Annotated in this window: 53 protein-coding genes and 2 tRNA genes (1 of these 55 only partly in view); 20 read left to right on the top strand and 35 right to left on the bottom strand. The window is 67.2% G+C overall.

Going from position 1 to position 50,336, the window contains the following annotated elements; all coding sequences use genetic code 11:
- Positions 1 to 481 precede the first annotated feature (481 nt).
- Together AC3WLD_RS13050 and AC3WLD_RS13045 are read left to right on the top strand one after the other, a co-directional pair.
- Positions 482 to 1,726, top strand: coding sequence for a reverse transcriptase domain-containing protein (locus AC3WLD_RS13050; protein WP_492557399.1), 1,245 nt, complete (start codon positions 482 to 484; stop codon positions 1,724 to 1,726).
- Between the two features lie 52 nt (positions 1,727 to 1,778).
- A complete protein-coding gene (locus AC3WLD_RS13045; RefSeq protein ID WP_492557398.1) occupies positions 1,779 to 2,564 on the top strand; it encodes a hypothetical protein in 786 nt (261 codons plus the stop codon).
- A 188-nt stretch (positions 2,565 to 2,752) separates the two neighbouring features.
- On the opposite strand, the gene AC3WLD_RS13040 is transcribed toward AC3WLD_RS13045, so the two are convergent.
- Positions 2,753 to 2,843: transfer RNA gene (locus AC3WLD_RS13040), tRNA-Ser, on the bottom strand.
- Positions 2,844 to 2,972: 129 nt separating this feature from the next.
- Here AC3WLD_RS13040 and AC3WLD_RS13035 point away from each other — a divergent pair.
- From AC3WLD_RS13035 to AC3WLD_RS13015, 5 genes are all read left to right on the top strand, one after another.
- Positions 2,973 to 3,374, top strand: coding sequence for a metallopeptidase family protein (locus tag AC3WLD_RS13035; protein ID WP_492557397.1), 402 nt, complete (start codon positions 2,973 to 2,975; stop codon positions 3,372 to 3,374).
- Between the two features lie 98 nt (positions 3,375 to 3,472).
- Complete coding sequence (locus AC3WLD_RS13030; protein ID WP_492557396.1) at positions 3,473 to 4,477, top strand: peptidylprolyl isomerase; 1,005 nt, start codon at positions 3,473 to 3,475, stop codon at positions 4,475 to 4,477.
- The gene (locus tag AC3WLD_RS13025; RefSeq protein ID WP_492557395.1) at positions 4,474 to 4,788 is read left to right on the top strand and encodes a DUF1905 domain-containing protein; all 315 of its coding nucleotides are present in this window, start codon (positions 4,474 to 4,476) and stop codon (positions 4,786 to 4,788) included. Before AC3WLD_RS13030 ends, AC3WLD_RS13025 begins: the two co-directional genes overlap by 4 nt.
- A gap of 948 nt (positions 4,789 to 5,736) precedes the next feature.
- A complete protein-coding gene (gene thiL / locus AC3WLD_RS13020) occupies positions 5,737 to 6,612 on the top strand; it encodes a thiamine-phosphate kinase (protein WP_492557394.1) in 876 nt (291 codons plus the stop codon).
- 79 nt (positions 6,613 to 6,691) lie between these two features.
- Complete coding sequence (locus AC3WLD_RS13015) at positions 6,692 to 8,842, top strand: sodium-translocating pyrophosphatase (RefSeq protein ID WP_492557393.1); 2,151 nt, start codon at positions 6,692 to 6,694, stop codon at positions 8,840 to 8,842.
- 64 nt (positions 8,843 to 8,906) lie between these two features.
- Here the strand turns inward: AC3WLD_RS13015 and AC3WLD_RS13010 are convergent, their stop codons facing one another.
- Complete coding sequence (locus AC3WLD_RS13010; protein ID WP_492557392.1) at positions 8,907 to 9,473, bottom strand: hypothetical protein; 567 nt, start codon at positions 9,471 to 9,473, stop codon at positions 8,907 to 8,909.
- A 134-nt stretch (positions 9,474 to 9,607) separates the two neighbouring features.
- Between AC3WLD_RS13010 and AC3WLD_RS13005 the strand changes: the two genes are divergently transcribed.
- From AC3WLD_RS13005 to AC3WLD_RS12995, 3 genes are all read left to right on the top strand, one after another.
- Entirely contained in the window at positions 9,608 to 10,777 is a 1,170-nt protein-coding gene (locus AC3WLD_RS13005; protein WP_492557391.1) for a GNAT family N-acetyltransferase, read from the top strand.
- A gap of 116 nt (positions 10,778 to 10,893) precedes the next feature.
- On the top strand, positions 10,894 to 11,727 hold the full coding sequence (locus tag AC3WLD_RS13000) for a transcriptional regulator (RefSeq protein ID WP_492557390.1): 834 nt from the start codon (positions 10,894 to 10,896) through the stop codon (positions 11,725 to 11,727).
- Positions 11,728 to 11,759: 32 nt separating this feature from the next.
- Positions 11,760 to 12,647 carry an acyl-CoA thioesterase gene (locus AC3WLD_RS12995; protein WP_492557389.1) on the top strand — a complete coding sequence of 296 codons (888 nt, stop codon included), beginning with the start codon at positions 11,760 to 11,762 and terminating at the stop codon, positions 12,645 to 12,647.
- Between the two features lie 34 nt (positions 12,648 to 12,681).
- Here the strand turns inward: AC3WLD_RS12995 and AC3WLD_RS12990 are convergent, their stop codons facing one another.
- The 4 genes from AC3WLD_RS12990 to AC3WLD_RS12975 all read right to left on the bottom strand — a co-directional run bounded on the left by AC3WLD_RS12990 (position 12,682) and on the right by AC3WLD_RS12975 (position 17,378).
- Complete coding sequence (locus AC3WLD_RS12990) at positions 12,682 to 13,797, bottom strand: ATP phosphoribosyltransferase regulatory subunit (RefSeq protein WP_492557408.1); 1,116 nt, start codon at positions 13,795 to 13,797, stop codon at positions 12,682 to 12,684.
- Positions 13,798 to 13,927: 130 nt separating this feature from the next.
- Entirely contained in the window at positions 13,928 to 15,511 is a 1,584-nt protein-coding gene (gene serA, locus AC3WLD_RS12985) for a phosphoglycerate dehydrogenase (RefSeq protein ID WP_492557388.1), read from the bottom strand.
- 115 nt (positions 15,512 to 15,626) lie between these two features.
- Positions 15,627 to 16,757, bottom strand: coding sequence for a phosphoserine transaminase (locus AC3WLD_RS12980; RefSeq protein WP_492557387.1), 1,131 nt, complete (start codon positions 16,755 to 16,757; stop codon positions 15,627 to 15,629).
- 222 nt (positions 16,758 to 16,979) lie between these two features.
- Positions 16,980 to 17,378, bottom strand: a complete 399-nt coding sequence (locus AC3WLD_RS12975; protein WP_492557386.1) for a hypothetical protein — start codon at positions 17,376 to 17,378, stop codon at positions 16,980 to 16,982.
- An 81-nt stretch (positions 17,379 to 17,459) separates the two neighbouring features.
- Here AC3WLD_RS12975 and AC3WLD_RS12970 point away from each other — a divergent pair, with 81 nt between their 5' ends.
- Positions 17,460 to 18,896 (top strand): AMP nucleosidase, encoded by a 1,437-nt coding sequence (locus AC3WLD_RS12970; RefSeq protein ID WP_492557385.1) that lies wholly within the window; start codon positions 17,460 to 17,462, stop codon positions 18,894 to 18,896.
- Between the two features lie 149 nt (positions 18,897 to 19,045).
- On the opposite strand, the gene AC3WLD_RS12965 is transcribed toward AC3WLD_RS12970, so the two are convergent.
- The 4 genes from AC3WLD_RS12965 to AC3WLD_RS12950 are packed head-to-tail and all read right to left on the bottom strand — an operon-like array spanning position 19,046 to position 22,059.
- Positions 19,046 to 19,522 (bottom strand): YbjN domain-containing protein, encoded by a 477-nt coding sequence (locus AC3WLD_RS12965; RefSeq protein WP_492557384.1) that lies wholly within the window; start codon positions 19,520 to 19,522, stop codon positions 19,046 to 19,048.
- Positions 19,523 to 19,571: 49 nt separating this feature from the next.
- Positions 19,572 to 20,330, bottom strand: coding sequence for an alpha/beta fold hydrolase (locus tag AC3WLD_RS12960; protein ID WP_492557383.1), 759 nt, complete (start codon positions 20,328 to 20,330; stop codon positions 19,572 to 19,574).
- Positions 20,327 to 20,974 (bottom strand): 2-hydroxychromene-2-carboxylate isomerase, encoded by a 648-nt coding sequence (locus AC3WLD_RS12955; protein WP_492557382.1) that lies wholly within the window; start codon positions 20,972 to 20,974, stop codon positions 20,327 to 20,329. The genes AC3WLD_RS12960 and AC3WLD_RS12955 overlap by 4 nt, the downstream gene beginning before the upstream one ends.
- Positions 20,975 to 21,033: 59 nt before the next feature.
- Positions 21,034 to 22,059, bottom strand: a complete 1,026-nt coding sequence (locus tag AC3WLD_RS12950; protein ID WP_492557381.1) for an aspartate-semialdehyde dehydrogenase — start codon at positions 22,057 to 22,059, stop codon at positions 21,034 to 21,036.
- Between the two features lie 172 nt (positions 22,060 to 22,231).
- On the opposite strand from AC3WLD_RS12950, the gene AC3WLD_RS12945 reads away from it, so the two are divergent.
- The gene (locus AC3WLD_RS12945; protein ID WP_492557380.1) at positions 22,232 to 22,915 is read left to right on the top strand and encodes a hypothetical protein; all 684 of its coding nucleotides are present in this window, start codon (positions 22,232 to 22,234) and stop codon (positions 22,913 to 22,915) included.
- Between the two features lie 3 nt (positions 22,916 to 22,918).
- Here AC3WLD_RS12945 and AC3WLD_RS12940 read toward each other — a convergent pair whose 3' ends face one another.
- The 10 genes from AC3WLD_RS12940 to ffh all read right to left on the bottom strand — a co-directional run bounded on the left by AC3WLD_RS12940 (position 22,919) and on the right by ffh (position 31,196).
- Positions 22,919 to 25,171, bottom strand: coding sequence for a S9 family peptidase (locus AC3WLD_RS12940; RefSeq protein WP_492557379.1), 2,253 nt, complete (start codon positions 25,169 to 25,171; stop codon positions 22,919 to 22,921).
- Positions 25,172 to 25,277: 106 nt separating this feature from the next.
- Positions 25,278 to 25,646 (bottom strand): 50S ribosomal protein L19, encoded by a 369-nt coding sequence (gene rplS / locus AC3WLD_RS12935; RefSeq protein ID WP_492557378.1) that lies wholly within the window; start codon positions 25,644 to 25,646, stop codon positions 25,278 to 25,280.
- A gap of 6 nt (positions 25,647 to 25,652) precedes the next feature.
- The gene (trmD, locus tag AC3WLD_RS12930; RefSeq protein ID WP_492557377.1) at positions 25,653 to 26,486 is read right to left on the bottom strand and encodes a tRNA (guanosine(37)-N1)-methyltransferase TrmD; all 834 of its coding nucleotides are present in this window, start codon (positions 26,484 to 26,486) and stop codon (positions 25,653 to 25,655) included.
- 334 nt (positions 26,487 to 26,820) lie between these two features.
- Positions 26,821 to 27,198, bottom strand: a complete 378-nt coding sequence (locus AC3WLD_RS12925; protein WP_492557376.1) for a type II toxin-antitoxin system VapC family toxin — start codon at positions 27,196 to 27,198, stop codon at positions 26,821 to 26,823.
- The gene (locus AC3WLD_RS12920) at positions 27,195 to 27,482 is read right to left on the bottom strand and encodes an AbrB/MazE/SpoVT family DNA-binding domain-containing protein (protein ID WP_492557375.1); all 288 of its coding nucleotides are present in this window, start codon (positions 27,480 to 27,482) and stop codon (positions 27,195 to 27,197) included. Before AC3WLD_RS12920 ends, AC3WLD_RS12925 begins: the two co-directional genes overlap by 4 nt.
- Positions 27,483 to 27,521: 39 nt before the next feature.
- Positions 27,522 to 28,319, bottom strand: coding sequence for a hypothetical protein (locus AC3WLD_RS12915; protein WP_492557374.1), 798 nt, complete (start codon positions 28,317 to 28,319; stop codon positions 27,522 to 27,524).
- A 79-nt stretch (positions 28,320 to 28,398) separates the two neighbouring features.
- On the bottom strand, positions 28,399 to 28,716 hold the full coding sequence (locus AC3WLD_RS12910; RefSeq protein WP_492557373.1) for a hypothetical protein: 318 nt from the start codon (positions 28,714 to 28,716) through the stop codon (positions 28,399 to 28,401).
- Positions 28,717 to 28,719: 3 nt separating this feature from the next.
- Complete coding sequence (gene rimM / locus AC3WLD_RS12905; RefSeq protein WP_492557372.1) at positions 28,720 to 29,208, bottom strand: ribosome maturation factor RimM; 489 nt, start codon at positions 29,206 to 29,208, stop codon at positions 28,720 to 28,722.
- A 3-nt stretch (positions 29,209 to 29,211) separates the two neighbouring features.
- Entirely contained in the window at positions 29,212 to 29,691 is a 480-nt protein-coding gene (gene rpsP, locus AC3WLD_RS12900; RefSeq protein ID WP_492557371.1) for a 30S ribosomal protein S16, read from the bottom strand.
- Between the two features lie 38 nt (positions 29,692 to 29,729).
- Positions 29,730 to 31,196, bottom strand: coding sequence for a signal recognition particle protein (gene ffh / locus AC3WLD_RS12895; RefSeq protein ID WP_492557407.1), 1,467 nt, complete (start codon positions 31,194 to 31,196; stop codon positions 29,730 to 29,732).
- A gap of 273 nt (positions 31,197 to 31,469) precedes the next feature.
- Between ffh and AC3WLD_RS12890 the strand changes: the two genes are divergently transcribed.
- From AC3WLD_RS12890 to AC3WLD_RS12860, 7 genes are all read left to right on the top strand, one after another.
- Positions 31,470 to 33,119 (top strand): putative bifunctional diguanylate cyclase/phosphodiesterase, encoded by a 1,650-nt coding sequence (locus tag AC3WLD_RS12890; protein ID WP_492557370.1) that lies wholly within the window; start codon positions 31,470 to 31,472, stop codon positions 33,117 to 33,119.
- Between the two features lie 54 nt (positions 33,120 to 33,173).
- On the top strand, positions 33,174 to 33,983 hold the full coding sequence (gene dapF, locus AC3WLD_RS12885; RefSeq protein ID WP_492557369.1) for a diaminopimelate epimerase: 810 nt from the start codon (positions 33,174 to 33,176) through the stop codon (positions 33,981 to 33,983).
- Positions 33,980 to 35,242, top strand: a complete 1,263-nt coding sequence (locus AC3WLD_RS12880) for a MiaB/RimO family radical SAM methylthiotransferase (protein ID WP_492557368.1) — start codon at positions 33,980 to 33,982, stop codon at positions 35,240 to 35,242. Before dapF ends, AC3WLD_RS12880 begins: the two co-directional genes overlap by 4 nt.
- Positions 35,239 to 36,165, top strand: a complete 927-nt coding sequence (ftsY, locus tag AC3WLD_RS12875) for a signal recognition particle-docking protein FtsY (protein WP_492557367.1) — start codon at positions 35,239 to 35,241, stop codon at positions 36,163 to 36,165. Before AC3WLD_RS12880 ends, ftsY begins: the two co-directional genes overlap by 4 nt.
- Before the next feature lie 122 nt (positions 36,166 to 36,287).
- Complete coding sequence (locus AC3WLD_RS12870) at positions 36,288 to 36,941, top strand: inner membrane-spanning protein YciB (RefSeq protein ID WP_492557366.1); 654 nt, start codon at positions 36,288 to 36,290, stop codon at positions 36,939 to 36,941.
- 131 nt (positions 36,942 to 37,072) lie between these two features.
- Positions 37,073 to 37,645, top strand: coding sequence for a urate hydroxylase PuuD (locus tag AC3WLD_RS12865; protein WP_492557365.1), 573 nt, complete (start codon positions 37,073 to 37,075; stop codon positions 37,643 to 37,645).
- Between the two features lie 186 nt (positions 37,646 to 37,831).
- Positions 37,832 to 38,125, top strand: coding sequence for a hypothetical protein (locus tag AC3WLD_RS12860; protein ID WP_492557364.1), 294 nt, complete (start codon positions 37,832 to 37,834; stop codon positions 38,123 to 38,125).
- 133 nt (positions 38,126 to 38,258) lie between these two features.
- On the opposite strand, the gene AC3WLD_RS12855 is transcribed toward AC3WLD_RS12860, so the two are convergent.
- The 14 genes from AC3WLD_RS12855 to AC3WLD_RS12790 form a co-directional block, all read right to left on the bottom strand.
- Positions 38,259 to 40,205 (bottom strand): potassium transporter Kup, encoded by a 1,947-nt coding sequence (locus AC3WLD_RS12855; protein WP_492557363.1) that lies wholly within the window; start codon positions 40,203 to 40,205, stop codon positions 38,259 to 38,261.
- A gap of 125 nt (positions 40,206 to 40,330) precedes the next feature.
- Complete coding sequence (locus tag AC3WLD_RS12850; protein WP_492557362.1) at positions 40,331 to 41,017, bottom strand: tetratricopeptide repeat protein; 687 nt, start codon at positions 41,015 to 41,017, stop codon at positions 40,331 to 40,333.
- Complete coding sequence (locus AC3WLD_RS12845; protein WP_492557361.1) at positions 41,014 to 41,448, bottom strand: cytochrome c-type biogenesis protein; 435 nt, start codon at positions 41,446 to 41,448, stop codon at positions 41,014 to 41,016. The genes AC3WLD_RS12850 and AC3WLD_RS12845 overlap by 4 nt, the downstream gene beginning before the upstream one ends.
- Positions 41,448 to 41,996 (bottom strand): DsbE family thiol:disulfide interchange protein, encoded by a 549-nt coding sequence (locus AC3WLD_RS12840; protein WP_492557360.1) that lies wholly within the window; start codon positions 41,994 to 41,996, stop codon positions 41,448 to 41,450. Before AC3WLD_RS12840 ends, AC3WLD_RS12845 begins: the two co-directional genes overlap by 1 nt.
- Complete coding sequence (locus tag AC3WLD_RS12835) at positions 41,993 to 43,942, bottom strand: heme lyase CcmF/NrfE family subunit (protein WP_492557359.1); 1,950 nt, start codon at positions 43,940 to 43,942, stop codon at positions 41,993 to 41,995. The genes AC3WLD_RS12840 and AC3WLD_RS12835 overlap by 4 nt, the downstream gene beginning before the upstream one ends.
- Positions 43,939 to 44,391: a cytochrome c maturation protein CcmE gene (gene ccmE / locus AC3WLD_RS12830; RefSeq protein WP_492557358.1), complete on the bottom strand. Its 453-nt coding sequence runs from the start codon at positions 44,389 to 44,391 to the stop codon at positions 43,939 to 43,941. Before ccmE ends, AC3WLD_RS12835 begins: the two co-directional genes overlap by 4 nt.
- A 7-nt stretch (positions 44,392 to 44,398) precedes the next feature.
- A complete protein-coding gene (locus tag AC3WLD_RS12825) occupies positions 44,399 to 44,539 on the bottom strand; it encodes a hypothetical protein (RefSeq protein ID WP_492557357.1) in 141 nt (46 codons plus the stop codon).
- 4 nt (positions 44,540 to 44,543) lie between these two features.
- Positions 44,544 to 45,272, bottom strand: a complete 729-nt coding sequence (ccmC, locus tag AC3WLD_RS12820) for a heme ABC transporter permease CcmC (protein WP_492557356.1) — start codon at positions 45,270 to 45,272, stop codon at positions 44,544 to 44,546.
- Positions 45,273 to 45,480: 208 nt separating this feature from the next.
- Complete coding sequence (locus AC3WLD_RS12815; RefSeq protein WP_492557355.1) at positions 45,481 to 46,545, bottom strand: Leu/Phe/Val dehydrogenase; 1,065 nt, start codon at positions 46,543 to 46,545, stop codon at positions 45,481 to 45,483.
- 39 nt (positions 46,546 to 46,584) lie between these two features.
- Positions 46,585 to 46,661 (bottom strand) — tRNA-His (locus tag AC3WLD_RS12810).
- Between the two features lie 160 nt (positions 46,662 to 46,821).
- Positions 46,822 to 47,811 (bottom strand): type II secretion system minor pseudopilin GspK, encoded by a 990-nt coding sequence (gene gspK, locus AC3WLD_RS12805; protein WP_492557354.1) that lies wholly within the window; start codon positions 47,809 to 47,811, stop codon positions 46,822 to 46,824.
- Positions 47,808 to 48,407: a type II secretion system minor pseudopilin GspJ gene (gspJ, locus tag AC3WLD_RS12800; protein ID WP_492557353.1), complete on the bottom strand. Its 600-nt coding sequence runs from the start codon at positions 48,405 to 48,407 to the stop codon at positions 47,808 to 47,810. Before gspJ ends, gspK begins: the two co-directional genes overlap by 4 nt.
- Positions 48,404 to 48,778 (bottom strand): type II secretion system minor pseudopilin GspI, encoded by a 375-nt coding sequence (gene gspI, locus AC3WLD_RS12795; protein ID WP_492557352.1) that lies wholly within the window; start codon positions 48,776 to 48,778, stop codon positions 48,404 to 48,406. Before gspI ends, gspJ begins: the two co-directional genes overlap by 4 nt.
- Positions 48,765 to 49,265 carry a GspH/FimT family pseudopilin gene (locus AC3WLD_RS12790; RefSeq protein ID WP_492557351.1) on the bottom strand — a complete coding sequence of 167 codons (501 nt, stop codon included), beginning with the start codon at positions 49,263 to 49,265 and terminating at the stop codon, positions 48,765 to 48,767. Before AC3WLD_RS12790 ends, gspI begins: the two co-directional genes overlap by 14 nt.
- 67 nt (positions 49,266 to 49,332) lie before the next feature.
- Between AC3WLD_RS12790 and AC3WLD_RS12785 the strand changes: the two genes are divergently transcribed.
- Positions 49,333 to 49,968 (top strand): prolyl hydroxylase family protein, encoded by a 636-nt coding sequence (locus AC3WLD_RS12785; RefSeq protein WP_492557350.1) that lies wholly within the window; start codon positions 49,333 to 49,335, stop codon positions 49,966 to 49,968.
- Positions 49,969 to 50,172: 204 nt separating this feature from the next.
- Here the strand turns inward: AC3WLD_RS12785 and rpmE are convergent, their stop codons facing one another.
- Positions 50,173 to 50,336: the 3' portion of a 50S ribosomal protein L31 gene (rpmE, locus tag AC3WLD_RS12780; RefSeq protein WP_492557349.1), read on the bottom strand. It continues 61 nt past the right edge of the window; only the last 164 of its 225 coding nucleotides appear in the window; its start codon lies off the right edge, out of view; its stop codon occupies positions 50,173 to 50,175.

Here is a 50,336-nt window from a genome sequence, read left to right as displayed (position 1 = left end):
CCGTCACGCGGCGATCAGCTTCGTGTCGCGGGTCGAGGTCTCGGCAACCGTCGTTGTCGATATGCGATCCGGAGGACGCCCGCACGCCCCGGCTGACACGTGCGTGACCGAAGTTTCGCCCTTGGCGGCCTGTCGATCGGTCCACGAACATAAGTGTCCGCCTCGGCGCAGGGCCGCGCAAGAGGTTGACGCGTTCAAAAAGCTGGTATGCTTGGAGAGGGAGGAACCATGCGCGCTCGCGGAGTTCGGGGAGGCCAAGACCGGGTAGCCGGTTGGAGCCTGCCCACCATACTGTTGCTCGCCCTTCTGTTGGCTTGGCCCGTCATGGGTGCAAGTCCAACGGGTGGGGACCGTCACGCGGCGATCAGCTTCGTGTCGCGGGTCGAGGTCTCGGCAACCGTCGTTGTCGATATGCGATCCGGAGGACGCCCAACTTAGCCGGGGGGAAACTTTGTCGGCAGGCCCCAAAGCTAAGAACCTGGTGGATGATATCCTGTCCGGCAGGCTGCGCTCTACCGCTGTCCTGTTAGCCGCATGGCACTCCATTCGCCGGAACTCGGAGACCTCGCGATCGAAGGCAACGCGAGAAGAGGCTCGTGCCTATGCGGCCGCACTGCCCCAACATCTACGGTCCATTCAAGATCGTCTGAGGCGCGGTTACAAGTTCGATCCGGCGCGCGGCGTCACGCCGAGCAAAGGCAAGGGGAAAACCGGCAAGCGCCCTCTGGTCATAGCGTCCATCGACGACAGGGTAATTCAGCGCGCGATTCTCGACGTACTGCAAGCCAGCGAAGGACTGCGAGGGGTTCAAGCAGTGCTCGGAACGCCCACGTCATTCGGTGGGATTAAGGGCAAGGGGACAGATGATGCGATCGCCATGTTTGACATGCAGGTGACGGCTGGTCACCGCTTCGTGGCAGGAAGCGACATCGCAGGGTTCTTCACCAAGGTCCGGCCAAGTGCAGTCCTAGATATTCTGCGAGCGGATCAGGTGGAGGAAGGCTTCGTGGGCCTTGTCGGTGCCGCGATGACAGTCGAACTTTCCAACGCCCACCTGCTCGACCCTGAGGACCGTAAGCTCTTCCCGAGCGGTGACGACGGCGTAGCCCAAGGCTGCCCGTTGAGCGCGCTAGCAGGCAACGTGGCGCTTGCAGAATTTGATCGGTCCATGAATGAGCCGGGGCGCGGGGTGACCTGTATTCGCTACATGGATGACTTTATCATCACAGGACCTGACCAACGCAAGGTGATGAAGGCCATGGACAGTGCTGCGCAAAGGCTCGGCGACCTAGGCATGAGCATATATGACCCGGCAACTGACCCCTCCAAGGCTTTCGCAGGGCCGATCGGTGCGCCCCATGTGTTTTTAGGGTACGAGCTGATCCCAGCCCAGTACGCCCCCTCGCCTGCTGCCCGCCAGAAGCTGCTTTCGCGCGTAGACGACTTGCTGCGCGCCGGACGGACATCCATACGAAAAGTATGCAGTGGGCGCGACCTCTCCAATCAGGATGCCTGCTTCGCCCAGACCTTGGTGGCGCTTGATCGTGTTCTTCACGGCTGGAGGCGCTCTTTCAAAGCCTCGAAGGCTCGAGAGGTCTTCGAAGAGCTGGACCATGTAATCGAAGGGCGCGTGTGGGATTTCGAGCAATTCTTTCGCAGTCGAATGAAAAATCAACCGCGTTCACTGCGTCACAAGGCTTTAGGGGTCGAAAATTTAGCAACGTAGACGGATCTCGCGACCATCGACCGGGAAATCGACTCCAAAGAGGCGAACACGCATGAAGCTCAACCGTCATCAGATTCAAGCAAAGGCACGCGCAATACTCGAGGCTGAGGCGGGCGGCATCCGTTGGAGCGAAATTCTAAAGCGCATCCACTCAGATGATCCAGAGACACCGCAGAACAGCATTCATGGCGCCCTGCAGAACCTGTTCATCATCTCGGACGACATCGTGAAAGTGGCCAGAGGAACTTACCAGCTCGCGAAATACGTCGCTGCCGATGACGCTGCTGCTACGGCGTACGAAGCTGAAACCGTCACAGCACCGGTAAAGGCTGAAACTCCCGGTTCTGAACCGCTGACGGAACAGGATTTTTATAGCAGCTTTGCAGAGTGGCTAGAGGAGAATGACGAGGCGACAGTCGCAGCTGCTCTCGGCGGAGCAAGCCTCGGCGGAAAGTGGGGCACGCCCGATGTGATCGGCGTTCTGAAGCCCCGCGCACAAGACATTTTCAAGTTTGAACCACAGATTGTGACGGCAGAGATAAAGGCGGTGCCTGGACAGCCCGTCGTCGCATTTGGGCAGGCCGTTGCATACCGGCTCTTCTCGCATAAGAGCTATATCGTGGTGCCGAACTCAACGAGCAGCGACGACATGAACCGGCTTAAATCGCTCTGCAGCATACATGGCGTCGGTCTCGTGACCTTTGCATTGAATAAAGCGCAGCCTGATTACGCCGTTGTCGTTCTCCCGGTAAACGCCGCGCCCGACATGTTTTATGTGAACAACATGCTGGAGCGGCTGAAATCGAGCGAACCAAAGCTGCTAAATAAGCTGTTTTAGGTGGCGGCCCCTTCACGAGCCGACGGTCTGGCATTGTGATGAGGTAGCGATGCGAGGGGCTTTCGAACACCTCGCTGGTCCATGCACGTTCTCGCTAAGTGTCCAATCTAACGACAATGATTAATTGCAGGATTGCTCTCGGCAGCGCTGAAAAAAGTCAGGTTTTTCAGCATCATAGCGAGGTGCTTTGGCGGAGCGGGAGGGATTCGAACCCTCGATACGCTTTTGACGTATACTCACTTTCCAGGCGAGCGCCTTCGACCACTCGGCCACCGCTCCGCATGAGCCTGATCGTGTCGTGCGAAGCACGGAACGTGAATCAGGCGACCAACTCAATCGCACTGGAAGGCGCGCCCTAGCGGGGTGGCGGGGGTTTCGCAAGCGGGTGGCTGCGCCTATCTCGGGGCGATGGACAGGACTTTCGGGATCGCCCCTGCGGCCGACGAGATCGAGACGCTGGCGCTGGCGGCGCTGGCGCGGTTGCCCGAGGCGTTCCGGGCGCACCTTGGCGACGTGGTGCTGCTGGTGGAGGAGTTCGCCGATGCCGAGACGCTCGCGGACCTCGGCATCGAGGATCCGTTCGAGCTGACCGGGCTCTACGAGGGCGTGCCGGTGGGCGAGAAGTCGATTCAAGCGAGCGGCGCGCTGCCCGACCGGATCCGCCTGTTCCGCGCGCCCATCCTCGACGAATGGATCGCGCGCGGGGACGAGACGCTGGAGCACCTCGTCGCGCATGTCCTGATCCATGAGGTCGGGCATCACTTCGGGCTGAGCGACGCAGACATCGAGACGCTGGAAGCGGGCGCGTAGCAGGCCCACCCCCAACCCCCTTCCGCATGCGGGAGGGGAGCGAGACTTGGGCGCGAAGCGGCCTAGTCGCAGCGGGGTGGGCATGGCACAGTGCAACGATGCGTTATTCCTTCCTCATCGCCGCTGCCCTTTTCGCGGCCCCGCTAACCGCTGCAGACAAGCCTGCCACCTTCCCCTCCCCCGGCGAGATCGTCGCCGCCGCGCCGGCCTCGGAGTGGGTGCGGATCGCGTCGGACGACCTGCTGGTGATGGACCTCGCGCCGGGGCCGAAGGGCGAGGCTCGGCGGGTGGTGATCCAACTGATGCCCGCGCCGTTCAGCCAGGGCTGGGTCGACAACATCCGCAAGCTGGCGGCAGCGCACTGGTGGGACGGGCTTTCGGTCTACCGGGTGCAGGACGGCTATGTCACCCAGTGGGGCGATGCCGACGGCGAGGACAAGGCCAAGGCGCGGGCACTGCCGCCGGGGTTAGTGGCGGTGCCGGAGAGTGCATATGCGACCGACGACCGGACGGTCGAAATTCCTTTTGGAAAGAAGCCGATATTTGAAGGCCGCAAGGGAGCACTTCGTCCGCTTTCAGAGCAGCACGATGCCTATGCGATGGCTGCAGGCTTCGTCGATGGATGGCCGGTCGCCTACGGCGGCGGCGGACGCATCATCGGCGGCGGCAATGTCGAGACCAGCGCCTGGCCCGTCCACTGCTACGGCATGGTCGGCGTCGCGCGCGACATGTCGCCCGATACCGGGACCGGGGCCGAGCTCTACACCGTGATCGGCCACGCGCCGCGCCAGCTGGACCGCAACATCGCGCTGGTGGGCCGGGTGATCGAGGGGATGCAGTGGCTGTCCTCGCTGCCGCGCGGGCCGGCGCCGATGGGGGTCTACGCCGATCCGGCGGACCGCACGCCGATCGTCTCGGTGCGGCTGGCGAGCGAGCTGCCGGCGGACGGCCAGCCGCGCTTCGAATACCTTTCGACCGAGGGCCAGACTTTCGCGAAATACGCCGACGCCGTCGCCAGCCGGCGCGATCCGTTCTTCATCCAGCCGGCCGGCGGCGCGGACATCTGCAACGTGCGGGTGCCGGTGCGGCGCGTGAAGGCATGAACGACGGCTACCGCGCTGAGACGCGGCTGTGGCGCTGGGCGGGCGGGAACGGCGGCGACTGGTTCTTCGTCAGCATCGCCGGCGAGGCGGGCGAGGCGCTCTCCGCCACGGCGCTGATGAACCGGCTGGAAAGCGGACGGCGCGCTGGCTGGGGATCGGTCAAAGTGGATGTGGAGATCGGTGCAACCCGCTGGTCGACATCGGCTTTTCCGTCGAAGTCCGATGGCTGGATAGTGCCCGTGAAGGCCGCCGTGCGCAAGGCCGAGGGGATCGGCGAAGGCGATGCGGTGGTGGCGGTGCTGCGGTTCTGATGCACTGCGCCTGATCGGGTTCGCGCAAAGGCGCAAAGGGAGACGGAAAGCGCAAAGGCGACCTGCGCTTTCCGCCACCGTCAGACCGGCCTTGAGCCGGGCCCTGCCTTTGTTGTTTCGCGCGAAGTCTCTAAAAAGAAAATAGGGTTCACGCGGAGACGCGGAGACGCGGAGATGCAGTGCCACCGGCGAAGCCGGCTTCCGGCCCGCACCTGGCGCTTGCCGCAAACCGATATTTGGAGAGGGGCCTGTCGGCCCGGCGCACCATCCTTGCGCCTTCTTCCCCTTCGCGCCTTTGCGCGACCCCTCTTCTTCTTCTCCGCGTCTCCGCGTCTCCGCGCGAAACAATCTTTCCAACACTTCGCTGAAACGGAGCAAGTTGTTGGATACATGTAGGATTTGAGCCGATAGCCCGCCGAAATCGGATCGGGAGCGGGCTAGGCCGGCCCAGCCTCGTTCCTTCGAAGCTTCGGCTTCGACGCGGCCGGCGCGGCGGCGGGTGAGAACGGGGCGCTGAACTCAAGCCCTGATCAGGACTCCAAGCGCCAAGCCCGGATGACGGGATGGAAGCGACATGCTTCCCTCATGGCGCGGCGCAGTCAGCCGCGAGGGCGTCGTTTCGTTCGCGAGCCTACGAGCGATGCCCCGGCCCGTCGTCTCCACAGGCCGAGCGCACCGGGCGTCTGCTCCCCTTGCGCCGTTCGCGATGCGTACAGACACCGCCCCTCCCGCGGCACATTGGCGCCGCGCCGGTCGCGCGATTCGATGGTTTCATTCCAGCGTAACGTCCGGGGTCGCTGCCGGATGATGGGGTGTGTTTGATGACAGGCCCACCCCTAACCCCTCCCGCATGCGGGAGGGGTTAGGGGTGGGCCTGTCGCGCATTGCGGCCAGGGGTGGGCATACAGCGGCCTTGCCCCCCGCCCCGGCCTGCGCCATCCCCTGCCCATGTCCGAGCCCGAATTCATCGCCGCCCTGCGCGCGCTCGCCCGCCATCCGGCGGCGCGGGGGCTGGCGGACGATTGCGCGGTGCTGGAGCTGGGCGACGAGACGCTGGTGCTGACCCACGACATGATGGTCGAGGGCGTCCACTGGCTGCCGGGCCAGGACCCGGCCGACATCGCGTGGAAGCTGGTGGCTACCAACCTGTCCGATCTCGCGGCCAAGGGCGCGGAGCCGGTGGGAGTGCTGCTCGGCTACACGCTGGGCGAAGGCGATGCGCGGTTTCTTGAAGGCCTGGGCGAGGCACTGGCGGCGTTCGACGTGCCCTTGCTCGGCGGCGATACCGTGTCCGGCCAGGGCGGGCGCAGCCACGGACTGACCGCGCTCGGCCGTGCCACCTGCCGGCCCGTCCCCTCGCGCAGCGGTGCCCGCGCCGGCGACGGGGTGTGGCTGTGCGGCGGCGTCGGCGGAGCGATGCTGGGGTTCGAGGCGCTGCAGGGCGCGACCGGCGCGGACAGCACCGCCTTCCGCCGCCCCATGCCGCTTCTCCGTGAAGGTCGCGCGCTCGCCCCGCTGGTCACGGCGATGATGGACGTGTCGGACGGCGTCCTGCTCGATGCCGCCCGGCTGGCGCAGGCGAGCGGCGTGACCCTCGTCATCGACAGCGCCGCCGTCCCGCTCTCGCCCGGCGTGCCCGCCGCCCGCCGCCGCGACGCATTGGCCTGGGGGGACGATTATGCGCTCCTCCTCACCCTCCCCGGCGGCACCGTCCCGCCGGTCGCGGCGACCCGGATCGGCGGCGTGGAATCGGCCGGCGAACACCCTCTGCTGCTCGACGGAGCGCCCCCCGAAGGCCGGATAGGCTATATTCACCGGCGCTGACGGCACATTTGTCCCGATTTTCCGTCGCAACGGACTTGACGGAGTGAAACCTGTCCTTAGCCTCCGCCCCGCTCGCGCAATGACGGGCGCCGCGCCCACGCGCGGGAATAAGGGGGACGATGTCGTGAGTTTAGTCGAGATATCCATTATTCTGGGTCTGCTAGCCGTGGTCTACGGCTTCGTGACCAGCCGCCAGGTGCTCGGGTCGCCGGCCGGCAACGAGAAGATGCAGGAAATCGCCGCCGCCATCCAGGAAGGCGCGCAGGCATACCTCAAGCGCCAGTACACCACGATCGCCGTCGTCGGCGTGGTCGTGGCAGTGATCATCGCCCTTACCCTGGGCGCGATCTCGGCCACCGGGTTCGTGATCGGCGCGATCCTTTCGGGCGTTGCCGGGTTCATCGGGATGAATATCTCGGTCCGCTCGAACGTGCGCACCGCCGCGGCGGCGCAGAACGGCCTCCAGGCCGGCCTGACGCTGGCGTTCCGCGCCGGCGCGATCACCGGCATGCTGGTGGCGGGCCTCGCCCTCCTCGCGATCGCGGTGTTCTACTGGTACCTGACCGGTCCCGCGGGCTACACCGTCGGCGGTGAGGATCGCACGGTGGTCGACGGGCTCGTCGCCCTCGCTTTCGGCGCCTCGCTGATCTCGATCTTTGCGCGTCTCGGCGGCGGCATCTTCACCAAGGCAGCCGACGTCGGCGCCGACCTCGTCGGCAAGGTCGAGGCCGGCATTCCCGAGGACGACCCACGCAACCCGGCGGTGATCGCCGACAACGTGGGCGACAACGTCGGCGACTGCGCCGGCATGGCCGCGGACCTGTTCGAAACCTATGTCGTCACCGTCGGTGCGACGATGGTCCTTTCGGCGCTGCTGCTGAAGTCCGCGGGCGCGCTGCTGCCCAACATCATGAGCCTGCCGCTGCTGATCGGCGGCGTGTGCATCGTCACCTGCATCATCGGCACCTACTTCGTCCGCCTCGGCGGTTCGAACAACGTCATGGGCGCGATGTACAAGGGCTTCCTCGTCTCCGCCGTGCTCGCAGTTCCCGCGATCTGGTGGGCGACCAGCACCGCGCTGGGCGACATGGAAACCGCGATCCCCGGAACCGAGATCACCGGCCGTGCGCTGTTTTACTGCGCGCTGCTCGGCCTCGTGATCACCGGGCTGATCATCTGGATCACCGAGTACTACACCGGCACCAGCTATCGCCCGGTGCGCTCGATCGCGAAGGCTTCGGAAACCGGCCACGGCACCAACGTGATCCAGGGCCTCGCCATCAGCCTTGAAGCCACCGCCCTGCCGACGATCGTCATCGTCGCCGGCATCATCATCGCGTTCCAGCTGGCCGGCCTCATCGGCATTGCCTATGCGGCGACCGCGATGCTGGCGCTGGCGGGCATGGTCGTGGCGCTCGACGCCTATGGCCCGGTCACCGACAATGCCGGCGGCATCGCCGAAATGGCCGGTCTGGACGACTCCGTCCGCGAAAAGACCGACCTGCTCGACGCGGTGGGCAACACCACCAAGGCCGTCACCAAGGGCTATGCGATCGGTTCGGCGGGCCTCGCCGCGCTGGTCCTGTTCGCCGCCTACACCACCGACCTCAGGGAGTTCTTCCCGTCGCTGAACGTCAACTTCAGCCTCGAGAACCCCTACGTCATCGTCGGCCTGCTGCTCGGCGCGCTGCTCCCGTACCTGTTCGGTGCGATGGGCATGACCGCCGTGGGCCGCGCTGCCGGCGACGTGGTCAAGGACGTGCGCGACCAGTTCCGCAACAACCCGGGCATCATGACCTACGAGACGAAGCCCGACTATGCGCGGACCGTCGATCTCGTGACCAAGGCCGCGATCAAGGAAATGATCATCCCGTCGCTGCTGCCGGTGCTCGCGCCGATCGCGGTGTACTTCGTGATCACCGCGGTGGCGGGCCAGGAGAACGGCTTTGCCGCGCTCGGCGCCCTGCTCCTCGGCGTGATCGTCGGCGGGCTGTTCGTCGCGCTGTCGATGACCTCGGGCGGCGGAGCCTGGGACAACGCCAAGAAGTACATCGAGGACGGCCACCACGGCGGCAAGGGCAGCGAAGCCCACAAGGCCGCGGTGACCGGCGACACCGTGGGCGATCCCTACAAGGACACTGCGGGTCCGGCCGTCAATCCGATGATCAAGATCACCAACATCGTCGCGCTGCTGCTGCTGGCCGCGCTGGCGAGCCACGCGGCGGGCTGATCGCCCGCACGCCCAGGTTGGGGAGAAACGGGGAACCCCGTCCGGAGAGATCCGGGCGGGGTTTTCACGTTTCCGGGTGGGGACCTTCGTCCTTGGCCGGGAAATCGATGATGCGGCAAGCGGCGTCCTGTGCCGGACGGAAGCTCCAGAAGGCGAACTGGCGGATCGGCTGCTGCCAGCTCTCGAAGACCGTCGCACCGGGCTGCAGCGTGCAGACGCTGGTCCGCTCGGCTCCGCGCGGCGTCACCATCAGCGCGGCGTAGTCGAGCGGGACGCGGTAACGGCTGAGCACCTGAACCATGATGTTGCCGGATGCGTAATCGTGGAGGACGAAACGGACTTCACCTTCGGCAGGCTCCTGTGCGGGGCCGCCATGGCCGCCGGCGACCAGCATCGGCGCAAGTCCGCCCTCCCCCTGCACCAGCCGCACGACGACCCAGTCTCCGGGGAGGAGAAGGAGGTTGCCTTGCGTCACCCACGACAGGTCCTGATCAACTGGAAGCACGACCGCCTTGCCGTCGGTATTTTCGACCCGCACGGAATCGACGTGGCGGCAGGCCCCGGCAACCGCGCAGGGATCCCCATCGTCAGGCGAGGACGCGGCGAGCGCTAGCAAGGTCAATCCGGCCACCAGCATAACTTTTCCTCCCTTCTGTACTGCCCGGCGAGGTGTCGCAGCGCCGGGCGCGAAGTCAATCAGGGTTGCCTCCCTTTCGGTCCGGACGTTAGCCATTCCTTGGGTTTCGCCTGCTACGCAGCGATCCCATGCAAACGGCCAGCCTTGCACCGGTCCGGTCCGGAACACCTGCCCCCGACGCGCACGGCCGCGCCTCGGGAGGCTGGGTTGCGTCCGCCGGTTGGCGAGAATGGGCCGGAGACGCGGCGCGCTCGCGCTGGCAGTCCCTCGCCGATGGCGCGAGCGAGCCGAACCCGTTCCTCGAGCCGTGGTATGCCCTTCCCGCGTTGGAGGCCTTCGCGCCGGACGTACAGATCGTCTCGGTCGAACGCGGCGGCGCGCTGATCGGCCTGCTCCCGCTCGCCCGCCCGCGCCGATATGCCGGACGGCCGATCCCGCACCTCGAGGGATGGCTCCACGCCAACGCCTTCCTCGGCGCGCCGCTGGTGACGAAAGGGCGGGAGGCGGCGTTCTGGGCGGCGCTGCTGGACTGGGCCGACGACCACGCCGGGGCGGCGCTGTTCCTCCATCTCTCGCACCTGCCGCTCGACACCCCGCTGGTCGAGGCGCTGTTCGCCGCCTGCGCCAGCGAGGGCCGCCGCGCCGCGCTGGTCCACCGCGAGGAGCGGGCGCTGCTCCAGTCGGCGCTTTCGCCAGAGGCTTATCTAGAAGCCGCCTTGCCCGGAAAGAAGCGCAAGGAACTGCGCCGCCAGCACGCCCGCCTTGCCGAGCAGGGGACGCTCGCCTTCGTCCGCGAGGAGGGGTTGGACGGCCTCGCCGAGTGGACCGACGCGTTCCTTGCGCTGGAAGCCTCTGGGTGGAAGGGCCGCGCCGGCTCCGCGCTCGCTTCATCGCCCCAGACCGCGGCGCTGTTTCGCGAGGGGATGGCTGGCGCGGCGCAGGCCGGGGTGCTTGAAAGGCTGGCGCTGACACTCGACAGCAAGCCGATCGCGATGCTCGCCAACTTCCTGCGCGCGCCCGGCGCGTTCTCCTACAAGACCGCGTTCGACGAAACCTATGCCCGCTTTTCGCCGGGCGTGCTGCTCCAGCGCGAGAACCTGGCGCTGCTCGAGCGCCCGGACATCGCGTGGTGCGACAGCTGTGCCGCGCCGGATCATCCGATGATCGACAGCCTGTGGCGCGAGCGCCGGGCGATCGGGCGCGTCTCCATCGCCATCGGCGGCGCGCCGCGCCGGGCGCTGTTCGCGGCACTGGTCAAGGCGGAGCTGGGGCGAAATCCGACGGGGGTGAAAGCGTGAGCGATGTTCTTTCTCCCCTCCCGCAAGCGGGAGGGGTCGGGGGTGGGCCTGTAACAGATAGCGCGGCGGCTCCCCCGCCCACCCCTATCCCCTCCCGCCTTCGGGAGGGGAATCCGGTGTTCTCCGCAGAAGCCCGCACCACATTCGCGGCGTACTACCCCGAAACCCCGCACAAGCTCGCCCACGCGCTGGCCGACCACCCGCTGCTTTCGCTGGAAGCGCTCGCCGGGCTTGCCGAGGCGCTGCCAATCGGCTCGACCGAATGGAACCTCGCCGACCTGCCGGTCGGGGTGACGGAAAAGCCCGACAGCAACGGGCTGTCGGTGAGCGAAACCATCCGCACCGTCGCCACCAACGGATCGTGGGCGGCGCTCAAGAACATCGAGCAGGTCCCGGCCTATGCCGCGCTGCTGGCCGCGCTGCTCGGCGAACTGCGTCCGGTGATCGAGGCCCGCACCGGGGCGATGCTGAAGCCGCAGGGCTTCGTCTTCGTCACCTCGCCGGGCGGGGTCACGCCCTATCACTTCGACCCCGAGCACAACATCCTGCTGCAGCTGATGGGCAGCAAGGTGATGACCCAGTTTCCGGCGGGCGATCCGTTCTACGCGCCCGACGAAACGCACGAGACCTATCACACCGGCGGCGGGCGCGAGCTGTTCTGGCGCGACGAGCTTCTCGCCGGCGGACGCGAGTTCGCGCTGGCCCCCGGCGAGGCGCTCTATGTCCCGGTGATGGCCCCGCATTTCGTGCGCAACGGCGATCAGCCCGCGGTTTCGCTGTCGATCACCTGGCGCTCCGAATGGAGCTTTGCCGAAGCCGATGCCCGCGCACTCAACGGCGTGCTGCGGCGCGCCGGCCTCACCCCCCGCGCCCCGGGTCGCTGGCCCGCGACGAACCGGGCCAAGGCGCTCGCGTGGCGGACCTTCGCCCGGCTGACCGGACGCCGTTGACGCAAACGGAAACCCGGCGCATGGGGAGCGCCATGACCGAAAGCCCGACCCCCTCGCCCGAAGAACTCGTCGCCGGCCTGCTTCGCCTGCTCGATGTCGAGGACCTTGGCGGCGACCGCTTTACCGGGCGGCGCAAGCCCGGCGGGGTCGGACGGATATTCGGCGGGCAGGTGATCGGCCAGGCGCTCGCCGCGGCCGAACGCACCGTGCCCGACGATCGCCCGGTCCATTCGCTCCACGCCTACTTCCTGCGCGGCGGCAACGAGGATTACGAGATCGACTTCCGCGTCGAGCGCGACCTCGACGGCCGCAGCTTCTCGAACCGGCGGATCGTCGCCAGCCAGCTCGGCAAGCCGATCCTCAACATGACCGCGTCGTTCCACCGGCTCGAGCAGGGCGTCTCCCACCAGGATGCGATGCCCGACGTGCCCCCGCCCGAGGACTGCCCCGACGATCACGAGCAGCGCGAGAAATATGCGCACCTCATTCCGGAAGAACGCCGGGCGATGATCCTCCGGCCCAGTCCCATCGAAATGCGCAGCGACGGCACGCGCCACTGGATGGGCGGCGAGCCGAGCGAGCCGAAGACCGCCACGTGGTTCCGCTGCGTCGCCAGGCTGCCCGATGATCCCAAGGTTCACCGCGCGATCCTCGCCTATGCCAGCGATTATTCACTGCTCGGCACCTGCGCGCTGCCGCACGGCCTCTCGTGGACGCGAGGGACCGCGATGGGCGCGAGCCTCGACCACGCGGTGTGGTTCCACGACGACTTCCGGGCCGACGAATGGCTGCTCTATGTTACCGAGAGCCCATGGGCCGGCCGCGCCCGCGGGATGAACCGTGGCAAGATCTTTTCGCGTGACGGGCGGCTGATCGCCAACGTGGCGCAGGAAGGTGTGATCCGGGCAGCAAGGCCCTGACGTCGTCCCGGGCGGGGCCCGGGACCACGAAGGATCAGAGCTTCACCGGCCCGTCCGCGCCCAGCACATGGGTGCAGCCCAGCGCCGCCGCCTCGCAATCCTCGTCGAGCGCCGCCACTGTGCGCCAGCCGATCGCCCGCAGGCGCGCCGCGGTGTCGCGGTCGTGACCGAGCGGAAGGAACACCTTTTCCTCGCGCACATCGTCCGCCGCCGCATCGATCAGCGGATCGGGGTACAGCGAGAAACCGGTGGCCGGCTCGCCCGCGCCGCTGCCGGCGATGCGATACGTCCCGCCCCGCCCCAATGCGCCGCGCACGCCGTCGGCATAGAGCGTGAAGCCGAACCAGGTCTGGTATTCGAAGCCGTGGCGCTCGCTGGGATCGAGCGTGATCCGCGCCGTCCCGGCGATCCGCGCGGCGATTTCGCGCAGCGCGGCGATCCGGCTCGCCAGCGCCTTGCCGGCGTCGAGCTCCTCGAGCCGGGCGACCGCGGTGTCGAACTCGCCCGCGGCGTAGAGTAGCGGCAGGTAGGCCTCACCGCCCGCCTCGACCAGCCCGCCGGCGTCCTTGGCATCGAGTTCGCGGCGCACCGCGGCGATGCTTTCCTGCGCGAGCGGCAGCGCCTTTTCCGCCAGCGTGTCGACGAGATCGGGCAAAGTGAAATCGACGCTGACCCCGGTCGCGCCCGCGGCGATCGCCGTCTCGATCGCCAGCGCGACGATCTCCGCCGCCGCGGCGACGCTGTCGCTGCCGATGAGTTCGGCCCCGCACTGGAGCCGCTCCCGCGCCGGATCGAGCCCGTCGCCCTTGATCGTGAGCACCTGCCCCGCATAGCACAGCCGCAGCGGACGGGCGGCGTCCGACAGCCGCGTCTCGGCGATCCGGCCGACCTGCGGAGTCATGTCGGAACGCAGCGCCATCATGCGCAGCGATGCCGGATCGACGAAGCGGAACATTCGCCGCGACTGGATCCCGGCCATGCGGCTGGCGAGGCTGCGCTCGAACTCGATCATCGGCGGCAGCACGCGGTCGAAGCCGTGTCCGTGCATGGTGTCCTGCACGCTGCGCATCACGCGTGTCGCCGCCGCCGCCTCGCGCGGCAGGCGGTCTTCGAGCCCCTCGGGCAGCAGGTCGGGATCGCTGTCGTCCATTGCGTTGACCGAATTTTCCTCCGTCATTCCCGCGAACGCGGGAATCCATCACCCGCCGCGCCGGTTTGCGTGCGCAGGAGTTGGATCCCCGCCTTCGCGGGGATGACGAGATTTGGCAAGCCGTACCTCGTCAGAACTTCAGGGCCTTGACGATCCGCACGCCCTGCAGGTCGCAGGCCTGCTTGAGGACGTCCTGGCTGACCGGGCTGTCGACCGAGAGCAGCAGCACCGCTTCCCCGCCCGCTTCGCGGCGACCGAGGTGGAAGGTGCCGATGTTGATCCCGGCCTTGCCCAGCAGCGTCCCGATCGAACCGATGAAGCCCGGCGCGTCGGAGTTGACGATGTAGAGCATGTCGCCGGCGAGGTCGGCCTCGATGCCGATGCCGAAGATCTCGACAAGGCGCGGCGCGGCGTTGCCGAACAGCGTGCCGGCAACCGAACGCTCGCCCTGGCTGGTCGAGACGGTGACGCGCACCAGCGTGCGGTATTCGCCTTCGCGGTCATGGCGCACCTCGCGCACGTCGAGCCCGCGCTCCTTGGCGAGGAACGGCGCGTTGACCATGTTCACGGTGTCCGAATACTGGCGCATCAGGCCGGCCAGAACCGCGGCGCTGATCGGCTTGATGTTGAGCTGCGCCGCCGCGCCCTCGACCTCGATCGAGATCTTGGTGAGGTTGTCGTGCGCCAGCTGGCCGACCAGGCTGCCGAGGTTTTCGGCCAGCGCCATGTACGGCTTCAGCTTCGGCGCTTCCTCGGCCGACAGGCTCGGCATGTTGAGCGCGTTGGTGACGCCGCCGTTGACCAGGTAGTCGGCCATCTGCTCGGCCACCTGCAGCGCGACGTTGACCTGCGCTTCGTTGGTCGAGGCACCGAGGTGCGGGGTGCAGATGAAGTTCGGCGTGCCGAACAGCGGCGATTCCTTGGCCGGCTCGGTCTCGAACACGTCGAGCGCGGCACCCGCGACGTGGCCCGAATCCATCGCCGCCTTGAGCGCCTTCTCGTCGATCAGCCCGCCGCGCGCGCAGTTGACGATGCGCACGCCCTTCTTGGTCTTGGCGAGGTTTTCGGCCGAGAGGATGTTGCGGGTCTGGTCGGTCAGCGGGGTGTGCAGCGTGATGAAGTCCGCCTTGGCCAGCAGCGTGTCGAGGTCGGCCTTCTCCACGCCCATTTCCACGGCGCGTTCCGGGGTGAGGAACGGGTCGAACGCAACGACCTTCATCCTGAGGCCGAGCGCGCGGCTGGCGACGATTGAGCCGATGTTGCCCGCGCCAATCAGGCCGAGCGTCTTGCCGGTGACCTCGACGCCCATGAAGCCGTTCTTCGGCCACAGGCCCTGCTGGGTCTGGGCGTTGGCTTCGGGGATCTGGCGGGCGAGCGCGAACATCAGGGCGATGGCGTGCTCGGCGGTGGTGATCGAGTTGCCGAACGGCGTGTTCATCACCACGACGCCGCGCGCCGAGGCGGCGGGGATGTCGACATTGTCGACGCCGATCCCGGCGCGGCCGATGACCTTGAGGTTGGTCGCCGCTTCGAGGATCTCCTTGGTCACCTTGGTCGACGAACGGATGGCAAGGCCGTCGTACTGGCCGATGCGGGCCTTGAGCTCGTCCGGCGTTTCGCCGGTAATCACGTCGACGTCGCAGCCCATCTCGGTGAAGATGCGGGCGGCGTTGGGGTCCATCTTGTCGGAAATGAGGACTTTGGGCTTGGTCATGTTTCGATCCAATCCGTGAGTCCCCGCGAAGGCGGGGACCTCGATGTTGTTAGGGTTCGTTCCGTGTCGCGGAAGGAGGCCCCCGCCTTCGCGGGGGCGCATCATCAGAAGAAGGTCAGGTCGCCTTCACGGTCGCGTAGGCCCAGTCGAGCCACGGGCCGAGATCGACGATGTCAGCCGTGTCGACCGTCGCGCCGCACCAGATGCGCAGGCCCGGAGGAGCATCGCGGTATCCGGCGATGTCGTAGGCCGCGCCTTCCTTTTCGAGCGCGCCGGCGAAGGCCTTGATCATGGCTTCGTCCGCACCCTCGACCGAGAGGCACACCGAGGTCTTCGACCGCGTCGCCGGATCGGCACAGAGGTGCGACAGCCACGAACGCTCCGCCACGATCTTGTCGAGCGCCGCCGCATTGGCGTCGCTGCGCGCCTGCAGACCCTTCAGCCCGCCGAGGCCCTTGGCCCATTCGAGCGCGAAGATCGCGTCTTCGACCGCCAGCATCGACGGTGTGTTGATCGTCTCGCCCTTGAACACGCCCTCGGCGAGCTTGCCCTTGGCCATGAGGCGGAAAACCTTCGGCAGCGGCCAGGCAGGGGTGTAGGTTTCGAGGCGTTCGACGGCGCGGGGGCCGAGGATCAGCACGCCGTGGCCGCCCTCGCCGCCCAGCACCTTCTGCCAGGAGAAGGTGGCGACGTCGATCTTCGACCAGTCGATGTCATAGGCGAAAACCGCCGAAGTGGCGTCGGCGAACGACAGGCCCTCGCGGTCGGCGGGGATCCAGTCCGCATTGGGGACGCGCACGCCCGAGGTCGTGCCGTTCCAGGTGAACAGCACGTCGCTGCCCCAGTCGACCGAGCCGAGATCGGGGATCTGGCCATAGTCGGCGCGGATCACGGTGGGGTCGAGCTTGAGCTGCTTGGCGGCGTCGGTCACCCAGCCCTCGCCGAACGATTCCCACGCCAGCGTGGTGACGGGGCGTGCGCCCAGCATCGTCCACATCGCCATCTCGAACGCACCGGTATCCGACCCCGGCACGATGCCGATGCGGTGCGTGTCGGGCAGCTGCAGCACTTCGCGCATCAGGTCGATGGCGTAGGCGAGGCGCGACTTGCCGATCTTGGCGCGGTGCGAGCGGCCGAGCGATTCGGTGGCGAGTTTGCTGGGGGAATATCCGGGCGGCTTGGCGCAGGGACCGGAAGAAAAGAACGGCCGCGCAGGCTTGCGCGCCGGCATCACTGTATCAGTCATTTCTGACTCTCCTTGCAGAGAGCTCGCGCGGCGTTGGGACCGCGTGGCCCGCTGGCCGCCCTAGAGAGATTGGCGGGGGTGTCAAGCGGGGATGCTCCCTGCCCCCGGCCACCGCTTCCCCATACGCCGTCACCCCGGACTTGATCCGGGGTCCCGCTCATGGCAGCGGCCGAAAGAAAAGCGGGATCCCGGGTCAAGCCCAGGATGACGAAAGAGAGGAGCCTAGGGGCTTCGATTGTCGATGATCTCAATGTCGGTCGCCGAGACGGGGTGCACACCTCGGGGCTCCCAACTCCAGCCCCGATATTCAAGGCGGAAGTTCTTTGCGATTTGGACCATCTGCGGAACTCTTTTGCCCATCCACATCAGATCGGGCCGCACCGTCTCCCATGCCTCTAGGCGATCCGGCAAGAACTCGGTTCCCGCTGCCGCGAATTCCGGTTCAAGGTGCGCAAAATGAAGGGTCCGATTTACGGTCATCAGATCGATTGGGTCGAGCTCGTCGAAATGATGGCAAACCGATTGAGGCGTCGTGCCGACCTCGGTGTTGGCGATCTTCTCGACCGCAAGGCAGCCAGCGGCGAAGTGTTCCTCGATGGTCCATCCGGCCTGAGTGGTCATCCAGCAGACCTAGCGCTTGCCAGCGTAGTCGGCAATTCGCCCCGTCTTCCCCCCGTAACCATCCCGCGCTATCGCTCCGCGATGGAAACCGTTGAAACCATCCTCCGGCAGATCGAGACGATCTACGACGCCGCCGTCGCCGCCTTGCGCGCCGACATCGCCGCCTTCGCCACCGACGGCACCCTCCCCCCGCCCGAGCGGCGGCGCGAGCGGAGCTGGTGCTATCCCGAACTCCGGGTCGTCTACGAGGGCCACGCCCATCCCGAGATGCCGCCGCGCGCCTATGGCCGGCTCAATGCCAGCGGGGTCTATGCGACCACGGTGACCCGTCCGGCGCTGTTCCGCGACTACCTGTCCGAACAGCTGGCGCTGATCGCGCAGGACTATGAAGTGCGCTTCGAGGTCGGCAAATCCGACCAGGAGATGCCCTTCCCCTATGTCCTCGACGGGGCGTATGGCGCGTCGATCGCGGCGGTCTCCCCGCAAGAGCTGGCGCGGCATTTCCCCACCACCGAGCTGGCGATGATCGGTGACGAGATCGCCGACGCCGAGTTCGATCCCGGCTCCGGCCCGCTGCCCCTGTCGCTGTTCGACGGGCTCCGCACCGACTTCAGCCTGGCGCGCCTCGCTCACTACACCGGGACCAACCCGGCCGATTTCCAGAAATACATCCTGTTCACCAACTACCATCGCTATGTCGACGAGTTCGTCGACTGGGCCGGCCTGCAGCTGGGGCGCGGCGACTACCTCGCGCTGTCGGGCGCGGGCGGGCTCCATCTCGACGCGCCGACCGAGAACGCGCGGCTGCGACTCTCCGACACGGCATGGCGGCGGCACCAGATGCCGGCCTACCACCTCAAGGCGAAGGACCGCGCCGGCGTGACGCTGGTCAACATCGGGGTCGGCCCGGCCAACGCCAAGACCGCCTGCGACCACCTCGCCGTGCTGCGACCCGAGGCGTGGCTGATGATCGGCCACTGCGGCGGCCTTCGCCCCACCCAGAAGATCGGCGACTATGTGCTCGCCCACGCCTACCTGCGCGACGATCACGTGCTCGATCCGGTCCTGCCGCCCGAGATTCCCATCCCGGCCATCGCCGAAGTCCAGGTCGCGCTGCAGAAAGCGGCCGAGCTGGTGTCCGGCGAAGGCAGCGCCGACCTCAAGCGGCGGATGCGGACCGGCACCGTCGTCACCACCGACGACCGCAACTGGGAGCTGCGCTACACCCATTCGGCGCGCCGCCTGTCGCTGTCCCGCGCGGTCGGGATCGACATGGAGTCCGCGACCATCGCCGCGCAGGGCTATCGCTTCCGCGTGCCCTACGGGACGCTGCTGTGCGTGTCGGACAAGCCGCTCCACGGCGAGATCAAGCTGCCGGGGCAGGCCAACCGGTTCTACGAGGAAGCGATCGGCGCGCACCTCGCCATCGGCACCACCGCCTGCGAGCTGCTGCGGGCCGAAGGCGCGCGGCTGCATTCGCGCAAGCTCAGGGCGTTCAACGAGCCGCCGTTCCGGTGATGCAATACCCCGGCTTCCCCGCGCAGGCGGGGACCTCGTGCCGCAAACGGTCCGTCAGAGCGATGGAGGTCCCCGCCTTCCGGCCTCTGGCCGGAAGTTTATCCTGAGCGGCCGGCCTGCCGGCCAGCCGAAGGGCGGGGACGCGTGGACTATTGGTCCGCCCGCTCCGGAAACACCACCTTGCCCATCGCCGCGAGCGCCGAGCCGAAGCCGTCCACCGCCTCGCCGAACACCGCGGCGTCGATGCCGTCGCCGGTGACGAGGTCGAACTGGAGGCGCGGGTCCTTGTTCTGGTCGAGCACCACCCCGGCAAAGCGGTTCGAGCGCATGAACGCGATCGCCCCTTCCGGAAGCATCCCGACCGGCGCGTCAAAGCTCGAGCGGAACTGGAGCGAGCGGCATTTGTCGTGGGTGTCGCCGCAGTCGTAGAACAGGATGATCGCCTTCCACCCGGCAATCTCGGCGTTGATCTGCGGATCGCCGAAGTCGTCCTTGACCAGCTCGGCCTGGTGCCCGCCGGCGACGAGCGCCTTGATCACGCTGACCGGGTCCTTCGCGGAAACGGTCGCGGCATTCGCGGCGGTCGGGATCAGCAGGGCGGCGGCAAGCAGCAGGCGGCGGAGCATGGCAACGATTCCCGTCAGTTGAGCGGACGTGGTGCCACGCGCCGGGGTGTCACTGCAACAGGAACCGCACCAGCTCCGCGCCCATCTCCTTCTGCGTCACAGAGGTCATGTGCGAACCCGGGATCGTCGCCCGCACCGCATCGGGCAGCGCCGCGACGAGGTTGTCGGCCGAGCCGTTGTCGTCGTCCTGCGCCCCGCACAGAACCAGCGTCGGCATGGTGATGCCCGCCAGTTCGGCGGGTGCGGTATCCTCCATCGTGCCGAGCAGCAGCCGCGCCGCGACCCGGTCCACCCCCATGGTCTTGAGGAAAGAACGGGCCGCGAACGCGTGGTCGCCGTGCTTGATCGTGTCGAAGCGGTCGATCACGTCGAAGAAGAAATCGCGCCGCCCCGTCCACCCGGCGAGCCCTTCCAGACCCATGCCGGCGAGCACCAGCCGCCGCGGCCTCAGCCCCGCCAGCACGCTCCGCGCCGCCGTCCGCGCGCCCAGCGAGAAGCCGACGAGGTCGTAGTCGTGGAGCCCCAGCGCATCGACCAGCGCCATCGCATCGCGGACCAGCACGTCCGGCGGATAGGCGCCCGCATCGTGCGGCGCCGCGCTCTGCCCGTGGACGCGCAGGTCGGGCATAAGGCATTCGAACCCGGCATCTGCCAGCTGCGCCGCCGTGCCGAACTTGATCCAGTTGACCTCGGCCGACGAGAACAGCCCGTGGAGCATGACCACCGGGCGGCCCTCGCCCATCCGGTGCAGCGCCAGCCGCGTCCCGCCCTCGCCCGCAAAGAATTCGGTGGTGACGTCGTGGCTCATCGCCGCTGCAACCCCTTCTGCTCCATCCGCCACCGCGCCAGTTCGATGCGGTCCTGGCCGAAGAACGGCTCACCGTCGAACACCAGCGTCGGCACGCCCCAGTGCCCGCTGGCTTCGAGCGCGGCCTGGTTGGCGGCAATCTCGGCGTCGAGGCTATCCGGCTCGGCGGCGACCTCCGCCTCCAGCTCGGCGGCATCGAGACCGGCGCGGGCGATCGCCTGGGCGATGTGATCGCTCTCGTTCCAGCCGGTCGTGCCGCCCCAGATCAGCTTCGACACCTCGTCCGCCAACTCGAGGCTCCGCCCCCGCCGCGCTGCCGCCTGGCCGAGCCGGGTGAGGCGATAGATGTAAGGTTGCTCGTCTGCGATTTTCCGCGTCATGATGTTCTGGACGATCGGATCGGGCCGCGGCGGCGCGAACGGGATGCCATGGTACTGCGCGAGGCGCGGCACGTCGGTCAGCAGGTAGCGGAACCAGTTGGGATGGTTGCGCTCGAAGAAATCCGGCTCGCGGATCGCCAGCGGATAGACCGGGCGCAGGTTGACCGCCAGGTCCCACTCCGCCGCCAGCGCGCGATACTGGTGGATCGCGAGATAGCTGTAGGGACTGCGGAACGACCAGAAGACATCGGCGGTGAGGGTCATGGCGCTGTGGTTCTCTCCCGTTGCGCCGCCGATCCTAGCTGCGTTTCCGGCGGGGGCAATCACCCCTTCTTCAGGTGCCGCCGCCCGAGCAGCTCCGCGATCTGCACCGCGTTGAGCGCCGCGCCCTTGCGCAGGTTGTCGGCAACGCACCACAGCGCGAGGCCGTTGTCGACCGTCGGGTCCTCGCGCACGCGGCTGACATAGGTCGCGCCGTCGCCGACGCATTCGACCGGGGTGACGTATCCGCCGTCCTCGCGCTTGTCGATCAGCATGACGCCGGGCGCCTCGCGCAGGATGTCCTGCGCCTCGGTCGCGGAAATCTCGTTCTCGAACTCGAGGTTGATGGCCTCCGAATGGCCGACGAACACCGGCACGCGGACACAGGTCGCGACGACCTTGACCTTGGGATCGAGGATTTTCTTGGTCTCGACGACCATCTTCCACTCTTCCTTGGTGAACCCGTCGTCGAGGAAGCTGTCGATGTGCGGGATCACGTTGAAGGCGATCTGCTTGGTGAACTTCTTCGGCTCGAGCGGATCGCCGACGAAGACCGCGCGGCTCTGCTCGAACAGTTCGTCCATGCCCTGCTTGCCCGCGCCGGAGACCGACTGGTACGTCGCCACGACCACCCGCTTGATCCTGGCGTGATCGTGAAGCGGCTTCAGCGCCACGACCATCTGCGCGGTCGAGCAGTTGGGATTGGCGATGATGTTCTTCGCCTTGTAACCGTCGATAGCATCCGGGTTCACCTCGGGCACGATCAGCGGCACGTCGGGGTCCATGCGGTAGAGCGACGAATTGTCGATCACCACGCAGCCCTGCGAAGCGGCACGCGGCGCATGGATCGCGGTCGGGCCAGACCCGGCGGCGAACAGCGCAATGTCCCAGCCGGTGAAGTCGAAATGCTCGAGGTTCTTCACCTTGATCATCCGGCCGGTATCGCCGTACTCGATCTCGGTGCCGGTGCTGGCGGCGGAGGCACAGGCCGCGATCTCGTCGACCGGGAATTCCCGCTCGGCGAGGATGTTCAGCATTTCGCGCCCGACATTGCCGGTGGCTCCGACGACGACGACCCGGTAACCCATGTTCATGCTCCGCGTGGGGGAAGGCGAGGGGTCCGCTTAGGGGGTGGGGGTAGGGTTGGCAACCATGCGGGCTTGGACCAGAACCCTTGGTAAGCATCTGATGCAACAGACAGGGTAGTAGCACATGCTCAATTCGAAATCCGCACCGATAGACTGGGCAGCCACTGGGACAATGATCCAAGGGATCGGCACACTAATTGGCGCGATTGCAGTGATCATCGCAGCTGCTATCGGAGGCGGAACGCTGCGCTCTTGGCGGCGGCAGCAAATGCTCCAGCGTCACATGGATCTAGCAGATCGGATATTCACTGCGGCAGTGAAAGCCAAGCAGGAGATTAACTCAGTTCGCTCACCGTGGAAGGATGGTTCCGAGTTACATGAAGCTGGCAAAACTCTAGAAGCCAACGGCCTCGCCAAATCTAGTTTCAGTGATGCAGAGTGGCGACGAATGGAGAGCGCCCAAGTTTCATTGGATAGGATAAATAGATGCCACTCCACATGGTCGGACTTAGAAGCCCTCAAGCACTCGGCATACGTCCATTTTGGCGCTGAAATTTCAGAAAAGATCGAAACTATTTTGCATCAGGTTCATATCATCCGAGTAGATGCGCTAGCATATGCTGAGGGCTTCGGGGACAACCAAGAATTTCGGAAAAAGCTCATGAACTCGCTGTCTTGGGGTCGACCCACGGGCGAGATAGATGAAATGGGCAAGACGATCGACGATGCTGTTAACGGTATCGAAGAGAGGTTTAAGCCCCTCCTGAGGGACGCAGCCAACGCCACCCAGAAGATAATCATGGAAGCCGTAGCAAAGTCGATTTTCTCAGGCCCACTTAGAATACTGGGATTCTGATTCTCACGGCGCCGTCACCCCATGCCGCTCCAGGAACCGGAACATCGTCTCGTACAGGTGCTGGCTCACCTTAGGTCCCGAGATCCGGTGGGTGTACCCGGGATAGAGCATCATCTCGAACGGCACCGCCTCGCCCTGGAGCTTGGCGATGATCGCGCTCGAGTTTTCGAACACCACGTTGTCGTCGGCCATGCCGTGGATGATCAGCAGCGGGTCGGAAATCTTGGCGGTGTCGGCGAGCGCGTTGGACTTCGCGTAGACATCGGGCTCGGTCTTCGGATTGCCGAGATAGCGTTCGGTGTAGTGGGTGTCGTAAAGCTCCCACTTGGTCACCGGTGCGACGGCGATCGCCGCGGCATAGGCGCCGGGGTTCGCCTCGAGCATCTTGATCGACATGTAGCCGCCGTATGACCAGCCGAAGGTGGCGATCTTGGCGGGATCGACATAGCTCTGCTGCTTGAGCCAGTTTGCCCCGGCGAGCTGGTCCTCCACCTCGACCGCGCCCATCGCCCGGTACAGCGTCGAAGCAAACGCCACGCCGCGATTTTCAGAGCCGCGATTGTCGATCTCGAAATAGATGAAGCCCTTGTCGACGATCGCCTGCGGCAGCGTACCCTGCCACGCCTTCGACACGACCTGGCTGGTCGGCCCGCCGTAGTGACCGAAGAACACCGGGTAACGCTTGCCGGGCTCGAGCGGCGGCGTGATCATCATCCAGTGGAGCGGGGTGCCGTCCGCCGCCGGGATCGTCCCGAAGGTCGTCTCGCGGTGACTGGCGAGGTAGGGCGCATAAGGATGCGATGCGTCGAGCTTGTTCTCCTCGACCCACGCAAGGCGCTTGCCGGCGGTGTCGGCGATGTAGCTCTGCGAAGGCTGGGTCGGCGACGAGCGGCCGATGACCAGCGTCTTGCCGGCCTTGTCCATGCTCGCGGTGTTCCACCAGCCGGCTTCGGTCAGCTGCGTGAGCCTGCCCGGTGCCTTGAGGTCGAGCGCATAGACCTGCTGCGCAAGCACGTCGTCGCGGTTGCCGGTGAAGTAGACGCGGCCCGCCTCTTCATCGACCCCGGCGAGCCCGGTGACGACCCACTTGCCTTTGGTCAGCTGCTGCCACCTGCCGCCCTTGAAGCGGTAGAGATGGCCGAAGCCGTCGCGCTGCGACCACCAGATCAGGCTGCCGTCCTTGAGGAAGCGGTAATTGTCGGTGAGGTCGATCCAGTGCTTTGCCGCGGCTTTTTCGGTGAACAGCACGCGGCTCTTGCCGGTGGCCGGATCGACGCTGAGCATGTCGAGCACGGTCTGGGCGCGGTTCTGGCGCTGGACGTAGAGCGTCTTGCCATCGGGCGCCCAGTCGACCCGGGCGAGGTAGATGTCCTTGTCGGCGCCGAGGTCGACCTCGACCCGCCCTGACCCGTCGGGCTTCATCACGAACAGCTGCACGGCGGCGTTCGGCGTGCCGGCGGCGGGGTAGCGCTGCTGGAAGGTCTTGGTGTCCTCCGCGCCGATCGCGGTGCGGGTAACGACGCCGACCTGCGCCTCGTCGAAGCGTTCGACCGCGATCCGGTCGTCGGCTGGCGACCACCAGTAGCCGGTCATCCGCGCCATTTCCTCCTGCGCGACGAACTCGGCCTCGCCCCAGTGGACGGTGTCGGAGGTCTCCGCCGGAGTCACCGGCTGCGCCGCCGCGCCGCCGACCGGTCCGGTCCACAGGCGGTTGTCGCGCACGAACGAGACGTAGCCGCCCTTGGGGCTCAGCTTGGGGTTGAGTTCGCCCTCGCTGGTTTCGGTGAGGCGGCTGACCTTGCCGTCGATCCCGGCGAGGAACAGGTCGCCGTCGATCGGCACGAGGATCGACTTCGCGTCGGCCGACCAGTCATAGGTCACGATGCCCTTGAGGTCGCCGATCCGCTGGCGCTCGCGCTGCATCTTCTCCGCCTCGGACAGTTCCTTGCCCGAGCCGAGCTTGAGGCTGTCCACTAGCATGGTCCACTGCCCGCTGGTCCGGTCGAAGCCCCACAGGTCATAGCGCTCGCGGTCGTCGGCGCGGTTCCTGAGCAGCGCGATCCAGCGCCCGTCGGGCGAAAGCTTGACGCTGCGCGGCGCGGGGCCGTTGAGGCTGGGGCTGGCAAAGACGCGCTCGAAAGTGAGCTTCGTCTCGCCCTGCGGTGAGGGGGCTTCGGTCATGCTGCCATCCTGGGCGAAAGCGGGAACGGTGGAAAGCGCGGCCAATGCGGCGGCGGCAAGCAGGAATGGGCGCATCGGTTCTTGGCGAATCCCGGACAAAAGAAAAAGGCGCCCCGGCGGGTGTGCCGGGACGCCTTTCCTTAAAGCCGGTTTCGCCTGAAACCAACCGCCTTTTCGGCGATCAGCCCTCGGTGCGGACCACCTTGCGCTCGGCGATGCGGGCGCGCTTGCCGGTGCGGCCACGCAGGTAGTACAGCTTGGCACGGCGCACGACGCCGCGGCGGACCACGGTGATGCTCTCGATGTTCGGCGAGTACAGCGGGAAGACGCGTTCCACGCCCTCGCCGAAGCTCATCTTGCGAACGGTGAAGTTCGAGCCGAAGCCCTTGTTGGCGCGGGCGATGCACACGCCTTCGTAGTTCTGCACGCGGGTGCGGTCGCCTTCGACGACCTTCACGCCGACGCGAAGGGTGTCGCCCGGGCGGAAGTCCGGAATGTCCTTGGCGGCCTTGGCAATTTCCTCGGCCTCGATCTGCTGGATCAGGTTCACTGGTCCTCAGTCCTTCTTTTCACGCCGCGCGCCAGAGGCAGACTGGACCCGAGCGCCCTCATGGCGCTCCCAAAGATCCGGCCTGCGTAACCGTGTATCGATCTCGGACTGCAGCTTTCGCCACGCCGCGATCTTCGCATGATCCCCCGATCGCAGCACTTCAGGGATCGTGCGCCCTTCCCATTCCTGGGGTCGGGTGTAGTGCGGGTATTCGAGGAGGCCGTTCTCGAACGACTCCTCGGTCCCGCTCGAAGCGGCGCCCATTACGCCGGGAAGCAGGCGAATGCAAGCGTCGAGCAGCATCAACGCCGCCGGCTCTCCGCCCGACAGGACGATGTCGCCGACCGAGACTTCCTCGACATCACGGCCTTCGAAGATCCGTTCGTCGAAACCCTCGAACCGCCCGCACAGCAGGATGACACCGGGACCGGCCGCCAGCTCGCGCACGCGCGCCTGGGTAAGCGGCTTGCCGCGGGGGGTGAGCGCGATGACGGGGCGCCTGAGCACCTCCCCTTGAGGGGAGGGGTTGGGGTGGGGCGTCTCCGCGAACGCCGCGCCTGCCGGAGAGTCCCCACCCCCGGCCCCTCCCCTGAAGGGGTGGGGAGCACCCCGCGCAAAGTCCACCGCCTTCGCCAGCACATCGACCCGCAGCACCATCCCAGCCCCGCCGCCGGCCGGGGTATCGTCCACGGTCCGGTGCTTGTCCGCGGCAAAATCGCGGATCTGCACCGCATCGAGCGCCCACGTCCCCTCCACCAGCGCCCGCCCGGCCAGGCTGACGCCGAGCGGACCGGGGAACATCTCCGGGTAGAGGGTGAGGACGGTGGCCTTGAAGGTCATCGCTGAACACCACAGTCAGCAGGAGGAGGCAGATTCCGTCGACCAATTGCGACACCAAAAACTGCGACTGGCAACCCAATCACCATTGCGAGAAAGCTCAGACCGATCAGCATGACCCCACCCGCCAACGCCATCCCGCATGAGTCGACATTGCATGGTCCCGAGGATGAACCTAGAGTTGCAAACAAGCCGAATACGGAAACAACCAAAGGAATTGGCAAGCATGCAGTCAGTGCAGCTCGGCCCCGAGACCAGTTGGGCCGAAGACGACCGGCGACCCATCCGGGACCGATAGGAAATAGTAAGATAGCTGCAAGGATCAGCCAGTCCGCTGTCAGCATGTCCAGTTCTCAACCACCAACCCCGGCATATCCGCGAAATCCGCCTCGTTGTTCGTCACCACCGTCGCCCCGATGCTCAGCGCATGGGCGGCGAGCAGGCGGTCGAAGCGGGCGCGTTTGAATGGCAGTCTCGCATAGGCGCGCGCTGCGGGCTCATCAAAGGGAAGGATCGGTATCGCCGTCACGAAAGCCTCCAGCACATCCGGCGGCGGTGGCTTCTGCAGTTGGACGCCCAGCGCGATTTCCGAGAAGCTGATGGCCGAGATCGCAATATCGCCCGGCTCGCAATCAGCGATCCGCGCGTTTACCGGCGAGGCGGCGTCGCTCATCGCGTAAATCGCCGAGTCCGCATCGATAAGGTAGCGGATCACGCCTCGCCAGCCGCCTTGCGCGCTGCTTCACGTGCGGCGATCGTGCTGGGCCGCTCTTCGAACTCCTTCAGTTCGGGGGGCAGAGGCTTCAGTCCCGGCGCCTTGCCGGCGAACCCGCTGATGTCGATCTTCCGCCGCGGCGCGTTTTCCGGTTCGACGTGGAACCCGGCGCGGTCTTCGCGCAGGACCATGGTCGAACCTTCCGTCAGGCCCAGTTCCTTGGGCAGGCGCAGCGCGAGCGAATTGCCCGACTTGAACACCTTGGCCCGGTACTCCTTGCCCATCGGGGCCTCCTGTATATACAGCCTGTATATACAGCGCGCTCAAGGGAACCGCAAGGTCGGCCCCAGCACCGCCGCGAAGGCGAGGCTCGCCGCAAGACCCGCCGCGAACAGCGGCCAGCCTCGCCCGACCGTGAACGCTCGCGCCTCGCCCGCAGCGTGCGTGGCGTAACCGATCGAGATCAGCCCGGCCTTGCCGCCGAAACTTGCCGCAGTAGCGGAGGCGAGGGTGACGAACAGGCCGATCGGATTGGGCAGGCTGGCCAGCACCGCGGCCAGGCACAGCGTCGCATAGAAACCGTGGGCCACCCTGCGGCGGGCGGTCTTCGTTTCCGGCCCCTGCCCGATCATGCTGTTCAGCGTCTTCATGCCGACCTTGACGAGATGCCAATAGGCCATGACGCCGCCCAGCGCGAAGACCACGCGCCACACCCAGGCATAAGGCAACGGCCCAATCCCGCCGTCACCGTCCGGGCCAAGGTCGCCGATTCCGCTGACCCCTGAGAAGAGGAAGTATCCAGCCGCGCTGAAGGTCAGGCTCAGCCAGACGTACCAACCGACGAGCCGGGCCAGGTCCCCTTTGAGCAGCTTGCGCCAGACGAGGAACGCCAGCGCGCCAAGGCCGGCATCGACCGCCATGCCCGCCACCGCGACAAGGCGGCGGGCCGTATCGGTCGGACTATCGCAGGTGACATAGAACGCCCCGACCTCGACCAGTCGCCCGCCGGTCGCGGCGCACATCGCCGCATGCCCCCCGATCTCGTGAGCCATCGTCAGCAGTGGCATCAGCAGCAGAGCGAGGCCCGTCACCGTCACGAGGTCGATCTGCGGCTTGCCCATGCTATTCCCCTGCAATTCAGCCCGCCACGCTATCGCGTGCGCGGCATCCGCACCAAGCAAAGCATGTCCGGATCGGGCGTTACCGGAACGCGTCCAGATCCGGCGGCGTTTCCTCGCGGGTCCAGTTGCGCTCCATGATGTAGGCGGTCGGCAGCCCGACCAGCAGCGCGATCACTGCCGCACCAAACAGGATCGCCGCCGCCGCGCCGCCGTCTTCCGCACCCGATGCCGCCCAAAGCGGAATGGCCATCGCCAGCAGGCCGGCTCCGAAAGCGGACAGCGCGATCCGGGTGCGCGGGGCAAGCCGCTCGCGCCACAGCCTGAGCAGCAGCATCAGCCCCGCGGCGATGGCGGCGGGGAGGAACAGGAGGAAGACCGCGGCGAAGATGAGCGCCATCGCTCAATCCTGTGCGTAAGCCGCCTCGATGACAAGCCGCTCGCCCCATTCGGGTACGGCTTCCGGGCGCATCGGCACCATGAACTTCTTGCCGGTGGGGCGCTGGATCTCGACCACATCGCCCGCGCCGAAGTTCTCCACCGCGACGCATGTGCCAAGGTCCTCGCCGCTCGTGGAGACGGCAGGAAGTCCGATCAGGTCGGCGTAGTAGTATTCGCCCTCGCCCAGCGGCGGAAGCGCCGAGCGCGCGACGGTGAGCGCGGTGCCGCGCAGGCGTTCGGCGGCGGTGCGGTCGGTGACTTCGGCGAACCGCGCGATCGCGCCGCCCTTGCCGTCGTCCTTGAGCTTGTCCAGCGTGAGCGTGGAATCGTTGAAGGCGCGGAAGCGCCTGAGCGCCGCCACGCCTTCACCGAACAGCTTGAGCCGGACCTCGCCCGTCACTCCGTGCGCGCCAATGATGGCGGCGAGGGTGACAGGCCGGTCGTTCGCCAAGGATCAGCCCTCGGCCGGTTCCTGGGCGCTTTCGCCCGAAACTTCACCAGCGTCGCCGGCGTCCGTGTTCGGGGTCGCTTCGTTGGCTTCTTCAGCCACCGGAGCTTCCTCGGCCGGAGCGGCGGCCGCGGCGGCTTCTTCAGCCTCGCGGGCCTTCTCGGCGCGCTCTTCGGCGCGGTCCTTGGCCTTGGCGCCGGGCTCGCCCTTCTTCGGGTTCACGGTCGGGGCGCGTTCCTTGATCCCGGCCTTGTCGAGCATGCGGGCAACGCGGTCGGTCGGCTGGGCACCGACGCCGAGCCAGTAGCGGACGCGATCCTCGACGAGGCGGACACGGTTCTCGTCATCCTTGGCGAGGAGCGGGTTGTAGGTGCCGACCTGCTCCAGGTACTTGCCGTCGCGCGGGGCGCGGCTGTTGGAAACGACGACCTTGTAATACGGGCGCTTTTTGGAACCGCCGCGCGAAAGACGAAGGGAAACTGCCATTGAACTTACCTTTCAACAAATCTGGATAGGTCTGAAAATCACTTCTTGAGAAGATCGCCGAGGTTGGGCGGAAGCGAACCGCCGCCGAGGCCCGGGAGCGAGGGACCGCCCCCGCCGACGCCGGGGCCGGCACCGCCGCCAAGACCCGGCATGGCCGCGCCGAGGCCGCCCTTGCCGAACATCGCAGCAAGCCCCTTGAGCCCGCCCATCTTCCTGATCTGCTTCATCGCCTTGCCCATTTCCTGGTGCATCTTGATGAGCTTGTTGATGTCCTGCACCTGGGTGCCGGAACCCTTGGCAATGCGGATCTTGCGCTTGGCGTTCAGCAGTTCGGGCCTGGCGCGCTCCTTCGGCGTCATCGAGCCGATGATCGCGTCGAGGTGGACCAGCACCTTGTCGTCCATGCCCGAGTTGGCCATCGCCGCCTTGGCCTTCTTCATGCCCGGCATCATGCCCGCGAGCATCCCGAGCCCGCCCATGTTCTGCATCTGGCGCAGCTGCATGCGCAGGTCGTTCATGTCGAACTGACCCTTGGCCATGCGCTGGGCGAGGCGCTCGGCGTCCTCCGCCTCGATCGTCGCAGCGGCCTTTTCGACCAGCGAGACCACGTCGCCCATGCCGAGGATGCGGTTGGCGACGCGGGCCGGGTGGAACGGCTCGATCGCGTCGAGCTTTTCGCCGGTGGCCGCGAACTTGATCGGCTTGCCGGTGACCGCGCGCATCGACAGCGCCGCGCCGCCGCGGGCATCGCCGTCCATGCGGGTGAGGACCACGCCGGTGAGGCTGACCTCGCCGGTGAAGCTCTGCGCGACGTTGACCGCGTCCTGCCCGGTCAGGGCATCGACGACGAGCAGCGTTTCCTTCGGTGCCGAGACGGCGGCGACCGCCTTCATCTCGTCCATCAGCGCCTGGTCGACGTGGAGCCGGCCGGCGGTGTCGAGCAGGAGGACGTCGACCGCCTGGAGCTTGGCCGAATGGAGCGCGCGGTTGGCGATCTCGACCGGGGTCTGGCCCGGCACGATCGGCAGGGTGGCGACCCCGGCCTGTTCGCCGAGCACCTTGAGCTGTTCCTGCGCGGCCGGGCGGTTGACGTCGAGCGACGCCATCAGGACCTTCTTGCCCTGCTTCTCGCGCAGCAGCTTGCCGATCTTGGCGGTGCTGGTGGTCTTGCCCGAACCCTGCAGGCCGACCATCATGATCACCACCGGCGGCGCGGCGTTAAGATCGAGCTCGGCTGTTTCCGGCCCGAGCATATCGACCAGCGCGTCGTTGACGATCTTGACGACCTGCTGGCCCGGCGTGACCGAACGGAGCACGTCCTGGCCGACCGCGGCCTCGGTCACCCGGTCGATGAAGCGGCGGACCACCGGGAGCGCGACGTCGGCTTCGAGCAGCGCGATCCGGACCTCGCGCATCGCCGCGCGGACGTCCTCCTCGCGAAGCGCGCCGCGGCCGCGCAGGCGATCGAACACCCCGCCAAGCCGGTCTGAAAGACTGTCGAACACGCGCACGTCCACTTCGCTCGCCCGTAACGCGAAAAACGCCGGTGGGCGAAACCTCGCCGACCAGCGTGCCACGTATAGGGCATGACTTTCGATCGGTTCCGGGCGGAGTCCGCCCCGAACTTGCCCGCGCCCCTACTCTTCGCGCCGGTAAATGGCAAGGCCGCATTGTCCGCAGGCGCACGGGCAACCACTGCTTAACCGAATTTTCACGACGATTCCTGCATGAACGCCGGCGACCGGGGCCGAAGGAACCTGGATTGGGGCATGGCACGCATGGGGAAACAGGCAGGCGGCGACGCGCGCAAGTCCGAACCGATCGGACGGGCGGAACGCGACATCGTCGCGCTGGGAATCGTCACTGCGGCGATCCTCCTGTTCGTCGGCACCGGCAGCGCGGTCCTGGGCCGGGCCATCAGCGCGTGGTTCGGCCACGGCCCGCAGCCGGACCGGCTGCTTGGCATTACCGTCCTGCTCAATATCGCGCTGATCATCTTCGGCTGGCGCCGCTACCGGGAGCTGACGCACGAGGTGGGCGAACGGCGCAAGGCCGAAGCGACCGCCAACCGCCTCGCCCAGATCGATCCGCTCACCGACTGCCTCAACCGCCGCAGCACCGGCGAAGCGAGCAGAAACATCCTGCGCGAAGCACAATCCCGCGGCCACCTCGTCGTCTCGATGATGGTCGATCTCGACAAGTTCAAGTCGATCAACGACGTTCACGGCCACGCCGCCGGCGATGCCATGCTGGTCGAAACCGCCCGCCGCATCCGCGCGCTGCTCCCCCAGGGCGCGATCCTCGCCCGGATCGGCGGCGACGAATTCGCCTGCATCGTGCCCTTCGATCCTGCACACCGCGACGATATCGACCAGCTGGCGAGCCGCCTGATCGAGACGATCTCGCGGCCCTGCGAGTTTTCCGGGCTGCAGCTCGACACCTCCGCATCGGTCGGCCTCGCCGCGAGCGACGCGCTGCCCGAAGGCATCGCCGATGCCGGCGACGCGCTGCTCCACATGGCCGACATCGCCATGTACCAGGCCAAGAAGCGCGGGCGGAACCGATACTTCTGGTACGATCCCGGGATGGAGCGCGAACTGCGTTTCCGCGGCGAGCTCGAAGGGCGCATCCGCGTCGGCGTCGCCCACGGCGAGTTCGTGCCCTATTACGAAAAGCAGATCGACCTCGCGACCGGCGAGCTGACCGGGTTCGAAATGCTCGCCCGCTGGCACTCGCCCGATCACGGCGTCATCAGCCCCGAATTGTTCATCCCGATCGCCGAGGAAATCGGCGTGATCGGCGAACTTTCCGAGAGCCTGATCCGCCAGGCGCTGCGCGACGCCCGCGAGTGGGACCCGCGCCTGACCCTGTCGGTGAACATCTCGCCGGTCCAGCTGCGCGATCCGTGGTTTGCGCAGAAGATTCTCAAGCTGCTGGTCGAGGCGAACTTTCCGCCCAGCCGTCTGGACATCGAGATCACCGAGACCAGCCTGCACGAGAATATCGGGGTGGTCCGCTCGCTCGTCACCAGCCTCAAGAACCAGGGCGTGCAGATCAGCCTGGACGATTTCGGCACCGGCTATTCCAGCCTCGCCCAGCTGCGCTCGCTGCCGTTCGACCGGATCAAGATCGACCGCAGCTTCGTCTCCACGCTCGGCTCGAGCAAGGAGAGCGAAACGATCATCAAGGCGATCTCCTCGCTGGGCGAGGGGATGAACCTGCCGATTACCGCCGAGGGCATCGAAAACCCGCAAGTGCTCGAAGCGCTGCGCCGCTACGGCAACTTCAAGGGCCAGGGCTATCTCTACGGCCACCCGGAATCGGCCGAGACCGTCCGCGCGATGCTGGCGGAGGAGAACCTCCTGATCGCGCCTGCCCAGCTCGCGGGGCCGGACGGCGAATCGCTGCCGCTGCGCAAGGCGCAGTAACCTCCCGCCACTCCCAAGTTGCGGTTCCGCGCCGCTGCGCCTAGATCGCGGGCCATGCGCGTCCCGTTCCGCAAGATGCATGGCCTCGGCAACGACTTCGTGGTGATCGACACCCGCGAGGCGCCGCTCGCCATGTCGGCCCGCCGCGCCGCCGCGCTGGCCGACCGCCACACCGGGATCGGCTGCGACCAGCTCATCGTGATCGAGGCGTCCGACGTCGCCACGGTGCGAATGCGGATCTTCAACCACGACGGCAGCGAGGTCGAGGCCTGCGGCAACGCGACCCGTGCGGTCGGCCTGCTTCTGGGCGGCGACAGCACGATCGAGACCCTCGGCGGGCTGCTCAGCGCGCGCAATGCCGGGGACGGGGTTTCCGTCGACATGGGCAAGCCGCGCTTCGGCTGGAACGACATCCCCGTCGCCTACGCGATGGACACGCTCGAGATGCCGGTCGGCTGGGAAGATCTTGAAGGGCCTGTCGGCGTCAACGTCGGCAATCCGCACGCGATCTTCTTCGTGCGCGACTGCGACGAGGTCGAGCTCGACCGGCTCGGCCCGCTGATCGAGCATGACCCGCTGTTTCCCGAACGCGTCAACGTCAACGTCGCCACCATCGAGGACGAGGGCCGCATCCGCCTGCGGGTGTGGGAGCGCGGCGCCGGGCTCACCCGCGCCTGCGGCACCGGGGCCTGCGCGACCGCCGTCGCGGCAATGCGGCGCAAGCTGGTCGGCCCGGAAGTGACGGTCGAACTGCCGGGCGGCGATCTCGTCATCGCCTGGCGCGACGGCGGCACGATCACCATGACCGGCCCCGCCACGCTCGCCTTCGAAGGCCAGTTCGAGAGCGCCGACTATCCCTTATGACCGCTGAAGTCGTGACCCTCGGCTGCCGGCTCAACCTTGCCGAGAGCGAGGCGATCCGCGCCCTGCTGGCGGACCAGCCCGACACGGTCGTCGTCAACTCCTGCGCTGTGACGGCGGAAGCAGTGCGCACCACCCGCCAGGCCATCCGCCGCCTGCGAAAGCGCCGCCCGGAAGCGCGGTTGCTCGTCACCGGCTGCGCCGCGACGATCGAGGCCGACGCGCTCGCGGCGATGCCGGAGGTCGACGGGCTGGTGGGCAATGCGGGGAAGCTCGATCTTTCGAGCTACGTCCCGCAACCTCAAACACCGTTGCGTCCCCGCGCAGGCGGGGACCTCGGGAAACCAAGCGGACCGCGCGAAGGATGGAGGTCCCCGCCTTCGCGGGGACGCGGTGAAGGTGTTGAGAAACCAGCCCACACCCGCGCCTTCGTGCCCGTCCAGACCGGCTGCGACCACGCCTGCACCTTCTGCGTGATCCCCCAGGGGCGCGGGGCGAGCGTTTCGACGCCGATCGCCGAAGTCCTGCGCTCCATCGAAAGCCACTTCGCCAACGGAACCCGCGAGATCGTCCTCACCGGGGTCGATGTCACCGGCTGGGGCGCGGACCTGCCGGGCAGCCCGCGCCTCGGCACCCTCGTCGCCGCGATCCTGCGCGCGTTCCCCGCCCTCCCCCGCCTGCGCCTGTCCTCGCTCGACGGGGTGGAGATCGACCCGCTGCTGTTCGAGCTGCTGACTGGCGAGGCGCGGGTCATGCCGCACGTCCACCTTTCGCTCCAGTCGGGCGACGACATGGTGCTCAAGCGGATGAAGCGGCGGCACTCGCGCGCCGATGCGATCCGCCTGGCCGAACGCCTTCACGCCGCACGGCCCGAAATCGCCATCGGCGCAGACCTTATCGCCGGCTTCCCGACCGAGACCGACGCGATGCACACGAACAACCTGAGCATCGTCCGCGCGTGCGGCGTCGTCCACGGCCATGTCTTCCCCTACTCCTCCCGCCCCGGCACGCCCGCCGCGCGGATGCCGCAGGTGCCGCCGCGGCTGGTGCGCGAGCGCGCTGCCGAACTGCGCGCCGCCGTCGCGGCGGAGCGCACGCGCTGGCTCGCCGGGCTGGTCGGCCAGACCCGCGAAGTGCTTGCCGAACGCGACGGGACCGGCCATTCGGGCGAATTCGCACCCTACCGCCTCCCGCCGGGAACCCCGGCCGGCGTGCTGGTTTCACTGACGCCGAACGGACTCGAGGAAGGATTGCTGGCATGAGCGGGGAAAGCTGGACAAGTCGCCTGCTCGGCGGCTTCCGCAAGACCTCGGAGCGGCTCTCCGACAACCTCGGCGGGATCGTCGCCAAGGCGAAGCTCGACGAGGACCTGCTCGACGAGATCGAGGACGCGCTGATCCTCTCCGACCTCGGCCCGCGCGCCGCCGCCCGCATCCGCGAGCGCCTCGCCGCCGAAAAGTTCGAGCGCGGCCTTTCGGACGAGGCGCTGCGCGAGGTCGTCGCGAACGAGATAGCCGCGATCCTGCGCCCGGTGGCCAAGCCGCTCGAGATCGTCGCGTTCCCGCGCCCGCAGGTGATCCTGGTGATCGGCGTCAACGGATCGGGCAAGACCACCACCATCGCCAAGCTCGCCCACCTGTTCCAGGAACAGGACTACGGCGTGATGCTCGCCGCCGGCGACACCTTCCGCGCCGCCGCGATTGGCCAGCTCAAGGTCTGGGCCGACCGGCTGGGCGTGCCCATCGTCACCGGGCCGGAAGGCGGCGATCCGGCGGCGATCGTGTTCGACGCGGTCAAGCGGGCGACCGACACCGGCATCGACACCCTGATCGTCGACACCGCCGGACGCCTCCACAACAAGCGCGAGCTGATGGACGAGCTCGCCAAGGTCCGCCGCGTGCTGGGCAAGCTCAACCCGGAAGCGCCGCACGACGTGGTGCTGGTGCTCGACGCGACCAACGGCCAGAACGCGCTCCAGCAGATCGAGATCTTCAAGGAAGTCGCCGGCGTCACCGGGCTGATCATGACCAAGCTCGACGGCACCGCCCGCGGCGGCGTGCTGGTCGCGGCGGCGGAGCAATACGGCCTGCCGATCCACGCGATCGGCGTCGGCGAGAAGATCGACGACCTGCGCCCGTTCGATCCGGACCTTCTCGCCAAGGTGATCGCTGGGGTTTTGCGGTGAACCCCGCCCCCGCACATCCGTCCGTTCTGAGCTTGTCGAAGGACAGTTCTTCCTTCGGCCCCGCCCTGAAGAAAGGGCGGCCCTTCGACAAGCTCAGGGCAGACGGGTAAGGGTGCTTGAATATGACTGAAATCGCTGCCGCAAAACCCAAGCCCAAGTCCTCGTGGCTCAATCTCGTGGTCGACTACGGTCCGCTGCTGGTGTTCTTCCTCGCCTACCGGCACTTCACCCCGTCGGACGACACCTCCGGCGTCGGCTCGGTGATCGCCGTGACCAAGGGGACCATCGCGTTCATGGTCGCCACGGTGATTGCGCTGGTCGTGTCGAAATGGCGGCTGGGGCGGATCTCACCGATGCTGTGGCTGTCGACGGTGCTGATCCTCGCGTTCGGCACGCTGACGGTGCTGCTGGGCGATCCATTCTGGATCCAGGTCAAGCCGACCGCCATCTACCTGCTGTTCGCGACCTTCCTGTTCGCCGGCCTGCTGCGCGGCAAGGCGCTTCTCAAGATCCTGCTCGAATCCGCCTTCGACGGACTGAGTGACGAGGGCTGGCTCAAGCTCTCGCGCAACTGGGCGCTGTTCTTCCTGTTTCTCGCCGGGCTCAACGAGGTGCTGCGCCACGTGCTGACCTTCGACGGCTGGCTCCAGGCCAAGCTGTGGGGGGTGACGGCGCTGTCGTTCCTGTTCACCTTTTCCCAGATCCCGATGCTGCTGAAGCACGGCCTTGGCGCGGAAGCCGAGGTCGAGGTCGAGCAGAACCCGCCGCACGACTGAGTGCCGTAACGTCGCGGTGGGGGAAACATGGCATAAACCATGTGACAAATGCCGCATCCTCCATAATATGCGCCCCGCTCCTTCCCGGTCCGCCGGGCAAGAACAAGGGACGCAATTAGGGGGAATTCTTCATGGCCAAGTTCTTCGGTAACCTGCACCTCGTGCTGGTGGTCGGGCTCATTGCCGCGATCGCGGTGATGCTCGCCTTCGCTCCGTCGGCCCCGGTCGACGCCAACTCGATCCTGCGCTGGCTCCACGTGTTCTTCGGCATCCTGTGGATCGGCCTGCTGTACTACCTGAACTTCGTCCAGGTCCCGACGATGCCGTCGATCCCGGCCGAGCAGAAGGGCGCGATCACCGGGCACATCGCGCCGAAGGTGTTCTTCTTCTTCCGCTATGCCGCGCTGCTCACCGTCCTGACCGGCCTCGGCATCGCGTTCGTCATGGGTTACGGCCACGAAGCGCTGACCCTGACCGGCGAAGGCAACGTCAAGCTGATCGGCATCGGCATGTGGCTTGCGCTGATCATGGCGTTCAACGTGTGGTTCATCATCTGGCCGGCCCAGAAGAAGATCCTCGGCATCGTGGAAGCCACGGCAGAGGAAAAGGCTGCGGCCGCTCCGCGCGCGCTGTACGCCAGCCGCACCAACGTGCTGCTGTCGCTGCCGATGCTGTATTGCATGGCCAGCGCCAACCTCGGCTGATCCAGCCAGGCTGAAATGCGGCGAGGGCGCGGGAGCGAAGGCTTCCGCGCCCTTTCTTTTGCGCGTTTTCCACAAGGTTCCCGCTCCACTTTGTCACCACCCGCGGAACCAACACGGATCGTCGCCGTTTACGGCCTTCGCAGGGGGTGTCCTGCATCGACAGTAACGGACCTGAGGATTTCATATATGCGCAAGTTTGCCCTTCTCGCCGTCGCCATGACCGCCGGCCTCGGCCTCGCCGCCTGCTCGGAAAAGACCCAGGACGCGACCGAAGCCGCCGCCTCGTCGGCCGGTGACGACGTCGCCGGTGCCGCCGCCGCCGCCGGCGACGCGGTCGAGGCCGGTGCGACCAAGGCCGCCGACGCGGTCGACAAGGCCGCCGCCAAGACCGACGAAATGGGCGACAAGGCCGCCGACAAGGCTGCCGAGGCCGAAGCCAGCCTCCACAACGAATCCAAGGCTGAAGCGAAGCGCGACTAACCTCCCGCTTCGTTCAACGGAAGGCGCGGCATCTCCCTGGGTGCCGCGCCTTTTTGTTTGGGCGCGGGGGGGTGTGCCCTATACCGCTCCAGTGAAATGGGCGGCGCGCTGATGCCTTCCAGCGCAGCGTGCCTCAGATCTCGACCTGGCTGCCCAGCTCGACGACGCGGTTGGTCGGCAGGCGGAAGAACTCCATCGCGCTCGCGGCATTGCGCAGCATCCACGCGAACAGCTTTTCCCGCCAGATCGCCATCCCCGGCTTGGACGAAGCGATCAGGGTCTGGCGCGACAGGAAGAAGCTGGTCTTCATCATGTCGAACGGTTCGCCGCACATCGACACGCCCTTGAGCGTGGCGGGCACGTCGGTCTCCTCGAGGAAGCCGAAGCGCAGGACCACGCGGTAGAAGCCCTGGCCCATGTCCTTGACCGCCGAGCGCTCCTCGGCATCGACGTAAGGAACGTCTTCGATCAGCACGGTCAGGATCACCACCCGTTCGTGCAGCACCTTGTTGTGCTTGATATTGTGGAGCAGTGCCGAGGGCACGCCCTGGCTGGTCGAGGCCATGAACACCGCCGTGCCGGACACGCGCGCCGCGCTCGAATGCGCGGACTTGGCGAAGACCTCCATCGGGATCGAGCCCTCGGCCATGTTCTGCCGCATCAGCGCCCGCCCGCGCGACCAGGTCGTCAGCAGCGTGAAGATGGCGAGCCCCATGACCAGCGGCACCCAGCCGCCGTCGGGGATCTTGGTGGTATTGGCGCCAAGGTAGGCCGCGTCGATCACGAAGAACAGCGCGAGCAGCGGGACCGCGTAGACAGGCTTCCAGTTCCACAGCTTGAACAGGACGACCGCCAGCAGGAAGTTGTCGATCAGCATCGCGCCGGTGACCGCGATGCCATAGGCCGCGGTCAGGTTGGCCGAGCGCTGGAATACCAGCACCAGCAGGATCACCGCGATCATCAGCGCCCAGTTTATCACCGGAATGTAGATCTGCCCCGCCGCGGTCGAAGTGTGCTTGATCGACATGCGCGGGATGAAGCCGAGCTGGATCGCCTGCTGGGTCACCGAGAACGCGCCGGAAATGACCGCCTGCGAGGCGATGATCGCCGCCGCGCTGGCAATCAGCAGCAGCGGCCACTGGAACCAGTCAGGCGCGAGGAAATAGAACGGGCTCTCCAGCGCCGGCGCGCCCATCCGCACCAGCAGCGAGGCCTGGCCGAGATAGTTGATCACCAGCGCGGGCAGGACGAACGCGAGCCAGGATACCCGGATCGGATTGCGCCCGAAGTGGCCCATGTCGGCATAGAGCGCCTCGGCCCCGGTCACCGCCAGCACGGCCGAGCCCATCGCGAGGAAGCCGTGCCACGGATCGGCGATGAACATCGCCACCGCGTAATGCGGGCTGAGCGCGGTCAGGACCTGCGGCATCTGCGCGATCGAGATCGCGCCGAGCACCGAAATCACCGCGAAATAGAGCAGCATGATCGGGCCGAAGAAGGCGGCGACCTTTTCCGTGCCACGGCTCTGGATCATGAACAGGAACACCAGGATGCCGACGACGATCGGCACGACGAGGTGGCTGAGGCCGGGGTTGTAGACCGCGATGCCCTCGATCGCGCCGAGGACCGACACGGCCGGGGTGATCATGCTGTCGCCATAGAACAGCGCGGTGGCGAACACGCCGAGCAGGATGATCCCTGCGCCCCAGCGCCGGGTCGAGGTGTGGTGGTTGATCAGCGCCAGCAGCGCGAGGCTGCCGCCCTCGCCCTTGTTGTCCGCCCGCATGATCACCGAGACATACTTCAGCGTCACGATGATCATCATCGACCAGAACATCAGGCTGATGATGCCGTAGATGTGGAGCAGGTCCATCGGCAGCGGATGGTGTTCGTTGGCGAACGTGTCGCGCAGCGCGTAGAGCGGGCTGGTACCGATGTCGCCGAAGACGACACCGATCGCGCCGACCGCCATCTTGAGCAGTCCGCCGTTGTGATGATGGCCGTGCCCGTATCCCGGGGAGGCGGAATCGTCAACGCCTCGGTCGGGATCGACGCCCGGCTGGATCACCGCTTCACTCATGGACAAATGCCCCAAAAACGCGCGACTCAGCCGCAATGGCTGCGGCGCTTAGCAACCGGCGATAGCGCCCGCAATGCGCGCCGCAAAGGCTGACAACGCCAGCCCGGTGCGGTCCGTTCCTTCCGTTACGGCGCACCCGACTCCAAGGCTTCCGGCGAAGGTGACGGCTTGGCCCCTGCCGGGTCGGTCAGAGCGGGCCCGACCATCGAATCGATGCGTGCGATCTTGGCCTCCAGGTCCTTGCGCCACGGTGCGTCGGCGGGCGAGCGGTCGAGCAGTTCCTTCCACACCGCGCGCGCCTCCGGCAACCGCCCCGACTGGGCGAGCGCGAGACCGAAGAAGAACGGCGGTCCGGGATGTTCGGGGCTGATGTCGGCCGCCTTCTGGAAGGCGAACTGCGCGGCCGGACTGATCATCCCGTCGCTGTGGCCGACGAGCGAATTGCCGAGCGCGACCCACAGGTCCGCGTCCTGGGGGTTCTCCTTCACCGCCTTGCCCAGGACGGTCGCCGCCGCGCCGTACTGGCCGTTGCGCGAGAGGCCGTCGGCCAGCACCATCCAGCTCTGCCCCCCGCCGGTCTGCTCGCTCATCGACTGGCGCGCCTTGATCAGCGCCTCGTCGGCGGCCTTCTGGTTCTCGACCGCCTCCTTGGGCGCGCCGGCCTGCCCGGGATGACCCTGAAAGGCATAGCCGGCAAGCCCGACGAACAGTGCGGTCCCTGCCAGCTCCCAGCCGGCCCGCGGCAGCTTGAGCACGAAGGCCAGCAGCACGAACAGCGCCGCGGCGACGAGCAGGACGACGATCCAGGTCATGATGGCGTTCCTTCCTTCGCGCCCGGTTTGCCTCCCAGCTTGAACCTCCGCCGCAGCAGCACCGCGGCGAGCAGGAGCAGGAACACCGGCGCGGCGAACAGCGGCCAGGTGTTGGCCCGCAGCTGCGGGGTATAGGTGACGTAATCACCGTAGCTCTGAATCAGCCACTGGCGGATCGCCTCGGGCTCTTCACCCGCCTTGATCCGGGTGCGGACGACGTCGCGCATGTCGCCGGCCATCGGCGCGTCGCTGTCGGCGATCGACTGGCTCTGGCACTGGAGACAGCGCAGCGTCTCCATCAGCGCCTGCGCCTTGGCCTCCTGCCGCGGGTCCTCGAGCTGCTTGTAGGCATAAGGCGCGGGAGGAAGGAGATCGTCGGCATGAGCAGGCACGGCCAGCATCAGGGCCAGTGCAGCGAAAAGCCAGCGCATCACTGCTCCGCCTCCTTCAGCTTGTCGAGGATCAGCTGGACATCTTCCGGCCGGATTTCGCCGAGGTGCTGGTAGCGGATGATCCCCTTGGCATCGACCACGAAGGTCTCCGGCACGCCCGAGGAGCCCAGCGCGAACTGGACCCGGCTGCGGTCATCGCCGCCGATCCGGGCATAGGGGTTGCCATTGCGGGCGAGGAAACCGGCAAGGTCCTGCGGCCGGTCGCGCACTGCGACGCCGTCAATCTCGACGCCGAGCTCGCGCAGCTTCTCGAGCTGCGGGGCCTCGACCGTGCAGGGAATGCACCACGAGGCGAAGATGTTGAGCAGGCGCGGCTTGCCGCCGGTCATCTGCGCGGTGCTGAGGCCCGGGCGGCTGTCGGTCGCCGGCGGCAGGTCGAACACGGGCAGCGGCTTGCCGACCATCGCGCTTTCGACGTTGCGGTCCGCCGGCCAGAGCAGCCCGACGAGGACCAGTGCGAAGAACCCGCCGAACAGCGCCAGCGGGAGCCAGCGGGCGAAGCCGGGCTTGGGCTTGTCCGCGCTCATCGGCCCTGCCGCTCCCGGCGGTAGGCGATCTTGCCCTCGGCGCGCAGGCGCTTGACATCGCGCGCCACCCGCCCGATCAGCGCCAGCAGCCCGCCCAGCGCGACCAGCAGGCCGCCGTACCAGATCATCGGCACGAACGGTTTCCACCACAGCCGCAGCTGCCAGCGACCGTCATCGCCCTCTTCGCCGAGCACGGTGTAAAGCTGCCCGTTCCAGCGGGTGACCAGGGCAGACTCGGTTCGAGTCCCCGGCGGCGAGCTGAAGTTGCGCGCCTGCGGATGGGTGAGGATCGGAGCGGCGCCGGCATAGCTTGCCGAAAGCTCCGCCTCGAGCGCGGTCCAGTTGGGGCCGGCAACCGGGCGGATGTCCTTGAAGGTGATCTCCCACGGGCCGACCTGCTGCTTGTCGCCGACATTGAGGGCGGCGAGCTTCTCGGTCGAGAACGCGCTGTCGGCGGCCATGCCGAACAGCGAGACGGCGATACCGAAGTGGCTCACCACCATGCCCCAGGTCGGCAGCGGGGTGCGGCGCAGGTTGCGGCCGACCAGCGGCAGGAAGCTTGCGACGGCGAGACCGGCGGCAAATGCGATGCCCGCGGCGTGGAACAGCTTGATGCCCGGGAAGAGCAGCACAACCAGCAGCAGGGTTCCCGTCCCGACCAGCGCCGGGACCGCGACCGGGAGGGTGATCCGCCCGCCCGAATCCTGCCGCCAGCGCAGCAACGGGCCGACCGCCATGACCAGCAGCATCGGAAACACGAAGATCGCCGAGACCGGGTTGAAGTACGGCGGGCCGACCGAAACCTTGGTCCCCATCGCCTCGGTCAGCAGCGGATAGAGCGTGCCGATCAGGACGATGCCGAGCACACCGCACAGCATGACGTTGTTGAACACCAGGCTCGCCTCGCGGCTGACCAGGCTGAAGCGGGCGCCCTCGCTCACGGTGGCGGCTCGCACCCCGAACAGCGCCAGCGCGCCGCCGATGTAGATCGTCAGGAGGACGAGGATGAAGCTGCCGCGCTCCGGGTCGACCGCAAAGGCATGGACCGACGTCAGGATGCCCGAGCGTACCAGGAAGGTGCCGACCATCGACATCGAGAAGGCGATGACGCCCAGCATCACCGTCCACACCCGCAGCGCATTGCGCGCCGCGAGGACCGAGGCCGAATGGAGCAGCGCGGTCGCGGCGAGCCAGGGCATGAGGCTGGCGTTCTCGACCGGATCCCAGAACCACCAGCCGCCCCAGCCGAGCGTGTAGTAGGCCCAGTAGGAACCGGCGGCGATCCCGATGGTCAGGAAGATCCACGCCCCCAGCACCCACGGCCGCATCGCCCGGGCGAACGCCGGCCCGACGTCGCGGGTCACCAGTGCACCGATCGCGAAGCTGAAGGCGATCGAAAGACCGACGTAGCCGACGTAAAGCGTCGGCGGGTGGAACGCGAGGCCGATGTCCTGCAGCAGCGGGTTGAGCCCGTTGCCCTCGGCCGCCGGTGCGGGCAGGCGTTCGAACGGGTTCGAAGAGAAGAGCAGGAAGGCATAGAAGCCGAGGCTGACGAACGCCTGCCCGGCCAGCGTGGCGATCAGCGTATCCTCGCGCAGGCGCTTCTCGACGAGGGCGACGAACCCGCCGGCGAGGCCCATGATCGTCACCCACAGCAGCATAGAGCCTTCGTGGTTGCCCCAGGTACCGGCCAGCTTGAAGATGAAGGGTTTGAGCGAGTGGCTGTTTTCGGCCACCAGCTTGACCGAGAGGTCCGTCGTCAGGAACAGCCAGATCAGCGCAAGGAACGAGGCGCCGCACAGCAGCCCCTGCACCACCGCTACCGGGCGCACGACGCCGGCGAGCGCCTCGCCGCTCGGACGCAGCGACAGCGCGCCGGCAACGAGCTGCAGCACGGCAAGCGCCGCGGCCATCCACAACATGGCGAGACCGAGCTCGGCGATCATTTCGTTTCTTCCACCACCGACTTGGCCTGCGCCTCGGTCATGTCCTTCATTTCGCGCGGAACGTAGTTCTCGTCATGCTTGGCGAGCAGGTTGTCGGCGACGAACACGTCCCCCTCCATCCGCCCCTCGGCGACGACGCCGGAGCCTTCGACAAACAGGTCGGGCGTGATGCCCTTGAAGTGGACCTTCACCCGCGCGGTGCCGTCACCGACGATGAAATCGCGGGTGACACCGTCGGCCTGGGTCGTGAGCGAGCCCTTCTCGACCATGCCGCCCAGCCGGATCGCGCGGCCCTGCTCGGGCGGGTTGGCGACGAGGTCCTTCGGCACATAGAAATAGGCGGCCTGGCTTTTCAGCGCATAGGCAGCGAGCAGCCCGGCCCCTACCAGCGCGACGAGCGCGACGACGACCAGGACCAGCCGCTGGTGCTTGGGTTTGATCGCACTCATCGCTGGCCTATCGCTCCCTCGATTTGTCGCGCCGCTTTTCCGCGCGGCGCATGGCGGTGAGCGCCCAGGCGATCATCATCACCGTGCCGGTGACCCCGACGACGTAGGCGGCGGCAACGAAGTGCCATTGCTGGAGACCTTCGCTCATGACGTCACGCGAGCGCCTTGCGGCGCAGGCGCGCCTCGGTCTGGATCTCGGCCAGCAGCATGCGCATGCGGGCGAGCACGACCCCGCCAAAGATCAGCGAGAAGCCCAGCGCCGCGATCAGCAGCGGCCACAGGAACGCCGGGTCGATCGCCGACTTGCCCATGGTGATCGAGGGCGGCTGGTGCAGGCTGTTCCACCACACCACCGAACGGTTGATGATCGGAATGTTGATCGCGCCGACGAGCCCGAAGATCGCGGTGATCCGGCTCGCTCCGCCGCCCGCCGCCGCGTCCTTCTGCGCCGCACCGGCGAGCGCGATATAGCCGAAATAGAGGAACAGCAGCACGAGGAAGCTGGTCAGCCGTCCGTCCCACACCCACCAGGTTCCCCAGGTCGGCCGCGCCCAGATCGAGCCGGTGGCGAGGCAGACCGCGGTGAACACGGCGCCCGGCACGGCCGCCGCGCGCGCGGCAATCCCGGCGAGCGGGTGCCGCCAGACGAGCTCGACGAGGCTGGCGATCGCGATGGTCGACCACCCGGCCATGCCCAGCCAGGCGGAAGGAACGTGGATGTAGAGGATCCGAACCGTCTGGCCCATCAGGCGATCGGCGGGTGCGTGAAGCAGGCCCCAGAGCAAGGCTCCACCGGCCAGTACGCCGCCGGTAACCAGCAGCAACGGCATCAGCCAGCGCGCAAGGCGCAGGAACCGGGCGGGATTGGCGAAACCGTGCATCTGCGCGGACTTGGGATCCTCAGGACACCGACGACCCCCGCCGCCGGACAGCGCCGGTCTGTGCCATTGCCCGCGGGTTCGGGCAAGGGGATAGAGTGTCGCAAGCGCACATTATCGCGCCCCCGCACACGCGGTGACCTCGTGCCGGCTATGGTCCGCTTGATTGATCGAGGTCCCCGCCTTCGCGGGGACGCACCCTGATTCTAAATCAGCGCCCGATCAGCTTCTGCGCCATCCGGTCGGCGACCACGTCGGCGCTCACGCCGCTGGCGTCGCTTTCCCGCCAGATCGTTTCGAGCCGCCCGGGGATCTGCGCCAGCCGCGAACGCACCTCGTTGATGTCGCAAGGGCTGCCCTGCTCGCGCGCCAGGTATTCCAAGGTCACCGAGATGATCCCGCCGGCGTTGATCACATAGTCTGGCGCATAGAGGATGCCCCGCGCCGCCAGCGCCGCGCCGTGTTCGGGCCGGGCCAGCTGGTTGTTCGCCCCGCCTGCGACGATCGGCGTGTCGAGCCGGGCGATACCCGCGTCATCGAGGACCGCGCCCAGCGCGTTGGGGCTGAAGACGTCGCACGACACGGCCATGATGGCATCCGCCGCAACCTGCTTTGCGCCCAGTTCGCTCGCCAGCGCCGCGGCGCGGTCGTGGTTGACGTCGGCGAGAGTGAGCTTCGCGCCGTCCTTGGCGAGCAGCCGCGCGACCCCGCCGCCGACCGAGCCGGTGCCCTGAACCGCGACGTGGACGCCGGCGACGCTGTCCTTGCCGAGCTTGTGCGCGACCGCCGCCTTGATGCCGAGATAGATGCCCATCGCCGTGAACGGACCGGGATCGCCGCCGGCCGCGCCGCTGTCCGGATTGGGCAAACCGGTGACATAGCGCGTGCGCTGCGACACCGCGACCATGTCCGCCTCGTTGATGCCGACGTCCTCGGCGGTGATGTAGCGCCCGCCCAGCGCCTCGATCGCATCGCCGAACGCGGCCAGCATCGCCGGGGTCTTGGTGCGATTGGCGTCGGCAAGGATCACGGCCTTGCCGCCGCCGACCGGCAGGCCGGCCATCGCGTTCTTGTAACTCATCCCCCGCGACAGGCGCAGCGCGTCGCGCATCGCCATCGCCGGGTCGGGATAGTGCCAGAACCGGGTGCCGCCCGCGCCGGGGCCGAGGTGCGTCGAATGAATTGCGAAGATCGCGGTCAGGCCGCTCTTCCGGTCGCGGACGACCTCCACCACTTCGTGATCGTCGTAATCCGCTTCGGTCCAGAATGCAGGCACCGCATGCTCCCCTGTTGGGCGGCGGCGCGAGGGGAAGACTGGGGCGACCGATGGGGTTCGAACCCACGACCTCCGGTACCACAAACCGGCGCTCTAACCAACTGAGCTACGGTCGCCACAAGCTTCTCGCGCCATTGCCGAGAGCGCGCTTCCTACGTTGCGAAGCACCCTCGTCAAGCGAGGAATGACGCGGTGCGCGCCTGTTGCAGAAAGCGCCGTGCAAGGGAAGCGAAAACTTGCCGCCCCGGCCAATTGCGCAAGAAAATTGCTTTGCGATCAGCGGCTGTCGCGATCGCCCCAGGTGCGGAAGGCAACGCGGGCCGGGGTGATGCTGGCGTCGACCAGCGCCAGTTCCTGCACCTGGATCGAATCGACCTTCGCAGTCAGGTCGACTAGGAACCAGCGGCTGCGCGTCTGGATCTGGCCGACCGGGGCAAAGCCGGTCCCGTCGCTGCCGCCGCCGAACGGACGGAGGAAATCGCCGGCACTGGACCACCCGCCCGCCGGGCGCTGCGCGACGAGGGCACGGACGCGCTCCACGGGGAGCAGCTGCGGCGCCAGCATCGTCACCAGCCGCGCCTGTTCGGGACGGAGGGTGTTGACGTTGATCGGCGAGAGCTCGGTCGACGGAAGCGCGCAGAGCCACGGCCGCAGGCGCTGGTACGTCGCCGGGGTCATCTCGCGCACCGCCCGAATTTCGCTGACGTCGCCGATCAGCGTGGCCGAGGTGCGATAGGGGACGGGCAGCGCCGAATAGTAGCCGTCCTCCGCCCCGTTGGGCGCAGGGCGATCGTCGCTGTCGATCCAGTCGGCGATGCCGTCGCTGATCCGGATGGTCGCGGATTCGTCGATCTCGAGACTGCGCATCAACGATCGCAGCTGCTCCAGCGCCGGTACGCGCAAGGTGTAATTGCCCGGCTGCCCTTCGACGAGCGAGTTGAGGTTGAAGCAGTTTCCGCCGTCCTCGATCCGCGCCGTAACCGCGCCGTTCTCGAGCGGGAGCGGGAACTCGCGGCCAAGGAGGCCGCGGCTGTCCACGGTGCGGGTCTGGTCCGCATCGACGAGGGCCTTGAGCCGGGCCAGCGCGATCGCCTCGCCGCTCGCCGCATACAGCCGCGCCTGGGTCATCGCCTGGCCGTTGCCGGCGAGACGCGCGGCGAGGTTCAGCCGCTCGAGCATCACCGCCGCGACCACCGCCATGACGGCGACCAGCAGCAGCACCGACAGCAGCGCCGCGCCGCGCTCATGCTCGGGCGGCCGCCTCATTGGTAGTTGGCCCCGACGAGGCTGACGATCACCAGCGGCTCGGCGGCGGCCTGCGGGACGGTCAGTTCGATCGCCACCGGCAGTTCCGCCTCGCGCTGCGGCTCCCAGCGATTGCTCCACTGCCCGTCCGCCGAACGGAAGCGCAGGGTCGGCGGGCCAGCGCTGTCGAGGAGCGCGGTCGCCTGTTCCGGGTCCGCGCCGTCGGGGAACGGGTATCCGGCACGAAGCAGTTTGCCCTGCTCGAAGCGGTATTCGACCTTCTGCAGGCTTGGCCGTGCCGCGCCGTCGACGTTGGCCCAGCCGCTGCGGACGAGGCGCAGCAGCGTACCGCCCTGCCCCGCCTCCAGCGCCGGATGCCGTCCCCCGGCGCGGTCGCGGCTGGGACGCGGGGCGGCCTGGGCGAGATCGGCGGTCCAGACGGAGAGGAAGCGCCGGCCTTGCGCGATGTGCTCGGTCTTGTCGCGGCTGGCGAGTTCGGCATCGACGCTGAAGCGCAGCAACGACAGCGCGCCGACTGCGATGATCGCGAACACCGCCAGCGCGACGAGCATCTCGATGAGGGTGAAACCGCGCTCGGCGGCGGGCGGGCGGGTCATTGTCCGGTCGGCCGGGCAAAGCGCAAGGTGAAGGTCTGACCGTCGCGGCCCGGGGTGGTCTCGCGCACGGACACCGTCACTGCCAGCACGCCCCCTTCCGCCGCCGCGACATCGCGCTGCCAGGCGAACTGGCGGCCCATGTTGCGCGCCTGCCCGCTGGTGCTGCCAAGCGTGGGCGGAGCGGGATCGGTCAGGGTTTCGGCGGCAATGTTCTGGGCGACGATCTCGCGCAGCAGGCGCTGGTCGAGGTCGGCGGTGCGGGCGATGCTCGCGCCCTCCATCCGAAGCAGCGCGAGCGCGGCGATGGCGAACACGGCAAGCGCGACCATCAGCTCGAGCAGCGTGAAACCGTTGGCTCTAGTTCGCGGCATCGACGCTCACCTTGCCGTCGCGCGCGATCCGCACGGCGAGCGCGCCGCTGCCACGGGCGAGGCGCACGGTGGCATCGCCGCTCGCCAGCCCCACCGGATCGAAGACGATTCGCGACCGGCCCGGCGATGCCGCATCCCCAGCCGCACTCTCCTGCCGCGCGGTCGTGCCCTTGTCCCAGGCGCTAAGGCCCTGCCGCCCCTGCTCGAGCGGCTGCCACTGTCCGTCGACGCGGCGCTCGAAGTAATAGCCTGCGTCGCTCACCACCAGCGCGACGCTGGTCGCCCCCGTCACTGCCTCGTCCCGTGCGGCGACGGTCCGGGCGGCGAGCCGCTCCGCCTCCGTCCGCAGCTTGCGCTCGTCGCCGGGCATCGAGATCACCACCGCAGTCGCCAGCAGCCCCATCAGGAACAGCACGACCATCATCTCGACGAGCGAAAAGCCGTTGCGGCGAACCGGTTTCGGACGAGGGTGCATCGGTATGGCCATGGCGCTGGAGAATGACTGTTTTACGACCATGGCAGGGCGGCGCAAGTTGGCTATACCCGGTTCCCGCATGACCGAACGCAGCAACGAATCGTCAGCCGCCCGCCTGATGTCCCGACCGGGGATGATGAAGGTCCCTTCCCCGCGGCTCGAACTCTTCATCCTCCGCGACTTCCTCGACGCCGAGCTGTGCGACTATCTGTGCCGCCGGATCGAGGCCGACCGCCAGCCCTCGACCATCGCCGACCCCAACGGCGACAACTACTTCCGCACCAGCGAGACCTGCCACCTGCCCATGGAAGACCCGCAAGTCGCCCGGCTCGACGCGATGCTGAACGACCTGTCCGGCATCTCGGCGGAATTCGGTGAACCGCTGCAGGGGCAGCGCTATGCGCCGGGGCAGGAATTCAAGAACCACACCGACTACTTCGACCCGCAAGGCGCGGACTTCGCCCGGTTCTGCACGGTCAGCGGACAGCGGACGTGGACCTTCATGATCTACCTCAACGATGTCGATGCCGGCGGGGCGACCCGGTTCAAGGTGATCGACAAGACGATCAAGCCCGAGCGCGGCAAGCTCGTGTGCTGGAACAACCGGCGCCCCGACGGCAGCGTGAACCCCGCGACGCTCCATCACGGGATGAAAGTGCGGCAGGGGCTGAAGTACGTCATCACCCGCTGGTATCGCGAGCGACCGTGGGGCTAATGTCAGGCAAGATCGCTCGGGAATGCAGGTGACTAGGAAACCGATGTCCTGCACACGCGCATCGCGTCGCCTCTAGCCGTTCAGACCTGGAGCGTTGCCCCGCCGCTGACCCGCAGGGTCTCACCGGTCACGAACGAGGCGCGAGAACAAAAGAAAAGGGCGGCCCCGCGGGACCGCCCTTTCGTGCTTTTGCCGGTGAAGCGCTCAGCGCTTGAGCGACAGCCCGCCGAAGCGCTTGTTGAACTGGGCAACGCGGCCGCCCTGGTCGAGCTGGCGGGTGCCGCCGGTCCACGCCGGGTGCGAGGTCGGATCGATTTCGAGCGTCATCGTGTCGCCTTCCTTGCCCCAGGTGGAGCGGGTCTCGAACA

The sequence above is a fragment of the Novosphingobium sp. FW305-C-111 genome (genome assembly GCF_058783565.1).
The sequence above is the reverse complement of the archived record's forward strand: the minus strand, read 5'-3'. Positions and strand labels throughout refer to the sequence as shown.

Excerpts from the sequence above, each read along its gene's own strand:
- AC3WLD_RS12870 (WP_492557366.1), top strand. The coding sequence starts at position 36,288 with ATGACTGAAATCGCTGCCGCAAAACCCAAGCCCAAGTCCTCGTGGCTC.
- AC3WLD_RS12965 (WP_492557384.1), bottom strand. The coding sequence starts at position 19,522 with ATGCTCCGCCGCCTGCTGCTTGCCGCCGCCCTGCTGATCCCGACCGCC.
- AC3WLD_RS12950 (WP_492557381.1), bottom strand. The coding sequence starts at position 22,059 with ATGGGTTACCGGGTCGTCGTCGTCGGAGCCACCGGCAATGTCGGGCGC.
- AC3WLD_RS12920 (WP_492557375.1), bottom strand. The coding sequence starts at position 27,482 with ATGGGCAAGGAGTACCGGGCCAAGGTGTTCAAGTCGGGCAATTCGCTC.
- rpsP (WP_492557371.1), bottom strand. The coding sequence starts at position 29,691 with ATGGCAGTTTCCCTTCGTCTTTCGCGCGGCGGTTCCAAAAAGCGCCCG.
- AC3WLD_RS12910 (WP_492557373.1), bottom strand. The coding sequence starts at position 28,716 with ATGGCGCTCATCTTCGCCGCGGTCTTCCTCCTGTTCCTCCCCGCCGCC.
- AC3WLD_RS12945 (WP_492557380.1), top strand. The coding sequence starts at position 22,232 with ATGATCCAAGGGATCGGCACACTAATTGGCGCGATTGCAGTGATCATC.
- AC3WLD_RS13015 (WP_492557393.1), top strand. The coding sequence starts at position 6,692 with ATGACGGGCGCCGCGCCCACGCGCGGGAATAAGGGGGACGATGTCGTG.
- serA (WP_492557388.1), bottom strand. The coding sequence starts at position 15,511 with ATGACCAAGCCCAAAGTCCTCATTTCCGACAAGATGGACCCCAACGCC.
- AC3WLD_RS12825 (WP_492557357.1), bottom strand. The coding sequence starts at position 44,539 with ATGAGCGAAGGTCTCCAGCAATGGCACTTCGTTGCCGCCGCCTACGTC.
- AC3WLD_RS12960 (WP_492557383.1), bottom strand. The coding sequence starts at position 20,330 with ATGAGCCACGACGTCACCACCGAATTCTTTGCGGGCGAGGGCGGGACG.
- AC3WLD_RS13005 (WP_492557391.1), top strand. The coding sequence starts at position 9,608 with ATGCAAACGGCCAGCCTTGCACCGGTCCGGTCCGGAACACCTGCCCCC.
- AC3WLD_RS12860 (WP_492557364.1), top strand. The coding sequence starts at position 37,832 with ATGCGCAAGTTTGCCCTTCTCGCCGTCGCCATGACCGCCGGCCTCGGC.
- AC3WLD_RS12970 (WP_492557385.1), top strand. The coding sequence starts at position 17,460 with ATGGAAACCGTTGAAACCATCCTCCGGCAGATCGAGACGATCTACGAC.
- AC3WLD_RS12850 (WP_492557362.1), bottom strand. The coding sequence starts at position 41,017 with ATGACCTGGATCGTCGTCCTGCTCGTCGCCGCGGCGCTGTTCGTGCTG.
- AC3WLD_RS13025 (WP_492557395.1), top strand. The coding sequence starts at position 4,474 with ATGAACGACGGCTACCGCGCTGAGACGCGGCTGTGGCGCTGGGCGGGC.
- AC3WLD_RS12880 (WP_492557368.1), top strand. The coding sequence starts at position 33,980 with ATGACCGCTGAAGTCGTGACCCTCGGCTGCCGGCTCAACCTTGCCGAG.
- AC3WLD_RS12890 (WP_492557370.1), top strand. The coding sequence starts at position 31,470 with ATGGGGAAACAGGCAGGCGGCGACGCGCGCAAGTCCGAACCGATCGGA.
- AC3WLD_RS12975 (WP_492557386.1), bottom strand. The coding sequence starts at position 17,378 with ATGACCACTCAGGCCGGATGGACCATCGAGGAACACTTCGCCGCTGGC.
- AC3WLD_RS13030 (WP_492557396.1), top strand. The coding sequence starts at position 3,473 with ATGCGTTATTCCTTCCTCATCGCCGCTGCCCTTTTCGCGGCCCCGCTA.
- AC3WLD_RS12980 (WP_492557387.1), bottom strand. The coding sequence starts at position 16,757 with ATGACTGATACAGTGATGCCGGCGCGCAAGCCTGCGCGGCCGTTCTTT.
- AC3WLD_RS12835 (WP_492557359.1), bottom strand. The coding sequence starts at position 43,942 with ATGATCGCCGAGCTCGGTCTCGCCATGTTGTGGATGGCCGCGGCGCTT.
- ccmE (WP_492557358.1), bottom strand. The coding sequence starts at position 44,391 with ATGAGTGCGATCAAACCCAAGCACCAGCGGCTGGTCCTGGTCGTCGTC.
- dapF (WP_492557369.1), top strand. The coding sequence starts at position 33,174 with ATGCGCGTCCCGTTCCGCAAGATGCATGGCCTCGGCAACGACTTCGTG.
- AC3WLD_RS12955 (WP_492557382.1), bottom strand. The coding sequence starts at position 20,974 with ATGACCCTCACCGCCGATGTCTTCTGGTCGTTCCGCAGTCCCTACAGC.
- thiL (WP_492557394.1), top strand. The coding sequence starts at position 5,737 with ATGTCCGAGCCCGAATTCATCGCCGCCCTGCGCGCGCTCGCCCGCCAT.
- ccmC (WP_492557356.1), bottom strand. The coding sequence starts at position 45,272 with ATGCACGGTTTCGCCAATCCCGCCCGGTTCCTGCGCCTTGCGCGCTGG.
- gspK (WP_492557354.1), bottom strand. The coding sequence starts at position 47,811 with ATGAGGCGGCCGCCCGAGCATGAGCGCGGCGCGGCGCTGCTGTCGGTG.
- gspI (WP_492557352.1), bottom strand. The coding sequence starts at position 48,778 with ATGCCGCGAACTAGAGCCAACGGTTTCACGCTGCTCGAGCTGATGGTC.
- gspJ (WP_492557353.1), bottom strand. The coding sequence starts at position 48,407 with ATGACCCGCCCGCCCGCCGCCGAGCGCGGTTTCACCCTCATCGAGATG.
- AC3WLD_RS13035 (WP_492557397.1), top strand. The coding sequence starts at position 2,973 with ATGGACAGGACTTTCGGGATCGCCCCTGCGGCCGACGAGATCGAGACG.
- trmD (WP_492557377.1), bottom strand. The coding sequence starts at position 26,486 with ATGACCTTCAAGGCCACCGTCCTCACCCTCTACCCGGAGATGTTCCCC.
- AC3WLD_RS12855 (WP_492557363.1), bottom strand. The coding sequence starts at position 40,205 with ATGAGTGAAGCGGTGATCCAGCCGGGCGTCGATCCCGACCGAGGCGTT.
- AC3WLD_RS12995 (WP_492557389.1), top strand. The coding sequence starts at position 11,760 with ATGACCGAAAGCCCGACCCCCTCGCCCGAAGAACTCGTCGCCGGCCTG.
- AC3WLD_RS13045 (WP_492557398.1), top strand. The coding sequence starts at position 1,779 with ATGAAGCTCAACCGTCATCAGATTCAAGCAAAGGCACGCGCAATACTC.
- AC3WLD_RS12840 (WP_492557360.1), bottom strand. The coding sequence starts at position 41,996 with ATGAGCGCGGACAAGCCCAAGCCCGGCTTCGCCCGCTGGCTCCCGCTG.
- AC3WLD_RS12990 (WP_492557408.1), bottom strand. The coding sequence starts at position 13,797 with ATGGACGACAGCGATCCCGACCTGCTGCCCGAGGGGCTCGAAGACCGC.
- AC3WLD_RS12785 (WP_492557350.1), top strand. The coding sequence starts at position 49,333 with ATGACCGAACGCAGCAACGAATCGTCAGCCGCCCGCCTGATGTCCCGA.
- ftsY (WP_492557367.1), top strand. The coding sequence starts at position 35,239 with ATGAGCGGGGAAAGCTGGACAAGTCGCCTGCTCGGCGGCTTCCGCAAG.
- AC3WLD_RS12940 (WP_492557379.1), bottom strand. The coding sequence starts at position 25,171 with ATGCGCCCATTCCTGCTTGCCGCCGCCGCATTGGCCGCGCTTTCCACC.
- AC3WLD_RS12865 (WP_492557365.1), top strand. The coding sequence starts at position 37,073 with ATGGCCAAGTTCTTCGGTAACCTGCACCTCGTGCTGGTGGTCGGGCTC.
- AC3WLD_RS12845 (WP_492557361.1), bottom strand. The coding sequence starts at position 41,448 with ATGCGCTGGCTTTTCGCTGCACTGGCCCTGATGCTGGCCGTGCCTGCT.
- AC3WLD_RS12915 (WP_492557374.1), bottom strand. The coding sequence starts at position 28,319 with ATGGGCAAGCCGCAGATCGACCTCGTGACGGTGACGGGCCTCGCTCTG.
- AC3WLD_RS12790 (WP_492557351.1), bottom strand. The coding sequence starts at position 49,265 with ATGGCCATACCGATGCACCCTCGTCCGAAACCGGTTCGCCGCAACGGC.